Source organism: Microbacterium altimontanum, assembly GCF_058349865.2.
The window spans coordinates 1-57,671 of sequence record NZ_JBYRJB020000005.1 but is presented as its reverse complement, the minus strand read 5'-3'; the positions used below and the strand labels follow the sequence as shown (position 1 = coordinate 57,671).

General features: G+C 68.5%; 48 protein-coding genes (1 of these 48 running past the window's edge). 30 read left to right on the top strand and 18 right to left on the bottom strand.

The annotated features are described in order from the left end of the window. The 7 genes from yidC to AC3RX1_RS09805 all read left to right on the top strand — a co-directional run. A protein-coding gene (gene yidC, locus AC3RX1_RS09835) for a membrane protein insertase YidC (protein ID WP_491501059.1) crosses the window boundary here: on the top strand, positions 1-914 show its 3' portion. Its footprint begins 199 nt before the window's first position; the window shows 914 of its 1,113 coding nt (coding positions 200-1,113); its start codon lies off the left edge, out of view; the stop codon is at positions 912-914. An 18-nt stretch (positions 915-932) separates the two neighbouring features. After that, complete coding sequence (locus AC3RX1_RS09830; protein WP_491501058.1) at positions 933-1,445, top strand: Jag family protein; 513 nt, start codon at positions 933-935, stop codon at positions 1,443-1,445. An 18-nt stretch (positions 1,446-1,463) separates the two neighbouring features. Then, positions 1,464-2,102 carry a 16S rRNA (guanine(527)-N(7))-methyltransferase RsmG gene (gene rsmG / locus AC3RX1_RS09825; protein WP_491501057.1) on the top strand — a complete coding sequence of 213 codons (639 nt, stop codon included), beginning with the start codon at positions 1,464-1,466 and terminating at the stop codon, positions 2,100-2,102. 1,237 nt (positions 2,103-3,339) lie between these two features. Next, positions 3,340-4,287, top strand: coding sequence for a ParA family protein (locus tag AC3RX1_RS09820; protein ID WP_491501056.1), 948 nt, complete (start codon positions 3,340-3,342; stop codon positions 4,285-4,287). Further along, positions 4,287-5,318 (top strand): ParB/RepB/Spo0J family partition protein, encoded by a 1,032-nt coding sequence (locus AC3RX1_RS09815; RefSeq protein ID WP_491501055.1) that lies wholly within the window; start codon positions 4,287-4,289, stop codon positions 5,316-5,318. The genes AC3RX1_RS09820 and AC3RX1_RS09815 overlap by 1 nt, the downstream gene beginning before the upstream one ends. A gap of 40 nt (positions 5,319-5,358) precedes the next feature. Further along, complete coding sequence (locus AC3RX1_RS09810; protein WP_491501054.1) at positions 5,359-5,721, top strand: tryptophan synthase subunit alpha; 363 nt, start codon at positions 5,359-5,361, stop codon at positions 5,719-5,721. A 180-nt stretch (positions 5,722-5,901) separates the two neighbouring features. After that, positions 5,902-7,797: an APC family permease gene (locus tag AC3RX1_RS09805; protein ID WP_491501053.1), complete on the top strand. Its 1,896-nt coding sequence runs from the start codon at positions 5,902-5,904 to the stop codon at positions 7,795-7,797. Positions 7,798-7,896: 99 nt separating this feature from the next. Here AC3RX1_RS09805 and trxA read toward each other — a convergent pair whose 3' ends face one another. The 5 genes from trxA to AC3RX1_RS09780 form a co-directional block, all read right to left on the bottom strand. Continuing rightward, the gene (gene trxA / locus AC3RX1_RS09800) at positions 7,897-8,220 is read right to left on the bottom strand and encodes a thioredoxin (RefSeq protein ID WP_491501052.1); all 324 of its coding nucleotides are present in this window, start codon (positions 8,218-8,220) and stop codon (positions 7,897-7,899) included. A gap of 66 nt (positions 8,221-8,286) precedes the next feature. Beyond that, positions 8,287-9,279: a thioredoxin-disulfide reductase gene (gene trxB, locus AC3RX1_RS09795; protein WP_491501051.1), complete on the bottom strand. Its 993-nt coding sequence runs from the start codon at positions 9,277-9,279 to the stop codon at positions 8,287-8,289. A 100-nt stretch (positions 9,280-9,379) separates the two neighbouring features. Next, a complete protein-coding gene (locus AC3RX1_RS09790) occupies positions 9,380-10,696 on the bottom strand; it encodes an NAD(P)/FAD-dependent oxidoreductase (protein WP_491501050.1) in 1,317 nt (438 codons plus the stop codon). Between the two features lie 70 nt (positions 10,697-10,766). Next, positions 10,767-12,362, bottom strand: a complete 1,596-nt coding sequence (gene murJ, locus AC3RX1_RS09785) for a murein biosynthesis integral membrane protein MurJ (protein WP_491501049.1) — start codon at positions 12,360-12,362, stop codon at positions 10,767-10,769. Next, positions 12,359-14,611 (bottom strand): DUF6049 family protein, encoded by a 2,253-nt coding sequence (locus AC3RX1_RS09780; RefSeq protein WP_491501048.1) that lies wholly within the window; start codon positions 14,609-14,611, stop codon positions 12,359-12,361. Before AC3RX1_RS09780 ends, murJ begins: the two co-directional genes overlap by 4 nt. Positions 14,612-14,989: 378 nt before the next feature. On the opposite strand from AC3RX1_RS09780, the gene AC3RX1_RS09775 reads away from it, so the two are divergent. From AC3RX1_RS09775 to AC3RX1_RS09765, 3 genes are all read left to right on the top strand, one after another. Further along, a complete protein-coding gene (locus AC3RX1_RS09775) occupies positions 14,990-16,507 on the top strand; it encodes a DUF7059 domain-containing protein (protein ID WP_491501047.1) in 1,518 nt (505 codons plus the stop codon). 187 nt (positions 16,508-16,694) lie between these two features. Next, positions 16,695-18,122, top strand: a complete 1,428-nt coding sequence (locus AC3RX1_RS09770; protein ID WP_491501046.1) for a CCA tRNA nucleotidyltransferase — start codon at positions 16,695-16,697, stop codon at positions 18,120-18,122. 37 nt (positions 18,123-18,159) lie between these two features. After that, complete coding sequence (locus AC3RX1_RS09765) at positions 18,160-19,152, top strand: diacylglycerol/lipid kinase family protein (protein ID WP_491501045.1); 993 nt, start codon at positions 18,160-18,162, stop codon at positions 19,150-19,152. A 40-nt stretch (positions 19,153-19,192) separates the two neighbouring features. Here AC3RX1_RS09765 and AC3RX1_RS09760 read toward each other — a convergent pair whose 3' ends face one another. From AC3RX1_RS09760 to AC3RX1_RS09745, 4 genes are all read right to left on the bottom strand, one after another. After that, on the bottom strand, positions 19,193-19,798 hold the full coding sequence (locus AC3RX1_RS09760) for a response regulator transcription factor (protein ID WP_491501044.1): 606 nt from the start codon (positions 19,796-19,798) through the stop codon (positions 19,193-19,195). Then, the gene (locus AC3RX1_RS09755; protein ID WP_491501043.1) at positions 19,795-20,982 is read right to left on the bottom strand and encodes a sensor histidine kinase; all 1,188 of its coding nucleotides are present in this window, start codon (positions 20,980-20,982) and stop codon (positions 19,795-19,797) included. Before AC3RX1_RS09755 ends, AC3RX1_RS09760 begins: the two co-directional genes overlap by 4 nt. Positions 20,983-21,154: 172 nt before the next feature. After that, on the bottom strand, positions 21,155-21,964 hold the full coding sequence (locus AC3RX1_RS09750) for an ABC transporter permease (protein ID WP_491501042.1): 810 nt from the start codon (positions 21,962-21,964) through the stop codon (positions 21,155-21,157). Continuing rightward, entirely contained in the window at positions 21,961-22,902 is a 942-nt protein-coding gene (locus tag AC3RX1_RS09745) for an ABC transporter ATP-binding protein (protein ID WP_491501041.1), read from the bottom strand. Before AC3RX1_RS09745 ends, AC3RX1_RS09750 begins: the two co-directional genes overlap by 4 nt. Positions 22,903-23,122: 220 nt before the next feature. Here AC3RX1_RS09745 and AC3RX1_RS09740 point away from each other — a divergent pair, with 220 nt between their 5' ends. From AC3RX1_RS09740 to AC3RX1_RS09730, 3 genes are read left to right on the top strand one after another with little or no spacing between them, the layout of a single operon-like run. Then, the gene (locus AC3RX1_RS09740; RefSeq protein ID WP_491501040.1) at positions 23,123-24,037 is read left to right on the top strand and encodes an ABC transporter substrate-binding protein; all 915 of its coding nucleotides are present in this window, start codon (positions 23,123-23,125) and stop codon (positions 24,035-24,037) included. 3 nt (positions 24,038-24,040) lie between these two features. Beyond that, entirely contained in the window at positions 24,041-25,027 is a 987-nt protein-coding gene (locus tag AC3RX1_RS09735) for an amino acid ABC transporter permease (protein ID WP_491501039.1), read from the top strand. Then, positions 25,024-25,803, top strand: a complete 780-nt coding sequence (locus AC3RX1_RS09730) for an amino acid ABC transporter ATP-binding protein (RefSeq protein WP_491501038.1) — start codon at positions 25,024-25,026, stop codon at positions 25,801-25,803. Before AC3RX1_RS09735 ends, AC3RX1_RS09730 begins: the two co-directional genes overlap by 4 nt. Positions 25,804-25,996: 193 nt before the next feature. Here AC3RX1_RS09730 and phoA read toward each other — a convergent pair whose 3' ends face one another. After that, on the bottom strand, positions 25,997-27,703 hold the full coding sequence (gene phoA / locus AC3RX1_RS09725; protein WP_491501037.1) for an alkaline phosphatase: 1,707 nt from the start codon (positions 27,701-27,703) through the stop codon (positions 25,997-25,999). A 258-nt stretch (positions 27,704-27,961) separates the two neighbouring features. Between phoA and AC3RX1_RS09720 the strand changes: the two genes are divergently transcribed. From AC3RX1_RS09720 to AC3RX1_RS09705, 4 genes are all read left to right on the top strand, one after another. After that, entirely contained in the window at positions 27,962-29,599 is a 1,638-nt protein-coding gene (locus tag AC3RX1_RS09720; RefSeq protein ID WP_491501036.1) for an ABC transporter substrate-binding protein, read from the top strand. Positions 29,600-29,674: 75 nt separating this feature from the next. Next, positions 29,675-30,751, top strand: a complete 1,077-nt coding sequence (locus AC3RX1_RS09715) for an ABC transporter permease (RefSeq protein WP_491501035.1) — start codon at positions 29,675-29,677, stop codon at positions 30,749-30,751. A gap of 43 nt (positions 30,752-30,794) precedes the next feature. Beyond that, complete coding sequence (locus AC3RX1_RS09710; protein WP_491501379.1) at positions 30,795-31,883, top strand: ABC transporter permease; 1,089 nt, start codon at positions 30,795-30,797, stop codon at positions 31,881-31,883. Beyond that, on the top strand, positions 31,880-33,616 hold the full coding sequence (locus AC3RX1_RS09705) for a dipeptide ABC transporter ATP-binding protein (protein ID WP_491501034.1): 1,737 nt from the start codon (positions 31,880-31,882) through the stop codon (positions 33,614-33,616). The genes AC3RX1_RS09710 and AC3RX1_RS09705 overlap by 4 nt, the downstream gene beginning before the upstream one ends. A gap of 261 nt (positions 33,617-33,877) precedes the next feature. Here AC3RX1_RS09705 and cds1 read toward each other — a convergent pair whose 3' ends face one another. Continuing rightward, positions 33,878-34,966 carry an L-cysteine desulfhydrase Cds1 gene (cds1, locus tag AC3RX1_RS09700; RefSeq protein WP_491501033.1) on the bottom strand — a complete coding sequence of 363 codons (1,089 nt, stop codon included), beginning with the start codon at positions 34,964-34,966 and terminating at the stop codon, positions 33,878-33,880. Between the two features lie 201 nt (positions 34,967-35,167). Here cds1 and AC3RX1_RS09695 point away from each other — a divergent pair, with 201 nt between their 5' ends. From AC3RX1_RS09695 to AC3RX1_RS09680, 4 genes are all read left to right on the top strand, one after another. Beyond that, entirely contained in the window at positions 35,168-36,064 is an 897-nt protein-coding gene (locus AC3RX1_RS09695) for a carbohydrate ABC transporter permease (RefSeq protein ID WP_491501032.1), read from the top strand. Continuing rightward, positions 36,064-37,005 carry a carbohydrate ABC transporter permease gene (locus AC3RX1_RS09690; RefSeq protein WP_491501031.1) on the top strand — a complete coding sequence of 314 codons (942 nt, stop codon included), beginning with the start codon at positions 36,064-36,066 and terminating at the stop codon, positions 37,003-37,005. Before AC3RX1_RS09695 ends, AC3RX1_RS09690 begins: the two co-directional genes overlap by 1 nt. Before the next feature lie 37 nt (positions 37,006-37,042). Beyond that, the gene (locus tag AC3RX1_RS09685) at positions 37,043-38,416 is read left to right on the top strand and encodes an ABC transporter substrate-binding protein (protein ID WP_491501030.1); all 1,374 of its coding nucleotides are present in this window, start codon (positions 37,043-37,045) and stop codon (positions 38,414-38,416) included. A gap of 209 nt (positions 38,417-38,625) precedes the next feature. Further along, on the top strand, positions 38,626-39,276 hold the full coding sequence (locus AC3RX1_RS09680; protein WP_491501029.1) for a TMEM175 family protein: 651 nt from the start codon (positions 38,626-38,628) through the stop codon (positions 39,274-39,276). A gap of 3 nt (positions 39,277-39,279) precedes the next feature. Here the strand turns inward: AC3RX1_RS09680 and AC3RX1_RS09675 are convergent, their stop codons facing one another. Both AC3RX1_RS09675 and AC3RX1_RS09670 read right to left on the bottom strand, forming a co-directional pair. After that, positions 39,280-40,431, bottom strand: a complete 1,152-nt coding sequence (locus tag AC3RX1_RS09675) for a hypothetical protein (RefSeq protein ID WP_491501028.1) — start codon at positions 40,429-40,431, stop codon at positions 39,280-39,282. Continuing rightward, positions 40,428-41,411, bottom strand: coding sequence for a hypothetical protein (locus tag AC3RX1_RS09670; RefSeq protein ID WP_491501027.1), 984 nt, complete (start codon positions 41,409-41,411; stop codon positions 40,428-40,430). Before AC3RX1_RS09670 ends, AC3RX1_RS09675 begins: the two co-directional genes overlap by 4 nt. Before the next feature lie 100 nt (positions 41,412-41,511). Here AC3RX1_RS09670 and AC3RX1_RS09665 point away from each other — a divergent pair, with 100 nt between their 5' ends. The 5 genes from AC3RX1_RS09665 to rplI all read left to right on the top strand — a co-directional run bounded on the left by AC3RX1_RS09665 (position 41,512) and on the right by rplI (position 44,284). After that, entirely contained in the window at positions 41,512-42,441 is a 930-nt protein-coding gene (locus AC3RX1_RS09665; protein ID WP_491501026.1) for a cation diffusion facilitator family transporter, read from the top strand. A 103-nt stretch (positions 42,442-42,544) separates the two neighbouring features. After that, positions 42,545-42,913, top strand: a complete 369-nt coding sequence (rpsF, locus tag AC3RX1_RS09660; protein WP_491501025.1) for a 30S ribosomal protein S6 — start codon at positions 42,545-42,547, stop codon at positions 42,911-42,913. Positions 42,914-42,918: 5 nt separating this feature from the next. Beyond that, positions 42,919-43,407, top strand: a complete 489-nt coding sequence (locus AC3RX1_RS09655; protein WP_491501024.1) for a single-stranded DNA-binding protein — start codon at positions 42,919-42,921, stop codon at positions 43,405-43,407. A 158-nt stretch (positions 43,408-43,565) separates the two neighbouring features. Beyond that, the gene (gene rpsR, locus AC3RX1_RS09650; RefSeq protein WP_029146075.1) at positions 43,566-43,820 is read left to right on the top strand and encodes a 30S ribosomal protein S18; all 255 of its coding nucleotides are present in this window, start codon (positions 43,566-43,568) and stop codon (positions 43,818-43,820) included. 11 nt (positions 43,821-43,831) lie between these two features. After that, complete coding sequence (rplI, locus tag AC3RX1_RS09645; protein ID WP_491501023.1) at positions 43,832-44,284, top strand: 50S ribosomal protein L9; 453 nt, start codon at positions 43,832-43,834, stop codon at positions 44,282-44,284. A gap of 291 nt (positions 44,285-44,575) precedes the next feature. On the opposite strand, the gene AC3RX1_RS09640 is transcribed toward rplI, so the two are convergent. Continuing rightward, a complete protein-coding gene (locus AC3RX1_RS09640; protein ID WP_491501022.1) occupies positions 44,576-46,204 on the bottom strand; it encodes a MinD/ParA family ATP-binding protein in 1,629 nt (542 codons plus the stop codon). Between the two features lie 286 nt (positions 46,205-46,490). On the opposite strand from AC3RX1_RS09640, the gene AC3RX1_RS09635 reads away from it, so the two are divergent. Beyond that, positions 46,491-46,853, top strand: coding sequence for a hypothetical protein (locus tag AC3RX1_RS09635; protein ID WP_491501021.1), 363 nt, complete (start codon positions 46,491-46,493; stop codon positions 46,851-46,853). 121 nt (positions 46,854-46,974) lie between these two features. Here AC3RX1_RS09635 and AC3RX1_RS09630 read toward each other — a convergent pair whose 3' ends face one another. After that, positions 46,975-48,858: a beta strand repeat-containing protein gene (locus AC3RX1_RS09630; protein ID WP_491501020.1), complete on the bottom strand. Its 1,884-nt coding sequence runs from the start codon at positions 48,856-48,858 to the stop codon at positions 46,975-46,977. An 86-nt stretch (positions 48,859-48,944) separates the two neighbouring features. Continuing rightward, positions 48,945-50,051 carry a hypothetical protein gene (locus AC3RX1_RS09625; protein ID WP_491501019.1) on the bottom strand — a complete coding sequence of 369 codons (1,107 nt, stop codon included), beginning with the start codon at positions 50,049-50,051 and terminating at the stop codon, positions 48,945-48,947. A 434-nt stretch (positions 50,052-50,485) separates the two neighbouring features. On the opposite strand from AC3RX1_RS09625, the gene dnaB reads away from it, so the two are divergent. Further along, positions 50,486-53,161 carry a replicative DNA helicase gene (gene dnaB, locus AC3RX1_RS09620; protein ID WP_491501018.1) on the top strand — a complete coding sequence of 892 codons (2,676 nt, stop codon included), beginning with the start codon at positions 50,486-50,488 and terminating at the stop codon, positions 53,159-53,161. Positions 53,162-53,703: 542 nt separating this feature from the next. Here the strand turns inward: dnaB and AC3RX1_RS09615 are convergent. After that, positions 53,704-54,795, bottom strand: a complete 1,092-nt coding sequence (locus AC3RX1_RS09615; RefSeq protein ID WP_491501017.1) for a HigA family addiction module antitoxin — start codon at positions 54,793-54,795, stop codon at positions 53,704-53,706. Between the two features lie 11 nt (positions 54,796-54,806). Then, positions 54,807-55,028 (bottom strand): hypothetical protein, encoded by a 222-nt coding sequence (locus tag AC3RX1_RS09610; protein ID WP_491501016.1) that lies wholly within the window; start codon positions 55,026-55,028, stop codon positions 54,807-54,809. Between the two features lie 231 nt (positions 55,029-55,259). Between AC3RX1_RS09610 and AC3RX1_RS09605 the strand changes: the two genes are divergently transcribed. Both AC3RX1_RS09605 and AC3RX1_RS09600 read left to right on the top strand, forming a co-directional pair. Beyond that, positions 55,260-55,526 carry a hypothetical protein gene (locus AC3RX1_RS09605; protein WP_491501015.1) on the top strand — a complete coding sequence of 89 codons (267 nt, stop codon included), beginning with the start codon at positions 55,260-55,262 and terminating at the stop codon, positions 55,524-55,526. A 358-nt stretch (positions 55,527-55,884) separates the two neighbouring features. Continuing rightward, complete coding sequence (locus AC3RX1_RS09600; protein WP_491501014.1) at positions 55,885-57,366, top strand: ThiF family adenylyltransferase; 1,482 nt, start codon at positions 55,885-55,887, stop codon at positions 57,364-57,366. The last annotated feature ends 305 nt before the right edge of the window (positions 57,367-57,671 follow it).

The following is a 57,671-nucleotide window of genomic DNA, read 5'->3' as shown; positions in this document are numbered from 1 at the left end:
TCGTCGTGCGTGCGGCTCTTGTTCCGCTGTTCGTCAAACAGATCAAGAGCCAGCGCAAGATGATGGAGATCGCGCCCGAGCTCAAGAAGATCCAGGAGAAGTACAAGGGCAAACGCGACCAGCTCTCGCGTGAGGCGATGAGTCGCGAGACCATGGCCATGTACAAGAAGAACGGCACCTCGCCGGTGTCGGGCTGTCTGCCGATCCTCGTGCAGATGCCGGTGTTCTTCTCGCTGTACAGCGTGCTGTCGTCGATCAAGACGAACGCCGAGGCGAACCACGGCGGGATCTTCTGGCTCACGAACGAACTGACTCAGGAGTTCTACAACGCGAAGCTGTTCGGCGTGGCGTCGCTGCACGAGTCGCTCCAGGGCACGCTCGAGGTCAAGCCGGAAGGCTGGCAGACCACAGTCACCATCATGGTGACCCTCGTCGTGCTGATGATCGCGTCGCAGTTCTTCACCCAGCTGCAAATCGTGTCGAAGAACCTGTCGCCCGAGGCCAAGCAGGGCCAGGCGTACAAGATGCAGCGCATGATGGTCTACGTCCTGCCGTTCGCCTTCGTCTTCTCGGGCGTGTTCTTCCCGCTCGGCGTTGTCATCTACTGGTTCACGAGCAACATCTGGACCGCCGTTCAGCAGTTCATGGTCATCCGCAACATGCCCACGCCGGGATCGCAGGCGGCCAAGGAGCGCGAGGAGCGGCTGGCGAAGAAGGGCAAAGCGCTCGATGCCAGCGGCAAGATCATCCCCATGGAGAAGTACGTCGCCGAGCAGCAGCGCCTCTTCGAAGAGGCCGAGCGGGCCAAGGCTCAGGCACCGAAGCGGCAGCAGCCGATGAGCAAACAGCGTGCGAAGAAGCAGGGGCAGAAGCCGAATCCTTCGGGATCACCCGGCGGAACGTCCACCTCCTGACCCGATCCGAAGGAAGTCATGTCAACGACAGCATCCCCGTCGCCGGCCGAGTTCGACGAGCGCGCGGCGACCATCGAGCAGCTCGAGCAGGAGGGCGACGTCGCGGCCGACTTCCTCGAGGGCCTGCTGGACATCGCCGACGTGGACGGCGATCTGACGCTGGATGTGCGCAACGGGCGCGCGTACGTGTCGGTCGAAGCTGACGACGTAGCCGATCTCGGCGACCTTGCCGAGCCTGACACTGTGCAGGCCATCCAGGAGCTGACCCGCCTCGCGGTGCAGAACCAGACCGGCCGTTTCTCGCGCCTCATCCTCGACATCGGCGGATCGCGCGACGCGCGTCAGCGGGAACTCGCACAGTTGGTCGACCGTGCGATCGCGCGGCTTGACGACGGTGCGTCGCAGGCCTCGCTTCCGGCGATGTCGAGCTATGAGCGCAAGCTTGTGCACGACATCGTTTCGGAGCGCGGTCTCGTCTCCGAGTCGTACGGCGAGGGCGCGGATCGTCACACCGTCATCCGGCGTGCGTGACGTTTCACGTGAAACGCCATGACTGACGAGCTTTCCCCTCTCGAAGAAGAGCCGGCAGCGGCGGCGCAGGTCTTCGGCGATAGGGTCCATCTCGCGCGGCGCTTCGCCGGCGCGCTTGGCGAGCACGGCGAGGAGCGCGGCCTCATCGGGCCGCTCGAGCGCCCGCGACTCTGGACCCGTCACATCCTGAACAGCGCGGTCATCGCACCGTTGTTCTCCGGCCGGGTCGCCGACGTGGGATCGGGGGCCGGCCTGCCGGGCTTGGTGCTGGCGATCGCTCGGCCCGACGTCGAGTGGGTGCTCATCGAGCCCATGGAACGTCGGGTTGCATGGCTTCGAGAGCAGTCGGATGCGCTGGCGCTCGCGAATGTTCACGTGGTTCGGGCGCGCGCTGAGGAGTACCGGCCTCACTCACTGTTCGATGCGGTCACCGCCCGGGCGGTGAGCGCGTTGCGTACCCTCCTCCCCCTTACTGCACCGCTCGTCCGTGATGGTGGTGAACTCATTCTGCTCAAAGGCAACAGTGCCCCCGCCGAGATCGAGGCGGCGCAGAAGCAGCTGCGGAAGTTCAAGGTCACCGACGCGCATGTCGAGGTTGTCGGTGAGGGCGTCGTCGACGAGCCATCGCGCGTCGTCCGCGCCCTCGTGCGGGCGTGACCGACTGTTTCACGTGAAACGCACGCCGTCGAGGTCGCATTCCTCCTGTGCGCCCCGCCCCGTGATGGTGAGGTGCCTTGTCGTTCAGTGTTGCTGAGGTGCCGACGCGTTCGCGATGCGTGGACCGAGAGCGCGGCTCACTGACCGTCATGCGGCGTGACGTTTCACGTGAAACACGATGTTTCGGCGTGTGGCCGCTTCACTCGCCGCGACTGGCCGCGGCTACTGTGGGGCCGCTGGCATGTGTGGCGCGGCGTGCCTCGGCCGGCCCGGGCACGGTCGGTGCGTCGGTCCCCGAAGCGCTCATGAACGCCAAGGACGACGATCACGCATCATGGGCGTCACGTTTCACGTGAAACGGTAACGCCTGTGCGCGGGGTGCTCGCAAGGAGCGCACAACGATCACTGGGCGCCGAGAGTGAGAGGTACGGAGGGTGGAGTTCACGTGAAGCGCCGCTCCTTCCCTCGGCTTATGCGTGCACGCGGTCAGTACGGGTCCTCCTCGTTCACACAGCTGCCGACGCCTCGATGCCGAGAGTCCGTCGCCAGGCCATATAGGGGACTCCCGCGTTGCACCGCGAACGGGGCCTGGACCGGCAGGCTGCTCCAGACGTCCCACCGCTTCTACGAGGCATGCAGCGTTTCACGTGAAACGGTCACAGAGCCGCAGTGTCCGGTGGCGAACAGGGGCGGGATCAAGCGGCACACGGGCCGGCCCATGTGTCCGTAGCGCCGGACCGCGGAGGCGCGGCTCCGCGGTCCTCGTGCGCGGTGGACAGCCGGCGGTCATCATCCGTGGCAATGCGCGATTCGAACCTTATGGAAGTGCGCCGGTCGCGGCATCCGTTTCACGTGAAACTCCGAATCAGCGGGGCCGCCCCCAAGTGCGCGCGCAACTGAGTGAGCTCTTCGGTGGGACGCGTACCGGCAGGTTCGTCGTCGATGTCGACGCGGGTCCAGGCGTCCGGCGATCGTGGTGCTCATCTGCCAGCCGACCGAATCAGCGGCACCACGTACATGGGAAGCGCTGCGGGAGCGGCGCCCACGACGGAGCAACTCCCGCGCATGGCGGTCCGTTGGCGTCGAGAACAACCGTTTCACGTGAAACGGCGCACACTCGTCCGTCGCGAGCCCCGCGGAAACGGTTCAGCCTTCGACACCCGATGAACAGGGAAGGTCGCAAGCGCCGATTAGACTGGACGAGGTCGACGGCACGCGAAGAGGGAGTGTGTTTCACGTGAAACAATCCGAGAACTCGGACACCGCCACATTCGACCCCCTCACCGACAGCCCCATCGCTCGCGAACTCGCGGACCTCTCGGCGCGACGCAAGTCCCTCGAGGCCACGACGGTGGCTCTTCCCGGCGTCACCCGCGTGATCACGGTGTCGAACCAGAAGGGTGGTGTCGGCAAGACCACGACGGCCGTGAATCTCGCTGCCGCCCTGTCATCGGTCGGCGCACGAGTGCTCGTCATCGACCTCGATCCGCAGGGCAACGCATCCACCGCTCTCGGAATCCCGCACAGCGCCGAGACTCCCAGCGTGTATGACGTGCTGATCGATGAGTTCCCCATCTCGGATGTCGTTCAGACCAGCCCGGAATCCGATCTCCTCCAGTGTGCGCCGAGCACGATCCACCTCGCTGGAGCTGAGATCGAACTGGTCTCACAGGTCGCGCGGGAGCACCGTCTGCGCACCGCTCTCGAGGATTACCTCGCGTCCGTCGACGTCAAACCCGACTTCGTCATCATCGACTGCCCCCCGTCCCTCGGTCTGCTCACCATCAACGCCTTCACCGCGGCCGACGAGGTGCTCATCCCCATCCAGTGCGAGTACTACGCGCTCGAGGGTCTCAGCCAGCTTCTCGGCAACGTGCGGATGATCCAGAAGCACCTGAACCCCGCGCTCCACGTCTCCACGATCGTCCTCACGATGTACGACGGCCGGACGCGCCTTGCCCAGCAGGTCGCCGACGAGGTCCGGGCTCATTTCACGGATCAGGTGTTGGGGACCGTCATTCCCCGTTCCGTGCGGGTGTCCGAAGCGCCGAGCTTCGGTCAGACGGTCATCGCGTACGACGGTCAGTCGGCCGGAGCCATTGCCTACCGCGAAGCCGCGGTCGAGATCATCCAGCGATACGAGAAGTCGCACGCAGAGGCGACAGCGAATGAAGGAGGCGCCTGATGGCGGCCAAGCGGACAGGACTCGGTCGGGGGATCGGGGCACTCATTCCCACGGGAGAAGCAACCCAGGAACGACCCGTCGACGTCTTCTTCCCCGGTGCAAGCACCCGCAGCACCACCGTCAAGAGCAAGGAAAAGGAAGCCCCGGCCTCCGACGCCGCCGGCACCAAGGACGAGCCGGCATCCGGAGCGCCTCAGGATGCTGACACCGCCGACCTCGTTGCGGTTCCCGGAGCGCGACTGATCCACGTGAATCCCCTGGAGATCGTGCCCAACCCGCGCCAGCCGCGAACCGTGTTCGATCCCGACGACCTCGCCGAGCTCATCCACAGCGTCCGGGAGTTCGGCGTGCTGCAGCCGGTCGTCGTCCGCCAGAACGCCGACGGCGACTATGAGCTCATCATGGGCGAGCGCCGAACCCGCGCGGCTCGCGAAGCCGGCCTCGAATCGATTCCGGCCATCCTGCGCGACACCGCCGACGAGCACCTGCTCCGCGACGCTCTCCTCGAGAATCTCCACCGCTCCGAGCTCAACCCGCTCGAGGAGGCATCCGCGTACCAGCAGCTGCTCGAGGACTTCGGCATCACCCAGGAGGAGCTCGCCGGCCGAATCGGCCGCTCACGCCCGCAGATCAGCAACACCATCCGGCTGCTCAAGCTGCCCGTTCCCGTACAGCAGCGCGTTGCTGCGGGAGTGCTGACCGCCGGCCACGCCCGCGCGATCCTGTCCCTCGAAGACACCGATTCCATGCAGCGCCTCGCCGACAAGATCGTGAACGAAGACCTCTCGGTGCGGGCCGCCGAAGCTGCGGCGAAGGCGAAGGATGCCGGAGCCAGCCGTACGGCACCACCGAAGGCGGGAGCACGCAAGGCGTATCTCGACGATGTTGCTCATCGGCTGGGCGATCGGCTCAACACGAAGGTCAAGGTCTCTCTCGGCGCTCGAAAAGGCCAGATCAGCATTGACTTCGCCACGATTCAGGACCTCAACCGGATTCTGGACGAACTGGGGGAGTCGACGTACGGCGCATGACGCCGAGCCGCAGCACAGCGTGCCCGCGTAGGCTGGGACGATGACCGACCGAGCAGACGACGCCCGTGACGTGAGCATTCCGCGTCGCGCGAGCCTGGAACTGCTGCGCGCGGAAGCCGCCGACGAGCTGGCGGTGCTCGTCCAGGAGCGTCTGCTCGGCGGTGAAGACCCGTGGGACTTCATGGAGGATCTGCCCACGGTCGATGAACTCGTCGTCCTGACCCTGCGCGCGGAGAACATCGCGGCAAACGGCGGCGTGCGACCGAACGCGAGCCGGCACTACCGGGTGCTGCGGCAGATCTCGATCGAGTACCCCGCGCTCACCCCCGCCGTATGGCGGCTGCTCGGGGAAGCCAACACGCACCGCCGCTGGGATGCGGTCGTGCAGGCCGACGCATCCTGAACCACGACAGCCTGCCGGCGTCCCTGATGCGGGAGTCCGACTCATCCTGCCCCAGCGCGCGCATCCGCTGACGCGCCGCACGACCAGACCACGGTGATCGCCGATCGGCGTACGGTGGGGACCGGCGACCCGCCCGCGGGGACGGGCCGTGACATCGAATCACACGAGGAAGTGTCACCGATGAGCAGCACGAAGAGCGAGCCAGAACCCGTCACCGGAACCTTTGAGGCCGCCGACAGCGGCCTCAAGCGCAGACTCTCCCTGACGCAGCTCCTGCTCCTCGGCGTCAGCGCGCAGATCGGCTCGGGCTGGCTCTTCGGCGTCCTCGCCGCCGCCGGCGTCGCGGGTCCTGCCGCCATCCTGTCGTGGATCATCGCCTCCGTCCTGGTGTTCCTCATCGCGCTGACGTATCTCGAACTCGGCGCGATGCTGCCCCGCTCGGGCGCGATCGTGCGATACACGTATCTGACCCATGGCTCACTGTCGGGCTGGATCATCGGATGGGCGTACTGGCTGTCGGTGGTGTCCATCCCGCCCATCGAGGCCGAAGCCACGCTCACCTACATCGGCGGGCGCTTCCCGGAGCTTCACCTGCTCACGAACGTCGATGGCGTGGATGTGCTGAGCTGGCCGACCGGGATTCTCGCCGGCTTCGCGCTGATGCTCGTCTTCTTCGCACTGAACTTCTTCGGTGCCCGCTTTCTGGCGGAGTCGAACCGCTGGGTGACCCTCTGGAAGATCGCACTACCGACGCTGACCTTCATCTTCCTGTTCTTCATCCTCAAGGGGCAGAACTTCACGAGCTACGGCGGCTTCGCGCCCCTCGGTGTCCCGCCGATCTTCCACGCGATCGCCACGACGGGCATCATCTTCTCGCTGCTCGGATTCCGGCAGGCGCTCGACTACGGCGGCGAAGCGCGCAACCCTCAGCGCAACGTTCCGCTCGCGACCATCGGATCGATTGCGATCCCGGCGCTCATCTACACGCTTCTCCAGATCGCGTTCATCGGCGCGCTGGACTGGAAGGACATGGGCCTCGCTCCCGGCTCATGGGACAAGCTCGTATCGGGGGGATGGGCCGACGGCCCGCTCTTCCATGCGCTCGACTCGGCCAACATGGCGGCTCTCGCCGCACTCGGCACGTTCCTGTTGATCGATGCCGCCGTCTCGCCGCTGGCCACCGGCTGGGTATACCTCGGAACCGGCGCGCGCACCGGGTACGGACTGGGTGTGCACCGCAACATCCCGAAGGCGTTCACCGCGAACAATCGTTTCGGCATCCCCTGGCTGCCGCTGGTGGTCTCCGCCGTCGTCGGCTGTGTGTTCTTCGTCCCGGCGCCCAGCTGGTACCAGCTCGTCGGCTTCATCAGCTCCGCCGCCGTGCTCACTTACATCATGGGCGGAGCCGGCCTGCCCGTGCTCCGACGAACCGCTGCATCCCTCAAGCGCCCGTTCCGCCTCAAGGGATACCGGTTCTGGTCACCGGTGTCGTTCCTCGCGGCGGTGCTGATCCTCTACTGGAGCGGATTCTCGACGCTCGCGAACGTGATCACGGCGACGTTCGTCGGCCTGCCGTTCTTCACCGCCTATTTCGCCTGGAAGCACAAGTGGATGAATGCCGCTTCGAGCATCATTGTCAGCGTCGTGTTCTTCGTGCTCTGGATCTGGGTGGCGGCGGCCGGCGGCTGGGTTCTCACGACCGGCGGTGGGCAGCGGCCCGGCGGCTGGCCGTTCCCGGTCTACTACCTCGCCTTCTGTGCGCTCGTCGTCGCTTTCTGCTTCGCGGTGTGGGTGACGAGCACGCTGGAGGCGCGGCAACACGTCACCGCGAACTGGTGGCTGATCTGGCTCTTGCTCGCATCACTCCTCATCGGCTACCTCGGCGAGTACGGGCCGATGACGCCCCCGGCGCTCGGCTACCCGTGGGGGATGCTTGCCGAGGTGGTCGTGGGTATCGTCGCATACGTGTGGGCCGTTCGGACCGGATTCGCGACCGACGAGATCAAGGACATCGTCGCGGCCGCCGGTGCGTCGGACGGCGCTGTCGAGGCGAGCGTCGAGGCGGACCGACCGTAGCCGAGTCGCGGACAGACCTCTGACCTCACCGTGCATGCCGACGCTGGCATATGACAGCCCCCGCGACGAGAACGTCGCGGGGGCTGTGTGAGAGGAACCTCAGCGGAGGTACTCGGCGAGGTCCTGCTCGAGTGCGAACTTCGGCTTCGCGCCGATGATCGAGGTCTTCACCTCGCCGTTCTGGAACACCTTCATCGCGGGAATCGAGGTGATCTGGTACTTCATCGCCAGATCAGGGTTCTCGTCCACGTTCAGCTTGACGATCGTGATCTTGTCCGAGTTCTCGCTCGCGATCTCGTCGAGGACCGGCGAGACCATGCGACACGGGCCGCACCACGCAGCCCAGAAGTCGACGAGGACGGGGCCATCAGCCTGCAGCACGTCCTGCTCGAAGGTGGCGGATGTGGTCGCCTTGGCGGTCATGTCTCTCCTTGGGGTGGTGGAAGTCGTTCACCTGCTGTAACGCTGACGCGGGGTGGTTTGTTCCGGTCAGACGGCGGACGCCGTGGCCGCCGGTCGACCGCCGATCTCGTCGGAGTCGACCTCGGGCGCCCCGGCCTCGCCGAGCACGGCCAGGTAGTGCTCGGCGTCGAGCGCAGCGACGGTGCCCGAGCCCGCGGCCGTGACGGCCTGCCGGTACGTCGGGTCGATGACGTCACCCGCCGCGAACACCCCGGCAGCCGATGTGCGAGACGAGCGCCCGTCGACCCAGACGGTGCCGGCGTCGGTCAGATCGAGCTTCGAGTGCACGAGGTGGGTCCGAGGGTCGTTGCCGATTGCGACGAACACGCCCGTCACCGGGAGCTCGCGGCGCGAGCCGTCGACGGTGGACTGCAGAACGACACCCGTGGTGGCGTTCTCACCGAGGATGTCGACGACCTCGCTGTTCCAGACGAACTCGATCTTCTCGTTCGCGAACGCGCGCTCCTGCATGATCTTCGAGGCGCGCAGCTCGTCGCGGCGGTGGATGACGTACACCTTGGAAGCGAAGCGGGTGAGGAAGGTCGCCTCCTCCATGGCCGAGTCGCCGCCGCCGACGACGGCGATCTCCTGCTCGCGGAAGAAGAAGCCGTCGCAGGTCGCGCAGTACGACACGCCGCGACCAGAGAGACGCTCTTCTCCCTCGATGCCGATCTTGCGGTAGGCGGAGCCGGTCGCGAAGATGAGCGCGTCCGATTCCTCGACCTTGCCGCTGCCCAGGGTGACCCGCTTGACCGGGCCCGCCACGTCGAGTTCGACGGCGTCGTCATAGGCGATCTCGGCGCCGAACTTCTCGGCCTGAGCCTGCAGCTTCGCCATGAGTTCGGGGCCCTGGATGCCCTCGGGGAAGCCGGGGAAGTTCTCCACCTCGGTGGTGTTCATCAGCTCGCCGCCCACGTCGACGCTGCTCGCGATGACGAGCGGATTCAGGTTCGCCCGCGCCGCGTAGATGGCGGCGGTGAAACCCGCGGGGCCTGATCCGATGATGATGAGCTGACGCACTGTATCTCCCTGTCTGCAGACGGTGCATCACCGTCTGGATGCCTCAACACATCGTAACCGCGGGGCATTCCAGCACCGGGAAGCACTCCCGCGACCGGGCCTACTTCTCGTTGTCGCCATCCGGCGCGAGGCGGGCCCTGGCGGTGGTGTCACGCCCGTGCGCGTATTCGTCCGGCTGATAGACCACGACCTGGGGACGGATGTGCGTGAGGTAATCCCAGCACCACGACACCACGGCACCGATGCGCTGCCGCATCCCCGACAGCAGCACGACGTGAACGCCGAGCCACGCGAGGAACGCGAGGGGTCCTCTCATTCCGACCCTCTTGGGCCCGATCTCCGCGACTGCGGCACCGCGGCCCACCATCGCCATGATGCCCTTGTCGCGGTAGTGGAAGGGAGTGCGGGATCCGCCGTGCAGATCGGCGAGGATGTTCCGGGCCGCCCATGAGCCGGCCTGCTGCGCCACCGAGGCGAGCTGCGGCATGCGGTTGCCCGACGCATCCGTCAGATTCGCTGCGTCACCGAGCACGTACACGCCCTCGACGCCTGGCACCGTGAGATCGGAGTTCACGTCGATCCGGCCCCCCTTGCCCTGCGGCAGGCCCGACGTCCCGAGCACAGAGCTGGCCTTGAGGCCGCCGGCCCAGATCACCGCGGGGCTCTCGATGGTCGTTCCGTCGGCGAGCGTCACGCCGGTCTCGGTCACCTCGGTCACGCCGCTGCCCAGCTTCACGCGCACGCCGATCTTGCCGAGCCGTCTGTGGGCGTAGTGCTGAGAGTCGGTGCTGAAGGGGCCGAGCACGGTCTTCACCATGTCGACGAGGTACACCGTGCAGGCATCGGCGAACTGCGGCGAGAAGTACTTCGAGACGACGTAGTCGAAGTTCTCGGCCAGTGCACCCGCGGTCTCGACGCCGGTCGGCCCCGCGCCGACGACCACGACCGAGAACGGATCCGGGCCCTGCACGTCGGCGGCCCCGTCGAGCATGCCGAGCATCCGCGAGGCGAGCGCCGTCGCATCGTCGACCGAGTACAGGGGATACGCGTGCTCCTGTGCGCCCGGAGTGTTGAAGAAGTTCGGCTCCGCGCCCATCGCGAGCACCAGGATGCCGCCCTGGAATGTGGATCCGTCGGCGGTCGTGACGGTGTGCTCGGCGGCGTCGATCTTCGTGACTTCGTCGATCTTCAGCTGCACACGACGGTGCCGGTGGAAGATGCCCCGCAACGGGCGGGCGACATCGGCGACGGAGATCTGGGCGGTCGCCACCTGATACAGCAGCGGCTGGAACTGGTGGTACGGATGCTTGTCGATCAGCAGCACGCGGACGCCGTCGCGCGCGAGCCGCGTCGCGGCCGCGATTCCGGCGAAACCGGCCCCGACGACAACCACGTCATGCGTCATCTTCTCGGCCATGCGTTCAGAGTAGGCAGGACGGATGCGTCGACAAGGTGGGTTGCGATGTCGGCGCCGAGCTTGTAGGGCCTCAGCGGCGCACGAGCCGCCGCACCGTGTCGAGCGCCGGGCGCAGTTCGGGTGCGCGCAGCAGCGCGAGGAAGGCGACGTAGACGACGAGGGCCACCAGGCCGATGACGGCCGTTCCGATCGCGCCGAGGAGGATGCTGCTGGCCATCCACCCCGAGATCCCGCCCGAGAGCACGAAGACGCCCCAGCCGACGAGGGCTGCCGGAATGGCGGCGAGCGTGAAACGGCCGAGGGCGAACATCCACGAGTGAGCGCCGAGATCACCGATCTTGCGATGCAGCAGCCACGTCGCGAGCACCAACTGGACGATCGCCGCGAAGGACTGCACGAGGGCGAGGCTTGCGGCCAGCAGCTCGATGCGCACGACTGCTCCAGCCGCGTAGGTCCCCGCGATCACGATGCCCGACTGCACGATCGTGAACAGGAACGGGGTCCGCGTGTCGTTGTACATGTAGAACGTGCGCTGGATCGTGAACTGCACGGCGTTCGGAATGAGCCCGACCAGGAAGGCCACGAGAACCAACGCGGCCGCGGCCGCGGTCTCGGGGGTCTTCGTGAACATTCGCGCTGCGGGAATGGCCGCCGCGGCGAGGGCGAACGTGGCGAAGACGATGAACACTCCGACAGTGCGGATGCTGCGGCCGATGTCCGTACGCACCTCTTCATGCCGCCCTGCGGCGGCGTGCTCGCTGAGTCGTGTGAAGTAGGGAGTGCCGATCGAGAGAACGATGAGCGAGTACGGGATCATGTACAGCAGCCACACGTTCTGCGACACGAAGATGCCCGGGTGGCCTTCCGCGGCGTCGGACAGGACCCGTGACTGGATGAGCCCGGCGATCTGGCCGAGCAGCACCATGAGGAACGTCCAGCCGGCGAGGCGACCGATCCTGTTCAAGCCCACACCACGCCACTGGAAGTCGGGTCGAAGCCTCAGGCCGGTGCGAGGCCAGAATGCGATGAGCACCCCCGCCTGCACCGCGATCCCGAGAGTCGCTGTTCCGCCCATGAAGGCGATGCTCGCGGGCGTCCACGCGACCACGGCGCCGATCGGCCCGAAGAGGCCGATGAACGCTCCGAATCCGGCGATCGAAACGATGTTGTTGATGATCGGCGCCCAGGTGAACGGTCCGTAGATCCGCCGCGCATTGAGCGCTTCGCCGACGAGGGCGTAAAGCCCGTAGAAGAAGATCTGCGGCAGGCACCAGTATGCGAACGCCGTGGCAAGGGCCTGCTGGTCGGGAGTGAATCCGTCGGCATAGAGCTGTACAAGCAGCGGTGCCGCGAGCATCGCGAGGACGGTGACGACCAGAAGGACGACCGTGCCCAGGGTGAACAGCTTCGAAATGAAGGCGCGCCCACTGTCGGGATGCGACGCCGCCTGCACGATCTGGGGAACCACGACAGCCGCGAGCAACCCGGTGGAGATGATCGCGTAGATATTGTTCGGGAGCTGGTTGGCGACGCCGAACGCGTTCCCCGCGGCGCTCAGTGCGCCGCCGAGCGCCGCAACGAGCACGATCTGGCGGAGGAATCCGGTGAGCCGCGAGACGACCGTTCCGGCTCCGATGAGCACGCTCGCGCGGCCGATGCTCGTCACAGGCTCTTCCCGTCGTCGTCGGTGGAGGGGGCGTCGTCATCCGCCGCAGCGTCGGCCGCGGCATCCGTGTTCTTCCTGCGTCGTGCGAGCACGGTGCGAACCAGGCCGATCACGAGGAACCCGCCGATCGCGATCCCGAGCGCGGTGAGGCCGATCGCCTCCCACTCGGCGTGCACCGTGACGTCGACCGCCTGCGGCGAGCCGATCTTCACCCCGGTGGGGCTGCGCAGCTGCAGGTCGAGGGTGACCTCGCCGTTGCCGATGCGCGCACGCACCGGGACAGGCGCACGGGTGGTGCTCGACGCGTGCGCGGTGACCTCCGTCACTGTCTGCACCTCGAGGCGAAGGTCGTCGGGTCGCGTGATGAGAGTGAGGTTCACCGGCCACGGCAGGTCATTGCGAACGGCGAACGGCAGTGTCGCGACCGTCCCCGCGAGGTTGATGCTGCTCGTGGGTGCCACGGAGACGGCGCCGAGCGTCGTGACGGTGGCGGCCCGGTGTTCGGCGATCGCCGTCGTCCAGCCGGTGGCGTCGTCGAGCCAGCCGCCGCCCATCAGCTGCAGGATCGTCGCGCGCTCGGGGCCGGTGAGGAGGGTCGGGTCGTCGAGGATCGAGGAGAAGTCACCGAGCTCGCGCTCGTCCCGGAGAAGCTGTCCGAGGGCGCCCACGCGCGCCGCGTCGCCCGACCCGTCCGTGATCGTCACCGGCTTCGCGGCCGCGGCGGTGAGCGACGCGAGCGTCGCCGGCGTCGTACCCGGGGCGCCGGTCACGGCTTCGACGGCCGACGAGAGGCCAAGGCTCGAGCGCAGGGCCGACCGATCGACGGCCACCAGCAGTGGCGCACTGCCCGCCTTCGCCGCCGCGAGCTCGAGGTACGCCGTCGCGGCCGACAGCGACGACCCCCGCACGGCCGGGTCGTCTTCGATCGACGCGGCCTGCAGCGCCGTCGATGTCGCCGAGTCGTACACGAGCACGTCCGCCTTGCCGGCGGTGCCGTGCGCGGCGGCGACACCGGTCGCACCCGACGCGGTCGAAGCAGAGGGGATGAGCGTGACGCCGGAGTCGCTGCCGCTCGAGCGGCCACTCAGCGCCGTGACGGACTTCGCGTCGGCTGTTCCAGTGAACGGCCACATGACGGCCGCGCGCGTGTTCTGACCGAGGAACTGCAGGGACTCGAGCGACGGGTACACGGGCTCGTTCGGCCCGGTCGTCTCGGTCGGGCTCGGCGTCGGGCTGGGTGAGAGACCGTCGGTCGCACCGACATCCGCGGGGCTCGGCACGCCGGGCTCGGGCGTCGCATCCGGATCGGGGATGAAGTCCTCGGGCTTCATGTACGACTGCAGCGACGTGGGCTGCAGGAGGGACGAACGGCCGTCGGCGAGCTGCGCCGCAACATCGGCATCCCCGAACTGCAGCGCGAACCGCTCGTTCGGCAGCACATCGAGGCGGGCGAGCCACCGAGTCGCGGTCTCGGGAGCCGAGGTTCCCAGCACACGGATGGCGGCCGGGATCGCCGGATCGATCGCGAGGATCGCCGACGTTCCCGCGACGGAGTTCAGCTGCGCCGTCAAGTCACCATCGGGCGCCGTGAGGGCTGTCAGCTCGTCGGCCGTGAGCAGGCCGGCGCTCAGCGGACCGGCCGTGATCGGAACGACCAGCCCGACCGGGGTGCGGCTCGTCGCATGCGGGTCGGGCACCACGACGACGCTCGTCGCTGTGCGGCTCTGCGCGGCGCCGCGGATCGTCGCAGAGATGCGGTGCACGCCCGGCGTGAGTCCCTTCAACGCCGGATCGTCGGCCGGAACGGAGACCATCGTCGCCTGCGTCTGGCCCGAGTCGACAGGGTCGATGGATGCCGTCGCGAGCGTCTTCATCGCCGCGTCGGGCGCCGATCCGCCGAGCCAGGCGGACAGCGCCGCTCGGTCGGTGATCGTCCCGGTTCCGATCTGCAGCGTCACATCGGATCCCGACAGCGCCGAAGCGGTGCCGTTGCGCAGCGTCGCCCACACCGAGAGCGAGCGGTCCTCGCGGAGGATGCCGTTTCCGGTCGGCGAGACGTACGCCTCCACCTCCCCGGAGAGGGTGGGTGTCGGCGTGGGAGTGGGGGTGGCGTCCTCCGCCTGTGCGGGAGCCGCGAAGAGCGGCCCGAGCAGGAGAGCCGCGATCGCGACCAGCGACGCGAAGCGCACCCGATTGCCGGTCCCGTTGCGCCGGCGTGCTGCAGGTCGAACCCGTGTGCGCGGGGTCACCCCGGGCTGCGCACCTCGACCTTCACCGGGGTCGACGCGGGCGCGCGGGTCGGGCCGCGAAGGGAGAGCGGCCCGTGACGCGCGCGTAGCGGGGTCGGAAGGTGTCACGGACATGGTGGTGAACCGTCCGCCCGGCACGAGACCGGCGGACTCGGTGCGATTCTACGGGGGAGGTCTCGGTGGCCGCCGAGTGCGCGCCGGCCGACGACGCTTCCCGGTGCCGAATGGAAGCGGGGCGGATGCGTCGGGCGGGCTGTGGCCGCACAGCGCGGCGCCGACCCGGCCGACGGAGGGGTGACGCCGCCATCGAGGCGCGGCGGTCGAGGGACCGGCGGTGCGATGGATGCCGCGCGGACCGCGCGGCGGTTGAATAGGCAGATGACCACCCCCGATCCCGCCGTCTGCCGATCCCTCGCCGCCGACCTCGACGCCGCCGGATACCGCACCGACGCGGTGCGCTCGGCGTGGGGAGACGCCGCCGACGGCGCGATCGGGCGGGGACACGCGCTGCCCGCCCGCCGTGCGCTGGCCGGCGACTCCCGGCCGCTGGCCGTCGTGGCACGGCTGTTCGGCCTCGCCGACGACGTGGCGGCGGCCGAGGCATCCGCTGTCTTCGTGCAGACGGGGATCGACGGGCTCGTTGCCCTCGGCCTCGCCCAGCGCGACGGCGACATGATCCGCCCCGTGGCGCTCATCCGGCCGCAGTCGTTCGCCGACGAGCACGGCGAGGGCGAGTGGTGGATCGCCAGCGACCTCGACGAGGCGGCCCTCGGCGGCCCGCTTCCCGAGGACCACGTGCTCGGCGTCGGCGGCGCGTCGCTCACCCTCGCCGGAATACAACTCACCTCGCGGGTCGAGCGGGCGCTCGATGTCGGCGCCGGCTGCGGCATCCAGAGCCTGCGCGCGCGGCGGGACGCCGCATCCGTCGTCGCCACCGACGTCTCTGAGCGAGCTCTCCGGTACACGAGGCTGAACGCGCTGCTGAACGGCGTCGAGGGCATCGAGACGCGGCTCGGCGACATGTTCGCACCGGTCGCCGGTGAGCGGTTCGACCGGATCGTGTCGAACCCGCCGTTCGTCATCACGCCGCGGACCGTCGACGTCCCCGCCTACGAGTACCGCGACGGCGGACGCGTCGGTGACGGGCTCGTCGCCGAGTTCGTCACCGGTGTGGGAGTGCATCTCGCAGCGGGCGGCACGGCGCAGCTGCTCGGCAATTGGGAGAGCCGTGGCGGTCAGTCGGGCCTCGACAGAGTGCGCAGTTGGGTGGAGTCGTCGCCGGTGCCGCTGGACGCCTGGGTCATCGAGCGGGAGCTGCTCGATCCGGTGGCATACGCCGAGCTGTGGATCCGCGACGGCGGGACGGTTCCGGGAACGCCGCGCTACGACCGGCTGCTCGGCGCGTGGCTCGACGACTTCGCCGCGCGAGGCGTGACCGAGATCGGCTTCGGATACATCGTGCTGCGTCGCCCCGCGACGGGGACGCCGACGCTCGCGCGCTACGAGCGGATCGCGCAGCCGATCGCCGAGAGCGGGCTCGGAGTGCATCTCGGCCAGGCGCTCGCCGCGCACGACCGGCTCACCGCTCTCGACGACGCGGGGCTCGCTGCATCCGTGCTGTCCGTCGGCCCCGATGTGACCGAGGCGCGGCACCACCTGCCCGGGGCCGAAGCGCCGAGCGTCATCGAGCTGCGCCAGGGTGGCGGGTTCGCCCGGGCGCTGGAGGTCGACACGGCGCTCGCTGCCCTGGTCGGCGCGTGCGACGGGGACCTCCCGGCCGGCGCGCTCATCGACGCGATCGCGCAGCTGCTGGAGGTCGACCGGACGGCGCTCCACGCCGATCTCCTGCCGCGCGTGCGGGAGCTTCTCTTCACCGGTTTCCTCTCGTTCGTCTGAGTCCGGCACGCCCGGCCATCTCGCCGTCCTCCCCGCCCCCGGGGATTGCGGCGAGATCGTACGACTTCGCCGAATGAACACCACTTCGCGCGCGGGATGATGTGCAGTGGACGGAATCGTACGATCTCGCGGGAGGGGAACGGATCGCGACGCTGCCCGGCGTCCGCGCGAGGTTAGGCTGGAATCCATGCTGAACATGGCTGAGGGTGTCGCGCGCCTCAATGCGCTCGCCGACGCTCCCGCCGTCGCAGCGCTCGGCGGCGCGTTCGCTGCGGCGGGCCGCCAGCTCGCCCTGGTCGGCGGTCCCGTGCGCGATGCGCTCCTCGGCCGCGACACGCACGATCTCGACTTCACGACGGATGCCCGGCCCGACGAGATCCTGCGGATCGTCAAGCCGATCTCGACCGCCCAGTGGGACATCGGCCGCGAATTCGGCACGATCGGCGCCCGCATCGCCGGCGAGCAGGTCGAGATCACGACGTACCGCGCCGACAGCTACGACGGTGTGACGCGCAAGCCGGTCGTCGCATTCGGCGACACGATCGACGGCGACCTCGTCCGGCGTGACTTCACCGTTAACGCGATGGCGCTGCAGCTGCCCGCGCGCACGCTGGTCGACCCGACGGGCGGCGTCGAAGATCTCGTGCGCGGCATGCTCCGCACGCCCATCGACCCCGCGATGAGCTTCGGCGACGATCCGCTGCGGATGCTGCGCGCGGCGCGATTCGCCTCGCAGCTCGAGTTCGACGTCGACCCTGAGACGCTCGACGCGATCGAACGGCTGCGCGAGACGATCCAGATCGTGTCGGCCGAGCGCATCCAGGCCGAGCTGATGCGGCTTCTCGCGACAGAGGACCCGAGCCGAGGCATCCGGATTCTCGTCGACACCGGGCTCATGGCGCAGTTCCTTCCCGAGGTGCCGGCCCTGCGGCTCGAGATCGACGAGCACCACCACCACAAGGACGTGTACGAGCACTCGCTCACGGTGCTGCGTCAGACGATCGACCTCGAGCACGAGCGGCATCCGGGGCAGGCACCCGACCTGCGCCTGCGGCTGGCCGCGCTGCTGCACGACATCGGCAAGCCGGCGACCCGCAAGCTCGAGCCGGGCGGTGCGGTCACCTTCCACCACCACGACATCCGCGGAGCGCGGCTGGCGCGGAAGCGGCTCAAGGAGCTGCGCTTCGACTCCGACACGGTCGCGACGGTGACGACGCTGATCGAGCTGCATCTGCGGTTCTTCGGGTACGCCGAGGGGGCGTGGACGGATGCGGCGGTCCGCCGCTACGTGCGCGATGCGGGGGACGAGCTCGAGCGGCTGCACATCCTGACGCGCGCCGACGTGACGACGCGGAACAAGCGCAAGGCGCGCATGCTGGCGTCGGCGTACGACGACATCGAGCGGCGCATCGACGAGCTCGCGACGCAGGAGGAGCTCGACGCGATCCGTCCCGAGCTCGACGGAAACCAGATCCAGCAGATCCTCGGGATCAAGCCGGGCCGCGAGGTCGGCGAGGCATACCGGTTCCTGCTCGATCTCCGGCTCGACGAAGGAATCCTCGGTCCGGAGGAGGCCGAGCGCCGGCTGCGCGAGTGGTGGGCCGCTCGCGGTTGATCGACGGATGCGGCACGAACCACGAACGTTCCACGCCGTGCCCGACGTCATCTACAGTGACGACACCGGAGAGAACGGAGCTCGAGCCATGGCGCAGCAGCACATCGGGATCGTGTGGAACCCCTCGAAGACGAGTCGTGACGAGCTCGACGCCGCGCTGCGCAAGGCGGGAGCCGACCCCGACGAGGTGGACTGGTTCGAGACCGAGGAGGACGACCCCGGCCGCTCGGCCACGCGCGACGCGCTCGCCGCCGGAGCCGACCTCGTCATCGCGGCAGGGGGCGACGGCACGGTTCGCGCGGTCGCCGAGGAGCTCGCCGACTCGCACGCGGATGCCGAGCTCGGCCTCGTGCCCCTCGGGACCGGCAATCTGCTCGCCCGCAACCTGGGCATTCCGCTGAACGATGCGGCCGCCGCGATCACCCGCGCCCTCTCGGGTGAGGCGTCGCCCCTCGACATCGGCTGGGCCGAGGTGACGTTTCCGACCGGGACGCGCCGCCACGCATTCGCGGTGATGGCAGGGTTCGGCATCGATGCGCACATGATTATGGAGACCGACGACCGGCTCAAGGACAAGGCCGGATGGCTCGCCTACGTCGAGTCCCTCGGTCGGGCCGTGTCGGCCAGCACGGTCATCGACGTGCGCCTCGCGATGGACGACGGCGACGCCGAATCCGACAGGGCCCACACGGTGATCGTCGGCAACTGCGGCACGCTGCAGGGCGGGATGACGCTTCTGCCCGACGCCGACCCGACCGACGGCGAGCTCGACCTGCTCGTCCTGCACGCCGACGGCGTGAGCGGATGGCTCGACACGCTGCGCACCGTCGGCTGGGACAACGGCATCAAGCGCTTCTTCGTCCGCGGCGACGACTCCGCCCACAGCAACGACAGCACGACGCACCGTCGGGTGACCGCCCTCACCGTCGAGCTCGACGAGCCGCGTGTCTTCGAGGTCGACGGCGACGACCTCGGTGAGGTGACGCGCGCCGTGATCTCGGTGCAGCCGGCGGCCGTGCGCATCCGCTGACCGGCAGTCCCTCCCGGCGGTCCCTCTCAGGCCGGCTGACCTACAGCCAGCCGTTCTCCTCCGCGATGCGGGCTGCATCAGCCCGATTGCGGCCCCCCGTCTTGCCGATCGCGCTCGACAGGTGATTCCGCACGGTGCCCTCCGACAGGTGCAGGATGCGGGCGATGTCGGCGATCGAACCCCCCGACCGCGCCGCCTCGAGCACATCGGTCTCGCGCTCCGTGAGCGGCGAGTCGCCCTGCGCGAGCGACTCCGCGGCGAGCATCGGGTCCACCACACGCAGCCCCTGCGCCACCCGGCGTACGGCGTCTGCGAGCTGTGCGGCGGGAGTGTCCTTCACGATGAAGCCGGAGGCGCCGGCCTGCATCGCGCGCTTCAGATAACCCGGTCGGCCGAACGTCGTCACGATCAGCGCCTGGCACGCCGGAACCTCCGCCCGCAGCCGCGCCGCAGCCGCGATCCCGTCGATCCCCGGCATCTCGATGTCGAGCAGCGCGACGTCGGCCTGCGAGCCGAGCGCCGCGGCCACGACCTCGTCGCCCCGGCCCACCTCCGCCACCACGTCGATGTCGCGCTCCAGCCCGAGCAGCGCCGAGAGGGCGCCGCGCACCAGCGCCTGGTCGTCGGCGATCAGCAGCCGGATCACAGCGTCACCTTCAGACTGAAGCCGCCGAGGTCGCTGCGGCCGATCGTCATGCGACCGCCCGCCGCCTCGACCCGCTCGCGCAGGCCGGCGAGCCCCGTCGAGGACGCCCCGGCCGTCACGGGACCCACTCCGTCGTCTGCGATCTCGATCGACCCGGCGCCCAGTCGCACCTCGCAGCGCTCGGCGCCCGAGTGGCGCACGACATTCGTCACACCTTCGCGGACCACCCACGCCGCGAGTTCCCGGCGCGCGCCAGGAACCGCATCCGTCGCCCGCGGAAGCTCCGCGTCGATGCCCGCCGCCTCGAGCGCCGCCGTCGCGGCGACCAGTTCACCGGCGAGCGTGACACCCCGAGCCCCCGCGACAGTCGCCCGCACGTCGGCCAGTGCCGCACGCGCCAGCTGCTCGATCTGCGCGACCTCCGCCTTCGCCCGCGGGGGATCGGCGTCGATCAGCCGGTGCGCGAGCTCGGACTTCACGGTGATGACCGTGAGCGAGTGACCGAGGATGTCGTGGATGTCGCGGGCCATCCGCCCGCGCTCCCGTTCGGCCGCGAGGAGCTCGAGCTGATCCTGCGTCGCCCGCAGCTGGTTCATCGCGGCGAACGTGCGGGCGAAGGCCGCCATCATCAGCGAGATCGAGAGGATGATCGCCGGCACCCACAGATCGTCCTCGGAGAGACCGTCGAGGAGCCAGCCGAACCACAGCCCGCCCACGGCGAGGGCGAGGATCCCGAGGAACGTGACCCGCCAGCTCAATACCATCATGCCGAGGGCGACGCCGATGTACGTCCAGAGACCCCGGACGCCCCAGCTCAGCCACGGCATGAGGGTGAACGACAACGTCAGGAGGACGAGGACCGGGATGCCGCGCAGCCGCGCGGGCAGCGCCCAGCCGATCGGGACGACGAGGAGGAACGTGAGCCCGAACACCACGGTGAGCGCGATGCCGATGGTGGCTGAAGCGGCGGAGCCGGCCCGGTCGAGGACCTCCTGGCCGGTGCCGATGAGCCAGAGCAGGGACATCGTGCCGCCGATGTACCAGCTCACAGTGCTGCGCGACCATAGCGCGTCGGGGAGGCTCACGAAGGCCGCGCCGCCTGCCGCCCGCGGACGCACCGGCCAGGGCGGCCCGCTGTGCGCCACCTCGCGGCGCACCGCATCGTCGTCGATCTCGTCCCGCATCATCCTCACCTTAGTTTCGGTGTTCTGCACCGTCGTACGCGAGTCACCCCGCGGTGACGGAGGGGCAACTCGCGCAACCGCGGGGCAACTCGCGCAACCGAGGGGCAACAGGCGCAACGGAGGGGCAACTCGCGCAACGGAGGGGCAACTCGCGGTAGTCGCGCTCTCGGGCTCAGACGCGCTTGGTGTCGCGGCGGAACAGCAGCACGGTCCCGGCGACGAACAGCGCCAGCCACAGCAGCACGTTCAGGAGCGCCGCGAGGTCGAAGCCCTCCCCGGTCAGCGGCGCCCGGCTGAGCTCGCCGATGCCGAACACGGGCGTCCAGGCTGCGACATCCTGCAGCACCTGCGGCATCATGCTCACCGGGTAGAACAGGCCGCCGATGAACGCCAGGAACACGATCACGAGGCTCGTCAGCTGCATCGCGTTCTCGCCCGGCACGAGGTATCCCATCATGAGACCGAGCGCCGTGAACACGGCCGCGCCGAGGAGCCAGGCAACGAGGCCCGACGCGATCCACTGCGACCAGCTCATGTGCACGCCGGTGAATGCTCCCGCCAGATATGTGGCGACGATCGCGAGGAGACCGAACAGCATTCCGGCCACGACCTTGGTCGCCACCGCGGCGGCAGGGTTCAGCGGCGTGAGGCGCAGCTGCCTGCTCCAGCCGAGAGACCGCTCGACCGCGACGGCGGCGCCCGACGCGGTGGCCGACATCATCGCGCCGTACACCGCCATCGACACCATGAGATACGCCGCCACAGACAGCCCGCCCTGTGCGATCGGCTGGTCGTCCATCAGCGGGGTGTTCCGCTGCGGATACCCGATCATGAGGTACATCGCCACGGGGAAGACCACCGTGAACACGAGCGTGCGGTAGTTGCGGAACCGGCGCTTGAGCTCGATGCCGAGGAATCGCAGGTTGAAGCCGCCGAACGGCGGCACACGACGTTCGAGGGAGACGGGGGCGATGGCGGTCATGAGGCCGCTCCTTCCGAGGTGAGGGCGAGGAACACGCTCTCGAGGTTCTGCGACGAGATCTCGAGGTCGTGAGCGGCGGTTTCGGTGAGCAGATGACGGGCGAGGGCATCGGAGTCGGTCGTGCTGATCGCGACGCGGTCGCCCTGCACCTCGACGTCGCGCACTCCGGCGATCGCAGCGAGCGCGACCGGGTCGGCGCCGGGCAGGGCCGCTCGCACGACGCGACCCGCGACGAGGTTCTTGATGTGTGCGGTCGTGCCGTCGGCGACGATGCGACCGTGGCTCATCAGCACGATCCGGTCGGCGTACGCATCCGCCTCTTCGAGGTAATGCGTGGCGAACAGCACCGTGCGACCGCGATCGGCGTCGGCGCGGATCGCCTGCCAGAACGAGCGGCGGCCCTCGACGTCCATGCCCGTGGTCGGCTCGTCGAGGATGAGCAGCCCCGGGTCGCTCAGCAGCGCCATCGCGAAGCGCAGCCGCTGCTGCTGGCCGCCGGAGCACTTGCCGACCATCCGGTCGCCGATGGAACGGATGCCGGCGCGCTCGAGCACCTCGTCGACGGGCCGGGTCTCGGCGAACAGGCTCGCCGTGAGCTCCACCGTCTCGCGCACCGTGAGGTCCTTCAGCAGTCCGCCCGTCTGCAGCACCGCCGACACGTAACCGCGTGCGATGGCACCGCGCGGGCTGGTGCCGAACACGCTCACCTCGCCGGCGTCGGGGCGCGACAGTCCGAGGATCATGTCGATCGTGGTCGTCTTCCCGGCCCCGTTCGGTCCGAGGAAGGCCACGACCTCGCCCGGCGCGATCTGCAGGTCGACGCCGTCGACGGCGCGCACCTGACCGAACTTCTTGACCAATCCGCTTGCCGCGATCGCCGGCGCCGCGCCGGCGGCGGCATCCTTCGCGGCGGGCTCTGTCATTGCTGTCGATTCCATGCCTTCATGCTCCCGGCCGGGCACGATCCGGCCCGCACACTCCCGTCACGATGTGGCCGTGACATCCGTCATGCCCGGCTCGCCGGGTTCTGGCGCGACATGGGGGCCGAAACCAGATCGTCATCTCGGACCCGTCGTCGTGTCCCTAGACTTTGGGAATCGGCGGACAACCCGAGACGCCGCAACCCTCGAGGACGAGGAAAGGTGAGAAATGCGAAGGATGCTCGCTCTGCCCGTCGCGGTCGTCGCGGCGGCGCTTCTGCTGACGGGATGCGTCAACAACGAGGCGTCGGAGAACCCGAACCCGGGAGGCGGCGCCACCGGCGCCAGCTCGGACGGCGCGAACCCCTACGGCGTCACGAAGGATGACGCCCTGGCCAAGACCCTGCCCGAGTCGGTGGCGAAGGCCGGCGTGCTGCAGATCGGCACCGACCCCACCTACGCGCCGAACGAGTACAAGGACGACGCGGGCAACCCCATCGGCTGGGACATCGATCTCGCGAACACGATGGCCGCGAAGCTCGGCGTGACGGCCAAGTACACGACGGCGAAGTTCGACAACATCATCCCGTCGATCGTCGGCGGCAAGTACGACATGGGCGTCTCGTCGTTCACCGACACCGTCGAGCGTGAGAAGCAGGTCGACTTCGTCAACTACTACAGCGCCGGTGTGCTGTGGGCGTCGCAGAAGGGCAAGGACGTCGACCCCAACAACGCGTGCGGACTGAAGGTCGGCGTCGAGGCGGGCACGTACGAGGACACCGAGGAGCTCCCCGCCAAGTCGAAGAAGTGCACGGATGCCGGCAAGCCCGCGATCCAGGTGCTGAAGTACGACGGTCAGGACCAGGCGACGAACGCCCTCGTGCTCGGCCAGGTCGACGCGATGAGCGCCGACTCGCCGATCACCGAGTACGCGATCCACCAGCAGTCCGAGAAGATCCAGGCCGCCGGCGAGACGTTCGACGTCGCACCGTACGGGTTCGCCACCACCAAGGGCGGCGAGCTGACCGACGTCATCAAGAACACGCTGCAGGCGCTCATCGACGACGGCACCTACCTGAAGATCCTCACGAAGTGGGGCGTTGAGGACGGCGCCGTGAAGGCGGCCGACGTCAACGCGGCGTCGAAGCAGTAGCCCATGAGCGACACCGACCGATCGGCGTCGGATCCGGCGGGGGCCGGGCGCACACCGACCCCCGCCGACACCGGCACGATCCCGACCGAACGCGGCGAGGCCATCAAGGCGGTGCGGCTGCGGCATCCGTGGCGCAACACGTTCGCCGTCATCCTCATCATCCTGGTGGTGCTGTTCATCCTCGACGCCGCGCAGCGCCAGCCGTTCCAGTGGGACCTCGTCGGCAAGTACCTGTTCGACACGCGCGTCACCCAGGCCGCGATGGTCACCCTCGCGCTCACGGTGCTGGCGATGCTGTTCGGCATCATCCTCGGCCTCATCCTCGCCGTGATGCGGCTGTCGCCGAACCCGGTGCTGAAGTGGATCGCGTGGGCGTTCCTGTGGGTCTTCCGCGGCACCCCGGTGTACGTGCAGCTGGTGTTCTGGGGCCTCGTCACGCTGATCTACAAGACGATCATCGTCGGCATCCCGTTCGTGCACACCTGGGCGGTGATCCCCATCACGTGGACGCCGCCGCTGTTCCTCATCGCCGTCGTGGGCCTCGCGCTGAACGAGTCGGCGTACATGGCCGAGATCGTCCGCGCCGGCCTGCTGTCGGTGGACCCCGGGCAGGAGGAGGCGTCGCGCGCGCTCGGCATGTCGTGGGGGCAGACGATGAGCCGCATCGTCATCCCGCAGGCGATGCGCGTGATCATCCCGCCGACCGGCAACGAGGTCATCTCGATGCTGAAGACCACGAGCCTCGTGGTCGCCATTCCCTTCACCGCCGACCTGTTCGGCCGCACACGCGACATCTCCGCGACGATCTTCGCCCCGATCCCGCTGCTGATCGTCGCGTCGGTCTGGTACCTGTTCTTCACCTCGGTCCTGATGATCGGGCAGTACTTCGTCGAGAAGCGGTTCGCGCGCGGCACCGACCGCAGCCGGCCCGTGCTCGCCGGTGACGGAGAGGCGATCGTGGTCGGCATCGAGACGGGAGGAAAGGGATGACCGCGCTCACCGAGCAGGCGCCCATGGTCGAGGCGCGCATGGTCTCCAAGAGCTTCGGCAGCAACGAGGTGCTCAAGTCGATCTCGCTGCGCGTGGAGCGCGGACAGGTGATGTGCGTCATCGGGCCGTCCGGCTCCGGCAAGTCGACGTTCCTGCGCTGCATCAACCACCTCGAGCGCATCGACGCCGGCCGCCTGTTCGTCGACGGCGAGCTGATCGGGTACCGGCAGCGCGGCGACCGCCTCTACGAGATGAAGCCCGCGGAGGCGGCGAAGCAGCGCCGCGACATCGGCATGGTCTTCCAGCACTTCAACCTGTTCGGTCACATGACCGCGCTGGAGAACGTGATGGAGGCGCCGATGCGGGTGAAGGGCGCGTCGAAGAAGGATGCCGCGGCCCGCGGCCGCGAGCTGCTGGGGCGCGTCGGGCTCGGCAACCAGATGGGCCACTACCCGGCCCAGCTGTCGGGCGGGCAGCAGCAGCGCGTCGCGATCGCCCGAGCGCTCGCGATGGACCCGAAGCTGATGCTGTTCGACGAGCCCACGAGCGCGCTCGATCCCGAGCTCGTCGGCGAGGTGCTCGACGTGATGCGCGAGCTCGCGCAGTCGGGCATGACGATGGTCGTCGTGACGCACGAGATGGGGTTCGCCCGCGAGGTGGGCGACTCGCTCGTGTTCATGGACGGCGGCGTCGTCGTCGAGGCCGGCGACCCGCACGAGGTGCTCACCAACCCCCAGCACCAGCGGACGAAGGCCTTCCTCTCGAAGGTCCTCTGAGCCGCCGCATCCCGCGTCATTCGTTCGGCGGCTCGCCCCGCGTGCCCTGCCGGCTTCACATGAAACCGCCGGATGCACATCAACCTGGCGTCGGGTCGGTGTGCGCCAGGCGACTTCATGTGAAACAGCGGATGCGTGGGGCGGCCGGCTCGAGTGAACCGGCCGCCCCACACCTTCTGCATGAGGCGAGGCGTCAGCGGCGCACGGTGATCCGCGCGGTCTTGGCGACGCCGGTCTGCGCGCCGGTCACGGTCGCCTTGAGCACCTGCTGGCGGCCGGCCGGCACCGGCGCCGTGAAGGTGGCGGTCACAGTGCCGTCGATCACATCGACTCGCTGCGTCTGGTCGCCGATCGTCACGGCGGCCTGACGGTCGCCCGCGAAGCCGGCGCCGCGCACGGTGACCCTCTTGCCGGCCTTCGCGAAGCCCGACGCGACACTCGCCCGCTTGCTCAGTGCCACGGCATCCGTCGTCAGACCCAGCGCCCGGCTCATCGTGCCGAAGTTGTCGGTCTGGTCGGTGAGTCCGACCACGTTGGCGGCTCCCGGACCGTAGCCGGCGATCCGCACCTGCGCGCCGGTGTGCTGCTGCGAGCTGCCGGCCTTGTTCGTGCCGTACGACACCTTCATGACGGTGCCGTCCACGGTGGTCAGCGCCGTCGAGAGGGCCGTGGGCGGGGTCGAGTCGACGATCTGGCTCGTGTGGGCGTGGTCGGCCGTGACGAGCACGAGGGTGTTCCCGTCCTTCTTCGCGAACGCGAGCGCCGCCTGTACCGCCTCGTCGAGATCGAGCGTCTCGCCGATCTGTCCACAGGCGTCCGCGGAGTGGTCGCGCTTGTCGATCGAGGCACCCTCGACCTGCAGGAAGAAGCCCTTCTCACGCTTCTTCGCGCCGGCGGCCAGCAGATCGATGGCCTTCGCCGTCAGAGACTTCAGGGAGAGCTTCGTGGAGAGCCGATCGGGGTTCGCCGTGCAGGTGGTCGGCGTGTCGGCGCCGCCCACCGTCGCCGTGGTGGCGGCGTAGCGCGTCGGGAAGTTGCCGTCGGTGAACAGCCCGAGCAGCGGCTGCGTCTGGTCGGCCTTCTTCACCGACGCGAGCGCCGCGGCATCCGTCACCACCCGGTACCCACGCGCCGTCGCCTGCTGGAGGAGCGTCGACCCTTCCCACTGCCCGGCCTTCGCGGTCTGACGGAACGAGGCCAGCCCGCCGCCCAGCACGACATCGGCGCGCGTGTCGAGCAGCTGCTCCGAGATCGAACCGAGCCCGCCGGCGGCGAGCGCGTCGGCACCGCATGCGGCGCTGTCGGGGCCGAAGCATCCCCGATCGCCCACGTGCGCGAGCTGCACGGCGGGCGTCGCATCCTGGATCTCCGCCGTCGACACGTCGCCGGTGCGGTAGCCGTTCGCCTTCGCGAGCTCGAGCAGGCTCGGCAGCGGGGTGCCGTCGATGTCGACCGAGATCGCGCCGTCGTAGCTCTTGCTGCCTGTCGCCCAGGCGGTTCCGGTGGCCGCCGAGTCGGGCACGTAGTCGGGCTTGCCCTTGTTCGCCCCGTCCTTGTAGACGGAGTACGTGGTGTACGAACCTGTCAGCGGCAGCGCGTCGATGCCGGGCAGCGTCCCGGCCGCACCGTACGCATAGTTGCGCGCGACGGTGATCTCGGAGTCGCCCATGCCGTCGCCGATCAGCAGGATGACGTTCTTGGCCTTGCCGCCGACGATCGCCCGCCGCACGTCCTGCGTCTTGTCGTGCGTCACGCGGTGTGCGTCGGTGGTGAAGGCGCTCGATCCGAGTGCAGCGCCGGCGCCGAGGGCCAGCAGCGAACCGGCGGCCACGGCGGATGCCGCGACCAGAGCGACGACACGTCGCGCACCGGCCTTCGACGGAGTGGGGATGGGGGTCATTCGCGTGCTCCCGTTCTCAGTGTGGATGCCGGAACCCGGCTCGCTCAGACCATCGGGCGGGGGCGAACAACGGGTGGCCGCCAGGTGGCGCGGCGGGGAAGGAGTGGCGAAAGGACCGTGAGCGACGGATGCCGGGAGTTGCGGTCTGATCACGGATTCGGCGTGGTGATTGCCCGATGCAGTCATGCGCATACAGGATGGGGGGCATCGGGCCTCGCCACCCTGCGCGGTCCTTCCTTTCACACAGAGGTAACGACTATGTCATCGAAGACATCCACGCGCGGGCGCGTACTGTTCGCACTCGGGGCCCTCAGCGCCTCGGCCGTCGTGCTCGCCGGTTGCGCCGGCGGTGGCGGCAACAACCCCACGAACGGCGGAGGCGGCGGCTCCGCCCCGCTGCTGGTCGGCACGACCGACAAGATCACGTCGCTCGACCCGGCCGGTTCCTACGACAACGGCTCGTTCGCCGTGATGAACCAGATCTACCCGTTCCTGATGAACAGCAAGTACGGCACCGCCGACGTCACCCCCGACATCGCCACCTCCGCCGAGTTCACCGCTCCCAAGGACTACACCGTCAAGCTCAAGCCGGGCCTGAAGTTCGCCAACGGGCACGAGCTCACCTCATCGGATGTGAAGTTCTCGTTCGAGCGGGTGGCCAAGATCAACGACCCGAACGGGCCGGCCTCGCTGCTGGGCAACCTCGAGAGCATCGACACGCCGGACGACACGACGGTCGTGTTCCACCTGAAGAACCCGAACGACCAGACCTGGCCGCAGGTGCTCTCGAGCCCCGCCGGCCCGATCATCGACGAAGAGGTCTTCGCCGCCGACAAGGTGACGCCCGACGATGACATCGTCAAGGGCAAGGCGTTCGCGGGCCAGTACGTGATCAGCTCCTACAAGGTCAACGAGCTGATCAACTACAAGCCCAACAAGGACTACCAGGGCGAGCTCGGCGCCCCGGAGAACAGCGACGTCACCGCCAAGTACTACGCGGATGCGTCGAACCTGAAGCTCGCGATCGGCAACGGCGACATCGACGTGGCCTTCCGCAGCCTCTCGGCCACCGACGTCGACGACCTGTCGAAGAACGACAAGGTGCAGATCGTGAAGGGCCCGGGCGGTGAGATCCGTTACATCGTGTTCAACTTCAACACGATGCCGTTCGGAGCGAAGACGCCCGACGCCGACCCGGCCAAGGCGCTCGCCGTCCGGCAGGCGATGGCAGACCTCATCGACCGGCAGAAGCTCGCGACCGACGTCTACAAGGACACCTACACGCCCCTCTACTCGTATGTGGCGGACGGCATGACCGGCGCCAACACCGCGCTGAAGGGACTGTACGGCGATGGCAACGGCGGCCCCTCGGCCGACAAGGCCAAGCAGCGTCTCGAGGCGGCCGGCGTGAAGACCCCGGTCACCCTGAACCTGCAGTACAACGGCGACCACTACGGTCCGTCGTCGGGCGACGAGTACGCCGCGATCAAGACGCAGCTCGAGCAGGGCGGTCTGTTCAAGGTCAACCTCGCGCAGACCGAGTGGGTGCAGTACTCGAAGGACCGCACCGCCGACGTCTACCCGATGTACCAGCTGGGATGGTTCCCCGACTTCTCCGACGCGGACAACTACCTCACGCCGTTCTTCACGAAGGACAACTTCCTCGCGAACCACTACGACAACGCCGACGTGCAGGCGCTGATCGCGAAGGAGCAGACCGAGACCGACGCCGACGCGCGTGCCAAGGAGATCGGTCAGGTGCAGGACCTCGTGGCCAAGGACCTGTCCACCCTGCCGTACCTGCAGGGCACCCAGGTCGCGATCGTGGGCAAGGACGTTCAGGGCACGACCCTCGACGCCTCGTTCAAGTTCCGCTACGCACCGCTGCACAAGTAGCACTCCCGGTCGTTGAGCGAGGAGCGCAGACGAGCCTCGCTCAACGACCGTGTGCGCCATGAGTAAGGTTCACGCATGACCACCGTCGTCGAAGACGCCGACCTCGCCGCCAAACCCGTCCGCGCTTCCAGCGGCGGGCTGTGGCGGTTCATCCTCGTCCGCCTGCTGCTGATCATCCCGACCGTCTTCATCCTCGTGACGACGGTGTTCTTCCTGATGCGGCTCACGGGCGATCCCATCACCGCCGCCCTCGGCGGCAAGCTGCCGCCCGCGCAGCTCGCCGAGCGCATCCACGAGGCCGGGTACGACCGGCCGCTCATCGTCCAGTACTTCGACTACCTCGCCGGCGTGTTCCGTGGCGACTTCGGGACGACCCTCACCGACCACCGGCCGGTGACCGAGATCCTGCTGCAGTACGGGTCGGCGACCCTCGAGCTCGCGTTCTACGCCCTGATCGTCGCGTTCGTGCTCGGCATCCCGTTCGGCCTCATCGCCGCCTACAAGCGCGACCGCTGGCAGGACGCCGTGCTGAGGGTCGGCGCGATCCTCGGCTACGCCACCCCGATCTTCTTCCTCGCGATCCTGCTCAAGCTCGTGTTCGCGGTGCAGTTCAACATCCTGCCGGTCTCGGGCCGGGCCAGCACGCGCACCGAGCTCATGCTGCAGACGATCGACCACCCCACCGGCATCTACCTCATCGATGCGATGCGCCTCGGAGATCCGGATGCGGTGGCCGACGTGCTCTGGCATGCGGTGCTGCCGGGACTCGCCCTCGGCATCCTCACGGCCGGCATCTTCCTCCGGCTGGTGCGCATCAACGTCATCGGCACGCTCGGCGCCCAGTACGTGACATCCGCCCGCTCGCGCGGCGTCGGCGAGTACCGGCTCCTCACCAAGCACGCCTACCGGCCGGCGCTCATCCCGGTCGTGACGCTCATGGGCCTGCAGATCGCGGCCCTGCTGGCGGGTGCGGTGCTGACCGAGACGTCGTTCGAGTGGAAGGGCCTCGGCTTCATGCTGGCCGACTACCTCAAATCCCGCGACTTCGTCGCCGTGCAGGGCATCGTCATCATGATCGCCGTCGTCGTGGCCGTCGCGAACTTCGTCGTCGACGTCATCGCCGTCGTGATCGACCCGCGAGTGAGGTACTGAGATGACCGTCCAGGACCCCACCCCCACGGGTGCCCTCGACCCGATGCCGACCGGCACGCTGCCCGCACGCGTCGAGACGGCACCGCGGCCGCTGAGCGACCGCATCCCGGTCGTCTCGCACCTCAAGCACAGCATCGGCTGGCAGCGCGCGATGCTCGTGGTGGGCCTCGTGCTCACCGGCCTGTTCGTGATCGTGGCGGTGCTCGCTCCCTGGCTCGCCCCGTACGGCTATGCCCAGCGGACGACGGATGCCGGCGCCGACTTCGGCACGCTGCAGCCCCCGAGCGCACAGAACCTGCTCGGCACCACCGTCAGCGGATTCGACGTGCTCTCGCGCACCATCTGGGGTGCCCAGACAGCGCTGCTGGTGATCGTCTGCGCCATCGTCTTCTCGATCTTCATCGGCATCTTCATCGGGCTGCTGTCGGGCTACTTCGGCGGCTGGCTCGACCGCATCCTCGTCGTCATCGCCGACGCGATCTACGCGTTCCCGTCGCTGCTGCTCGCGATCGTGATGGCGATCGTCATCAGCCACGGACAGTCGACGCTGTGGGGCGGGATCCTCGCCGCCGCGATCTCGATCACGGTGGTGTTCGTGCCGCAGTACTTCCGCGTCGTGCGCAGCGAGGTCGTGCGCGTGAAGGCCGAGCCCTTCGTCGAGTCGGCGAAGGTCATCGGCGTGCCCACGCTGCGCATCCTCATCCGTCACGTGCTGCGCAACGCGACGCGCTCGGTGCCGGTCGTCGTCACGCTGAACGCGTCGGAGGCGGTACTGACCCTCGCGGGTCTGGGCTTCCTCGGCTTCGGCATCGAGGCCACGGCGGCGAGCGAGTGGGGCTACGACCTCTCGCGCTCGGTCTCGGATGTCACGAGCCACATCTGGTGGACGGCCATTCCCCCGGGCGTCGCCATCGTGCTCGTGGTGCTCGGCATCACCCTCGTCGGCGAGAGCCTCAACGACCTCAGCGACCCGCGGCTGCGCCGCCGCCGCCGCGCGGTCGCGAAGGACGCCGCTGCGGCGGGGCCCGAGGACCTCGGTGCCGGCGTCCCCGGCTCGGAGCCTCTCGGTTCCGCGGCGCTCGAGGAGGACGTCCGCGGGCTCGACGCGCAGGTGAAGGGAGCCGAGCGATGAGCGCACCGGTCAGCGACGTGGGCGCACGCGACTTCGAGACGCGGGATGCGGCATCCATCCGCGATCTGAAGGTCACGTTCGCCACCGACGGAGACCCCGTCGTCGCCGTGAACGGCATCTCCCTCGAGGCGCACGCCGGCGAGGTGCTCGCCATCGTGGGCGAGTCGGGCTCGGGCAAGACCGTGACGGCGAACGCCCTGCTCGGACTGCTGCCCGAGACCGCCACGCTCCAGGGCGCCCTGATCATCCGCGGGCGGGAGGGCGGCGACACCGACGTCGTGCACGCGAGCCACGCGCAGCTGCGGGCGATGCGCGGACGCGACGCGGCCATGGTGTTCCAGGAGCCGTCGACGGCGCTGAACCCGGTGTTCACGGTCGGGTTCCAGATCGCCGAGGGGCTGCGCGCGCACCACCGCATCTCCAAGCGCGAGGCGCGCGAGCGGGCGATCGACATCATGCGCCGCGTCGGCATCCCCGATCCCGAACACCGCGTCAACGACTACCCGCACCAGTTCTCCGGCGGGCAGAAGCAGCGGATCGTCATCGCGATGGCACTCGTGCTCGACGCGGGGCTGATCATCGCCGACGAGCCGACCACGGCGCTCGACGTGACGGTGCAGGCCGAGATCCTCGACCTGCTGCGCACCGCCCGCGACGAGTTCGGCGCGACCGTCGTGCTGATCACGCACAATATGGGCGTCGTCGCGGACCTCGCCGACCGGGTGGTCGTGATGTACCAGGGCGACATCGTCGAGCAGGCGCCCGCGCGGGAGCTGTTCGCCGACCCGCGCGAGGAGTACACGAAGAAGCTCCTCGCCGCGGTTCCGCATGTCGGACGGGGAAAGAGCGCCACACAGCCGGCGGGGCTCGTCCCGCCGTCGTCGCCGCCCGAGGGTTCGCCGGTGGTTGCGAAGGATCTGCAGATCGCCTACCCGGGTCGCTTCGGGCGCGCCGGCGTCGTGGCGGTCAAGGGCGTCGACTTCTGGATCGCGCCCGGCGAGGTGGTGGGGCTCGTCGGCGAATCGGGGTCGGGGAAGACCACGATCGGCCGCGCGATCGTCGGGCTCACGCAGGTCGTGGGTGGATCGCTGAAGGTGCTCGGGCACGAGATGCGCGGCACCTCGATGCGGTCGCTGAAGAAGCTGCGGCCCGATGTCGGATTCGTGTTCCAGGACCCGGCGACGAGCTTCAATCCGCTGCTCACGATCGCGGAGTGCATCGCCGAGCCGCTCGTCGTGCACGGCCGGGCCGCGAATCCGCGTGCCGCCCGCGCTCGCGTCGACGATCTGCTCGACGCCGTGCACCTGCCGCGGTCGTTCGGCGACCGGTATCCGCACGAGCTCAGCGGCGGCCAGCGGCAGCGCGCGTCGCTCGCACGGGCGATCGCGCTGCGGCCGAAGCTGCTCATCGCCGACGAGCCGACGAGCGCTCTCGACGTGTCGGTTCAGGCGCGGGTGCTCGAGCTGTTCGCCGAGCTGCAGGCCGAGCTCGGCTTCGCGTGCCTGTTCATCAGCCACGATCTCGCCGTGATCGACGAGGTGGCCGACCGGATCGTCGTGCTGCGGCACGGCACGATCCGCGAGCAGGGCACCACGGCGCAGATGCTCGGCGATCCGCAGGACGACTACACGCGCCGGCTGCTCGCGTCGATCCCGGTGCCCGACCCCGACCAGCAGGCTGCGCGCCGGGCCGCGTGGGAGGCGGCGGAAGCCGCCGACACCGAGGCCCGCTGACCTCCGCGGCGCGGCCCCCTCGACGCGTCCGTTCGCCCCCCGCTCCTTCGTCGAAATCGTACGATCTCGCCGAGCGCACATCATTCTGCACGCAGGATGATGTTCCTTCGGCGAAGTCGTACGACCTCGCGTCAGCTCTTCGCTTTCACATGAAGTCGCCGATCCCACATCAACCCGACGCCGGTTCGATGTGCAACGGGCGATTTCATGTGAAGTCGACGGAGGGGAGGCCGGGGCGCACACGCGCCGAACTGACGCGGGTCAGGCGGGGCGGGCGCCGGTCGCGATGAAGCGGTCGAGGGCGGCGGCAGGGCCGGCGATGTCGATGCCGCGCTCGGCCAGCCAGGCGTCGTTGCAGTAGGTGTTGCGGTAGCGGTCGGCCGAGTCGCACAGGAGCGTGACGACGCTGCCGGTCTCGCCCGCCGCCCGCATGTCGGCGATCAGGCCGAACGCCGCCCACAGATTCGTGCCGGTCGACGCGCCCGCCCGATACCCGGTGCGCGCCGCGATGAAGCGCATCGCGGCGATGGATGCGGCATCCGGAACCCGCACCATGTGGTCGACGATCTGCGGCAGGAAGCTCGGCTCCACGCGCGACCGGCCGATCCCCTCGATGCGGCTCGGCGCATCCGTCGTCACCGACAGGTCGCCCGTCGCCCACGCGTCGAGGAACGCGGAGTTCTCCGGATCGGCCACACACAGCTGGGTGGGATGCCGCTGATACCGCAGGTACCGGCCGATCGTCGCGCTCGTGCCACCGGTGCCCGCACCCACGACGATCCAGCGCGGAACGGGATGCCGCTCCTTGGCGAGCTGCTCGAAGATCGACTCCGCGATGTTGTTGTTGCCGCGCCAGTCCGTGGCCCGCTCCGCGAACGTGAACTGGTCGAGGTAGTGGCCCCCCGACTCGGCAGCGATGCGCGCCGCCTCGGTATACACGGTCGCGGGGTCGTCGACGAAGTGGCACCGCCCGCCGTAGAACTCGATGAGCGCGATCTTCTCCTGTGTCGTGGTCTTCGGGATGACCGCGACGAACGGCAGCCCGAGCATGCGCGCGAAGTACGCCTCCGACACCGCCGTCGAGCCGCTCGACGCCTCGACGATCGTCGTTCCCTCGACGATCCACCCGTTGCACAGGCCGTAGAGGAACAGCGAGCGCGCGAGGCGGTGCTTGAGGCTCCCGGTCGGATGCGTCGACTCGTCCTTGAGGTACAGCTCGATGCCCCACTCGGCGGGCAGCGGCACCGTGAGCAGGTGCGTGTCGGACGAGCGGTTCGCGTCTGCCTCGACGCGGCGCACCGCCTCGCTGACCCACTCGCGCGTCGCGCGGGCCTCCTGCAGATCGGGCATCGCCGGCTCCCTTCCGCCCGCGAGCCTAACCGACCTCACGTCGTGGCCCGCGTTCCGCGGGGTTCGCGGGGAGGAATAGCACAGAGAAGCGCTTCTGTCTGCCCCTTTCCCACAGTGCCCTCGCGGCTCTAGCGTCGGCGACGCCGGGACCCTATCCTCGGCCCTAGAAGCGGAAGCCGGAGAACCCGAGAGGGGACGCGGATGAATCAGCGCAGGCGCGAGGCCCTGACCGGGTACCTCTTCATCTCGCCCTGGATCATCGGGTTCCTCGTGTTCACCGCCGGCGCGATGATCTACAGCCTCTACATCTCCTTCACGAACTACAACCTCGCCAACGGACGCGCCACCCCGGCCGGCTTCTCGAACTACGCCGAGCTGTTCCAAGACCCCAAGGTCGCCCTCTCGCTCGGCAACACTCTGTTCTACGCCGTGCTGGCGGTGCCCGCCGAGATCCTCGTCGCCCTCGGCCTGGCGCTCGTGCTCGACCGCATCACGCGCGGCTCCGGGTTCTTCCGCACCGTGTACTACCTGCCGAAGATGACGCCGGCGGTGGCCACCGCATCCGTCTTCTTCCTGCTGCTGAACGGCAACTCCGGCGCGGTGAACGAGTTCCTCAGGCTGTTCGGCATCCAGGGTCCGCAGTGGCTCGTCGACCCGGCGTGGGTCAAGCCCAGCATCGTGCTCATGACACTGTGGACCGTCGGCGGAACGATGGTGATCTTCCTCGCCGCGCTGAAGAACGTCGGCGCCGAGCTGTACGAGGTGGCCTCCCTCGACGGCGCCGGGCCCATCCGCAAGTTCTTCTCGATCACCCTGCCGATGATTTCCGGCGCGATGTTCTTCAACGTCATCGTGCTGTCGATCGCGGCGTTCCAGGTGTTCGACCAGGCGTACGTGCTGTTCTGGCGCGACCAGACGAACAGCTCGCCCGACTCGTCGCTGTTCTACGCGATCTACCTCTTCCAGCAGGCGTTCCGCCAGTTCGACTTCGGGTTCGCTGCGGCGATGGCGTGGCTGCTGTTCGTCATCATCCTGATCATCTCGCTCATCCAGACGAAGGTCGGGAATCGGTTCGTCTACTACGAGGGGAGCCGGTGATGGCCGTCACGCAGCAGACGATCGGAGTCGCAGCACCCGCCGAGGCCGAAGCGGCGGTGCTGGCCGCTCCGCAGCGCAGGGTGCGACGGATCTGGCGACCGCAGACGTTCCTCGGGCGCTTCATCCTCATCGTCGTGGCGCTCGCGGTCACGTGCCTGTTCCTGTATCCGTTCGTGTGGCTCATCGCGGCGAGCCTCAAGCCCCGCGGCGAGGTGTTCGACAACCGGCTCATCCCGAAGACGTTCCAGCCGCAGAACTACGTCGAGGTGTGGAATCAGCTGCCGCTGATGAGCTGGCTGTTCAACAGCATCTCGATCGCGCTGCTCGCCGCCGTCGCCGTCGCCGTCTCGAGCTCGATCGTCGCGTTCGGGTTCGCGCGGTTCCGCTTCCCCGGCCGGCAGGTGCTGTTCGGGCTCGTGCTCGCCACGATGATGCTGCCGGGCGCCGTCACGATGATCCCGATCTACCTCATCTGGAAGGACCTCGGGATGCTCGGCACCTGGGTCCCGCTGTGGGGGATGAACCTGTTCGGATCGGCGTTCTACATCTTCCTGCAGCGGCAGTTCTTCCTGGGGTTGCCGAGCGACCTGTTCGATGCGGCGAAGCTCGACGGCGCGGGAGCGTGGGCGCAGTTCTGGCGCATCGCGATGCCGCTGTCGATTCCCTCGTTCATCATCGTGTTCCTGTTCGAGTTCCAGGCCAGCTGGAACAACCTGCAGGCCGCCCTCATCTACCTGAACGCGGGGTCGCCGTCCGACTTCACGGCGCCGCTGGGCATCGCGTACGCGATGACGAAGTACAGCCCCACCGCGGGCGGGCACGGCGACTACCAGTACGTCATGGTGGCGGCCCTGCTGGTGACCTTGCCGATGCTGATCCTGTTCGCCTTCGGCCAGCGGTACTTCGTGCAGGGCATCGCGACGACCGGAACAAAGGGTTAGCACAAGCCCGGCGCCGCCGGGAGAAACGGAGAACGACATGCGCAAGCGCATCACCGCCGTCGCCGCCATCGGCGTCGGCCTGCTCGCTCTCACCGCCTGCGGTTCGGGCGGAGGAGGCGGGGGCGGGGGCAACGACAACGGGACCGACTTCAGCGCGAAGCCCGCAGGGACCCTCAAGGCGTGGGCCTTCGACAACGCCGACGACGTGGGCAAGGCCCGCCTCGACTACGCCGCCGGTCAGCTCAAGGGCGTGACGGTCGACCTCGACGCGACATCCTTCGACGCCCAGAAGTTCACCACGCGGATGGCCTCCGGCAACGTGCCCGACGTCGTGCAGATGGACCGGCAGTTCGTTCCGCAGTACGCGGCGCAGGGGCTCATCGAGCCGCTCGACGCGTGCTTCGACGCCCAGAAGGTCGACCCCTCCAAGCGGTGGTACCAGTCGGTCGTCGACGATGTGAAGTACGACGGCAAGACCTGGGCCGTGCCGCAGTTCTACCAGCCGCCGGCGATCATCGTGAACATGAAGGTGCTGGATGCCGCGGGTGTCACGCCCGATCAGATCGACACGTCGAAGCCCGACGTGCTGCTCGCCGCGATCGGCAAGATGTACAAGTCGTCGGGCGGCAACCCCACCACCCTCGGGTTCGACCCCGTCGCCACTGGGCAGCCGCAGCTGTGGGTGCTCAGCCAGGGCGGCACGCTCGCCGATGACACGGGCAAGCCGACGCTCGACGACGCGAGCAACGTCGCCGGCGTCGAACTGCTCAAGAAGATCGTCGACGCGCAGGGCGGATTCGCGAAGGTGAAGAGCTTCACCGACTCGTTCGACACGTTCGGGGACAACAACCAATTCGTGAAGAACCAGGTCGGTGCGCAGGTCAACGCCCAGTGGTACCCGAACGTGCTCGCGCCGTACATGGACAAGATCGACATCCGGGCGGTGCCGTTCCGCGGCTCCGACGGCAAGCCGTTCTCGGCGGCCGGCGGCTCGGCGTTCGTCATCCCCACGGGGGCGAAGAACCCGTCGGCGGCGTGCGCGTGGATGAACGCGCTCACCTCGCCGGAGGCGTGGATGGCAGCGGGCGAGGCCCGGGCCCAGACCCGGGAGAAGGACGGCGGCGTGAACACCGGCCTGTTCACCGGCTCGCCCGAGTCTGACAAGGCGATCCGCGACAAGTGGGTGAAGCCCTCCGGCAACAAGGACTTCGACCAGGTGATCAGCACCTACTACGACGTCGTCGACTACGGCACGACGTTCGGGTCGTCGCCGGCCGGGCAGACCATCAACACCGAGCTGACGAACGCCGTCACGCAGGCGCTGCTGGGACAGAAGTCGGCCGACCAGGCGCTGAAGGACGCCCAGGCCGCCGCGATGCGCGCCTACGACAAGGCGACCGCCGGCAAGTGACCGGAGGCGGCCCTTCGACTCGGGGCTGCGCCCCTCGCTCAGGGACCTGACACTCTCGGGTCCCTGAGCGACGCAGCCCCGGACACCGTCAGGTCCCTGGGCGCCCTTCGACTCGTCGCTGCGCTCCTCGCTCAGGAACCGCGAAGCGAGTCGAGGGGCCCGGCCGCGCCGCACCTCCGCGCGGCGGCCGGTGTCGATAGCATCGCACCGTGACGAACGACGACGCCCGGCTGCGGATCTTCGGCGCCGAGCGCGCCAAGGCGTTCATCGACGCCGTCGTCGCGATCGCGATGACCCTGCTCATCCTGCCGCTGATGGACAGCGTCGGCGACGCCGGCACGGCACAGGAAGGCACGTGGGCCTGGATCGACGATCACCAGTGGCAGCTCATCAGCTTCGTCATCAGCTTCGCCGTGATCGCGAGCTTCTGGGTCAACCAGCATCACCTTTTCTCACGCGTCGAGCGCGTCTCGAATGCATTGCTCTGGGTCTGCATCGCGTGGCTTCTCACGATCGTATGGATGCCGGTCGCGACCGCGCTGACGGCGGTGATGTCGAACGACGAGGCGCTCGTGAAGGTCGTCTACATCGGCACGATGATCGCGACGAGCCTGCTCGCCCTGCTCCAGCGGGTCGTGCTGCACCGCGACCCGACACTGCACTCCATCGACGACACGATGCTGCGGCGCGGCATGGCCGTCGACATCGCGATGGCGATCCTGTTCGCCGCGTCGCTCGCGGTCGCGATCCTGCTTCCCGCTGTCAATTACTTCGCGCTGTTCCTGCTGTTCCTGACCGGCGTGCTGCAGCGCGGCATCGCCCGTCTCATGGGCGTCACGCGCCGCTCCACCGGCGGCTGAGGCTCACAGCCGCATCCAAGTGGAGAGCACGATCCAGGCGATCCCGAACAGCACGACGCCGACGATCGCCACCACCGATGTGCTGCGGCGCAGCCGGCGCCCCTCGGGAGCGACGCCCGGCGGAGGTGGAGGCCTGAGCAGGGCCGCTGGAGGGGCGAACGGATGCGCCGGCGCGGCGCTGACGGCTGTGGCGGACGGGGCGACGACCCCGGCGGAGGCGGCGGCCGACGCATCCGTCGTCAACCGGTCGTCGCGCCAGCGCGCCCACTGCGCGAGCTTGTCGAGGATCGCCCCGACCGTCGCGAACAGCCAGCGCCACGTCGCGGGATCGAGGGTCGACAGGTCGCGCTGGGCGTAGAGGAACAGCCAGTCGTCGACGATCTCGACATCGAGCGCCGCGGCGTGGTCGATGAACCGCGCCATGATGTCGGGCGTGAACAGGTACAGCGCATCCTGCTCGTAGCCCGCCGGGCAGAACAGAGAGAAGTGCCGATCGAAGTCGCCCTCGAGCGGCAGGCGCTGGGCCCGCGCGAACCGCTCCGGCAGGTTCGACCCGAACAGGCCGTTGTTGCTGGTGGCGTCGAGCACGATGTTCGGCAGCGGCACGTCCAGCTTGATCGCGACGTACCCCCAGCGGTGGGTCGCCTCGCTCTTGCCCGACCCGGTCTTGTACGTGTAGTTGCCGAACTCGACGAAGCGCGGCTGTCGGCCCCGCACGAGGTTCGAGGAGTGGCGGGAGTGGCCCTGCTGGAACACCATCCCGGGCAGCTGGGGATCCTTCACGCCGACGTCGTACGTCATGCCGTTCGCCCGCGCGAACTGATCCAGCCGGTAGGCGCGCACCGCACTGCCTGCCCCGAAGACGCTGCGGAGCACCGCGACGAGGCCGGCGACGATCGCCGCGAGGAACACGAGCGGCACGAGGAGGAACAGCACTCCCATGCCACCGCCGATGTGGACGCCCGCGCTGAAGAAGCCGGCGATGACCTGGGTTCCCACGCCGAGGAAGACGACTGCGAACAGCACGACGAAGACGCCGCCGATGATCTGCGTGGCCGTCGAGCCGGTGGGTCGCACGGTCTTCCAGAAGGCGCGCGCCGCGCGCTTGTCGACGGGCGCTGTGAGGGCGTCGAAGGATGCGGTGGCCTGGCTCATCGGTTCACCTCGTCGCCGTCGCAGCTGAGGTGCGCGTCGGCGGGGATCGCGGACGCCTCGAGACGCGGGTCCGCGACGATCGCGGCGACCAGCTCCTCGCTGCCGGCGACGATCGTCGAGTCCCAGTCGATCTCGCTCACCATGACCCAGGCGTGGTCGTCGGGCCAGACGAGGTTGGGCGATTCGGTGGGCGGCACCCACCCGTGCTTCTCGTAACCCGCCTGGTCGAACCAGGGGACCGACTGGCTCCAATGCGGATCGGTGAACTCCCGCGCACCACCGCGGAACAGGACGTAGTCGCGCCCCGGCAGGCTCAGACGCGACCCTCGAGAGATCTCGTCTGAAAGAACGCCCGGCTGCCAGGTGGGTTTTCGGAACACATCGTTGAACACGTCGCGGCCCGTGTGAGCGAGGAACTCAGCGTGGCGGGGCTCCGCATCGGCATCATCGCTGAGCGTGATGAACGTGCGTGACGGGCCGTACCCCATTCCACCGGTGAGCCCTCCCCAGCCCTCCCATACCGCTGCATAACCGGAGTTCGGCGTCGTCGTGTGAGTGGTGAGCACGCCGGCGAGTGCCGCGAGCGTCTCGGCGCCCAACTGCCCCTGCTGGGGGTCCGAGTACCGCCAGCCGTCCGCGTCACGCGCCGACCCGCCGCCGCCGTAGGGATCGTCCTTCCCGACCAGCCGCTGCCACTGTGCGAGCGGGTGCATCATCGTGCCGAAGGCCGTCGCCACCTCGCCCCAGCCGATCTGCTCGGTGTCGATCTCGGGGGGACGTGCCGAGAAGGCCTCCCAGCCATCGCGGTCGTCGTCGTGAGGCCATGTTCGGCCGACCGGCCGTTCGCGCATGGCCGGGTGGAACACCCGCGCGTAGGCGGCGAAGCCACGCGGCACGACGTCGTGCATCGTGTACCGCCAGGGGTCGTCGATGCGCTCACGCAGCCAGTCGCCGGCTGCGACATCCGCTGTCCACTCCATGGGCACAACCGTACCGGCCGCACCTCCTGTGACACGCGCCGTACCGAGTCTCACAACAGGCCGCCGCGCGCGTGCCCTCAGCCCGGCGTAGCCTGGCGGCGTGACGGTGATCATCGCGTTCCTCGCCAACGTCCTCGTCGCGATTGCGAAGACGGTCGCGGCGGTGCTGACGACGTCGGCCTCGATGGTCGCAGAGGCGGCGCACTCGTGGGCCGACGCCGGCAACGAGGTCTTCCTGCTCATCGCCGACCGCCGCGGGGCGCGACCGAAGGACGAGCGGCATCCGCTCGGCTACGGCCGCAGCGCTTTCGTCTGGTCGATGATCGCCGCGTTCGGCATCTTCACCGCCGGCGCGATCGTGTCGATCATGCACGGCGTGCAAGAGCTCACGGCGGCCGAGCCGGTCGAGGATCCTGCGATCGCGTACATCGTCCTCGGCGTCGCTTTCATCCTCGAGGGCCTCTCGTTCATCCAGGCGTTCACCCGGTCGCGCCGCCTCGCACGCGAGCGCGGAGCGTCGACGTGGGACTTCGTGCTCGACACGAGCGACACGACCCTGCGGGCGGTGTTCTTCGAGGACGGGGCCGCCCTCATCGGCCTCGTCATCGCGGCGGGTTCGATCGGGGTGCATCAGCTCACGGGCGACGCCGTGTGGGATGCCGTCGGGTCCATCCTGGTCGGGCTCCTGCTCGGGATCGTCGCGGTGATGCTCATCCAGCGGAACATGCGCTTCCTCGTCGGCACGACGGTGTCGTCCCGCGTCCGCGCGCGGGCGGGCGCCGCGCTGCTCAGCATGCCCGAGATCGAGCGCCTCACCTACCTGCACCTGGAGTACGTCGGCCCGAACCGGCTGTTCGTCGTCGCCGAGGTCGATCTCGCCGGCGACGCCCGCGAGCACGACGTCGCCCTGCGGCTGCGCGAGATCGAGCGCGACCTGGAGAAGCAGGACATCGTGGAGACCGCGGTGCTCTCGCTCTCGGTCGCCGATGAGCCGTCGCTGCAGTTCGACCAGGATGGCGGCATCCGATAGACTGTCAAGGTTGTCTGGCGTGCACGCATGCCGGATGACGTGCACCACACCCTCCTGCTCACGGGAGATACCCGCGAGCCGCTAGTCCGAAGGAGGTGGGTAAGTGACGCACCAGTACGAACTCATGGTCATCCTGAACCCTGAGATCGATGAGCGCCAGGTCGCAACGCACCTGGACAAGTTCCTCAAGGTCATCACCGACGCTGAGGGAACGATCGAGAACGTGGACATCTGGGGCCGTCGCCGTCTGGCGTACGAGATCCAGAAGAAGACCGAGGGCATATACGCCGTCGTCGACTTCACCGCCACGAGCGAGGCGACGCAGGAGCTCGACCGTCAGCTCAAGCTGAACGAGCTGATCATGCGCACCAAGATCCTGCGCGCCGAAGAGGCCATCGCTCAGGTGGCCGCCGAGAAGAAGCGCTCCGAGGCGAAGGCGGCCCGCAAGGCCGCTGCTCCGGCGAAGGCGTAACGACGATGGCCGGCGAAACGATCATCACCGTGGTGGGAAACCTCACGGCCGACCCGGAGCTGCGCTACACGCAGTCGGGTCTGCCCGTCGCGAACTTCACGATCGCATCGACGCCGCGCACGTTCGACCGCCAGGCGAACGAGTGGAAGGACGGCGAAGCACTGTTCCTCCGTGCCAGCGTGTGGCGCGAGTTCGCCGAGCACGTCGCCGGATCGCTGACCAAGGGCTCCCGCGTCATCGCGACCGGTCGCCTGAAGCAGCGCTCCTACCAGGACCGCGAGGGCAACAACCGCACCTCGATCGAGCTGGAGGTCGACGAGATCGGCCCCTCGCTGCGCTACGCGACCGCCCAGGTCACTCGCGCGGCCTCATCGGGCGGCGGAGCTCCGCGGCAGCAGCAGGTCTCGGAAGAGCCGTGGTCGACCCCCGGGTCGAACTCCGGCGCCGACGCCTGGGCGGCGCCCGGCAACTACGGCGACGACACGCCGTTCTGAGTCGGCTCGGGTCACGGTCGCGAAGCGACCTTGACGCGAGATCGACTCAAGGCTGAGCGAGCCCGCGCGAAGCGCGAGCGAGTCGAAGCCTCAAGCGAGCGAGTCTGCGCCAGGCCGAGGCATCCCTCACAAGAACTCATCTGATCTAAGGAAACAACATGGCTGGAAAGTCGAGCGGCGACCGCCGCAAGCCGCGGAAGGGCGCGAAGAACGCCGCTCCCGCGAAGTCGATCCGTGTCGGCGTCATTGACTACAAGGACGTCGCCACCCTTCGCAAGTTCATCTCGGAGCGCGGCAAGATCCGCGCCCGTCGTATCACCGGTGTCTCCGTGCAGGAGCAGCGCCTCATCGCCCGCGCGATCAAGAACGCGCGCGAGATGGCGCTCCTGCCCTACGCCGGCGCCGGCCGCTAAGGAGCACCGCAATGGCAAAGCTGATTCTCACGAATGAGGTCGCCGGGCTCGGAAGCGCCGGTGACGTGGTCGAGGTCAAGAACGGGTACGCCCGCAACTACCTCATCCCCCAGGGCTTCGCTGTGGCATGGAGCCGCGGTGGCGAGAAGCAGGTGGCGTCGATCCGCGCCGCCCGTGACGCCCGCGCGATCCACGACCACGAAGAGGCCGTGGCCCTCAAGGACGCCCTCGAGTCGAACAAGGTCAAGCTGACCGTCAAGGCCGGCGCCGAAGGCCGCTTGTTCGGTGCCGTCAAGACCGGCGACATCGCCGATGCGGTCAAGGCCGCGGGTCTGGGTGAGCTCGACAAGCGCAAGATCCACATCACCTCGCCGATCAAGGCCACCGGTGAGCACGAGGCGACCGTTCGTCTGCGCGACGAGCTGACCGCCGTGATCACGCTGCAGGTGGTCGCCGCCAAGTAAGGCAGCAACCGCCGCACGGGCCGTCGACCTCCGGGTCGGCGGCCCTTCGCGTCGGCATCGGGCGCCACTTTCCCGCTGATGCGGCACGTTCTTCCGGAGGGCGCCACTTTCCCGCTGATGCGGCAGGAAAACCGTGGCGCATCAGCGGAGAGGTGTAGCGCCCGGCTGCTCATGCGCCCGCGGTCACGCATCTGCGCCTGTATTCGGCGTCCGCGCCATCGATCGATGGGGCGGATGCCGCGACCTGGCGCGGTCATGGTGAAGACGGATGCGTCGGCGCCGACGCATCCGCTACAGGCCGCGCGCGATCGCCGCGGCGGCGGCGAGCCAGGCGCGCCGGGTGTCGGGACGCAGCGCCTCGTAGGTGATGATGCCGTCGACGAGCGCCGGATCGAAGGGGATCGTCACGACCTCCCGGGCGATCTCGCTGAACCCGTCGGCGACGTGGCGGATGTCGGCATCCGTCGCCTTCGAATCGGCCTGCGTGACGACGGCGACGGCGTTCTCGGCGAGCCGGGCCGACCGCTCATCCCGCTCGGCGAGGCCCTCGAGGAGCAGAGCGCCTGCCTCGGCGTGGTCGTCGCGGGTGGTCGTCGCGACCACGAGCTGGTCGGCGTGGTCGATCATCTGCAGCCACAGCGGGTCGGTCTCGTCGTTGCCGGAGTCGATGACGATGAGCCGGTAGTACTTCGCGGCGACGGAATGGATGCTCGACACGTCGGCGGCGGTGATCCGCTGCTCGCTGGCGAGCACGGCCGGCTTGGAGCGCAGCACGTCGAACTTGTCGGCGGTCTGGTGGTGGACGAAGCGCGCGAGATCCGCTGACTGCGCGCTCGTGCCGAGAAGCCGCCCGGTCTCGGGGAGGAGCTCGAGCAGTGTCGCATCGTGCGGGCCCTGCTCGGTACGCCAGCCCAGCGTGCCGCGGGTCTGGTTGTTGTCCCACGCGAGCACGCCGGCGCCGCCGTGCCGGGCGAAGACCGCAGCGAGGTTGATCGAGGTGGGCGTCTTGCCCGCGCCGCCCTTGCCGTTGACCACTGCGATCGTGCGCGGCCCCGGCCAATGCTGCGACACGGCGTGCAGGTCAGCGCGCTCGGCCCGCTCGCGGGCGCTCGGGGGCACGCGGATTCCCGCCCGGACCAGCGCGCCGCGCCAGCCCTTCGCAGCGGGACGTTCCTCCTGCTCGTGCTGGAGGAACGACGGGCGCTCGCGGCGGCGGAGCGGCTCGGCAGCCTCGGCCGAGGGGTGGATCTCGGTCCGGGGTCCGGCCGCGCCGGCCGGCACCCGAGTCTCAGCGGCGGGCGTACTCGCGGGGACCGGTGCGGCCGCCCCGCCCGCCGGAACCGGTGCCGGAGTCGGAGTCCCGGCCATCGGTGCCGGGGCTCGACCTGCGCCTCCCGGAACCGGAACCGGCGCCGGGGCCGCGCTCGCAGGTACCGGCGTCCGACCGGCGCCCGCCACACCCGGCGCGGGTGCAGAGGCTGCGGGCACCGGGCGACCGGGCGCGGGGACGTCACCGGCGTCCACCAGCGGCGTCGACACCGTCCCGGCCGCCGGCGCGGGCGACCCCGTCGCCGACTCCGGTTCGGGCGTCTCGGATGGCGCGGCCGGCCGGGCCGACGCATCCGCCTGCCCTGACGTTGCGGGCATCGGCTGCGGTACGCCGGGGATCGGCTGGGGCTGCTCCACCACCGTGACGGAGCCGTCTGCCGCGACCAGCAGCTGGACGGCCTCGTCGGGCTCGGTCACCGCGACGAGAACCGGAGATCCGAGCTGCGCCGCGTGGCGGCTCGCGCGGTGCACGATCTCGCGACGCGCGTCTTCACGGCGGGTCGTGCCGACCGTCTCGCTCTGGCCGTCGATCTCGAGCGTCGCGGAGCCGTCCGCGCGGATCGTGGCGGCGATTGTCGTGGCGTTCGGCATGTGCTGCTCCTCAGCGGATCGGGCGGGACCCGGCAGTCGAATGGATGGCGGCCCCAGCTCGCCTCGAAGACCCCCGCGAGTTCTGACAGTGCTGCATGGCACGCATCACCCACCCCCTTCCGCTCTTCCGGTGGAGCCCGGACGGCCCCGGCTCCACCGATCAGAAGCGGTCTCGTCCACAATGGAGCGATCTCCAGAATTTTAGTCTGACCAGACTGGATGATGAGTGCATGTCCGATGGCCCTGCAGAGGCGGCATACCGAGACCACCCAGATCCTTCGCCGGCGTGGCGGTCGTGCTGTGGGTCGCCATGCCGATCATCGCGATCTTCGGCTCCTACTGGCTCATCATCCAAGGGTTGAGCGTCGCGGGCTGCGAGGGCGACTGCCGTGAGGGCTTCATCTCCTTCGCGTATGCGGGGCTGCCGTGGGCGATCAGCGGCTCGTTCGTCGTCGCCGTGACATCCGCCATCGTTCTTGCGGCGTTGCGGCGGCGCGTCGTCTGGGCGCCGCTGGCCGGCACCGCGGTCCTCGTCGGATACCTGGTCGCCGCGCAAGTGGCCCTGCTGATCGGGTTCGCGCCGATGTGGGAACGGAATGCGCGCATCGAGGGTGCCCCTACGTCCCTTCTCAGCGAGCACGGCCCGTGAGACTCCGGGCACGACGGATGCCGCAGCCTGCGCCCTGTGCACAGGCTGCGGCACCTCGTACCGGCGCACTGGGGATGCACCGGGCGCGGTGTGCGGGCGCGCTGGGGACGCGCCCGTCGGATCACGCCGCGCGACGCCTCAGCATGGGAACCATGCCGAGGACGATGAGAACGGCGCCGACGAGCAGCGCCGCGTAGGGGAACGACCCGCCCGTCTCGGCGAGCTCACCGGTGACGGCTGCAGAGGCACTCCCGACAGCCGTGGCAGCGCCGATCACCGTGGCCGACGGGGTTTCGCCGTCGGTTGTCGTGGCACCGGGCTCGTCCGCACCCGGTGTGCCCGGGTCGGCGGTGCCGGGTGTGCCGGGGTCGGTGGTGCCCGGTGTGCCGGGCTCGTCCGGGCCGGGTGTGCCGGGGTCGGTGGTGCCGGGTGTGCCGGGATCGGTTGTGCCGGGGTCCGTCACGGCCGTGTCGCCGACGACCGACACCGCGTTGCCGGCGAGCGTGATGGGCGCCGACATCGGCAGGGCGATCTGCGAACCGCCGAGGAGGCCGGCCAGACGGCCGGTCCTGATCGCGCCGGAAGTGGACACGGGGGCTGTCGGCGCACCGGTTGCACCCGCGGTCCGGCTGTCGCCGACGACCGAGATGGCGTTGCCCGTGCCGGTGATCGGCGCGGTGACCGGAGCCGCCACCTGGGTGCCGCCCGCGATCGCATCGGTGCCGTCCGTCGTGGCCGGCACCGTACCGGTGGTACCAGGCATCGACGCCAGCGAGGCGGTGCTCTCGGCGGAGCTGACGCCCAGCAGGGAGATCGCGTTGCCACCGGCCGTGACCGGAGCCGTGACGGGCGCGACGACCTGGCTGCCGCTCAGGACGCCGTCGCTGCCACCGGTGGTGGTCTCGGGGGACGATGTCGCGGGAGCGGATGCGGCGGCACCTGTCGTGCCCGCCGACGAGCTGTCGCCGAGAACGGAGACGGCGTTGCCACCGAGCGTCACCGGAGCCCCGACGGGCGCCACGACCTGCGTGCCGCCGGCGACTGCATCAGTACCGTCGGTGGTCGTCGCGGCGTTGTCTGTCGTGCCGGTTTCGGCTGCCTCCGCTGTTCCTGTGGTGCTGGAGGTGCTGTCGCCGAGCAGCGAGATGGCGTTGCCGTCGACCGTCGCCGGAGCCGCGACTGGCGCGACGACTTGCGTGCCGCTGGCAATTGCGTCGCCGCCGTCGGTGGTCGCCGCCGGCGTACCGCTGTCGGTCGTCGCTCCGCTCTGGGTCGTCCCCGTCGATGCGACCCCCGTGGCACTGCTGTCGCCGAGCAGCGAGATGGCGTTGCCGCCGACCGTGATCGGAGCCGCGACGGGCGCGACGGCCTGGGTGCCGCTCAACACGCCGTCGACGCCCTCCGTGGTCGCACCTGTCGACGAGCCGCTCGGGGTGGCCGAGGCATCCGTCGTCTCAGCCGGCTTGTCGGACGTGCTGCCGCCGAGCGCCGACACGGCGTTGCCGGAGACCGTGATCGGCGCGCGCACCGGCGCGACGACCTGGCTGCCGCTCGCGGTCCCGTCTGAACCCGAGGTGGTGGCTGACGCCGACGACGGTGCAGGCACCGATGGGTCCGCGGACTCTGTGGGATTCGCGGACGTCGTCGTCGAATCGCCAACGGCCGCGACGGAGAGTCCCTCCACCGTGATCGGCACGTTCACCGTGACGACGGCCTGGGAGCCGGATGCGGCAGCATCGGTGCCCGACGTGGATGCGGCGGGCGCGGGTGCGGTCGCTGCGGGCTCTTCGGCGGAGCCCGATCCCGAACCGGTCGAGTTGCCGACGAGCGAGACAGCGTTGTCGGCGACCGTCACCGGTGCGTCGACCGAGATGAGCCCCTGGGTACCCGACAGCAGGCCGTCGTCCCCCGAGGTTTCGGCCGCATTGGCGACCGTGGCGCCGACGAGCGTGATGCCGCCGGCCAGAAGCGTGCCCAGCAGGGCGCGCTTGACGAACGTGTGCATGAGAGAGTCCTCCTCGGACGTGATCGGATGTCGACGCGCAGCGCGCGCCGGAACGTCTGCCGTGCGAAGGCACGGCCGAGTCCCGATCAGTCGGGGGAGACGTCAGTGGCGAAGAGGGGCGCCGGTGGCGTGGCGTCGTCGTCGGGTCGTCCTCGTCGCGCCCAGGCACGGTGCGCGAAGAAGAAACCGCCGACGAGCAGCGCGGCAGCAGCCGGGCCGGCCCCGGAGGATGCGGAGAACAATGCGCCCGACGGGGCGAGCACGCCGGGCGCGGTGCCGAGCGCAGGCGATGCGGTCCATGCCGGCGCGTGGGCGGATGCGGAGACGATGGACGCGGTGGCGCCGGCCAGAGCGGTGCGCGCGACGTCAGCGAATGCTTGCGCCAGCCACGCTTCGGTTTCGATGACCGTGGCGGCGGAGCTCGCCGGAGCAGGGCTGACAGCGGCCCTCTCGCCCGCTGTGGCGGTCGGAGCATCGCCGAGCGGAGCGCCGGTGCCCACCGGATCCGGAGAGGGGTACGCCTGCTCACCGGGCACAGAGTGCGTGCCGGGAGTGGGATCGGCCGGCCGGACCGGCAGTGTGATCGCGTCGACGGTGCCGCCCACGGCGGTGTGGACAGAGCGTGAGACGTCCGCGACGGCACCGGAGACGGTCGACGTGACGGCGCCGAGCGTGCCGTTCACATCGAGCGGCTTCACCACCGCCCCGACGACCGGCACCTCCTCCACACCCTTCACGACGGGAGCGACGGCGTGCGTCACCTGGGTGACGAGCGACGTGACCGGAGCGGTCGTCTTCTTCACCACCCCCTGACGAGCGGCCTTTTCGACCGGGCGGGTGACGGCGGCCGAGGCATCCGTCACCTTCTTCACGACATTCCGCGCGACGGGAAGTTTCGCGACCGCCTTCTCAGCGGTCTTCGTGGTGCCGGCGACCGCATGAGTGACCGACGTGACGGCATGGTCGACGGCATCGGTCGCCGTTGACACCACCGTGCCGGTGGAGTGCAGCACCGATCCGAGCACGTTCGTGGCCGAAGACTGCGCGGCACCTTCGTCGTCCGCTCGAGTGTCGGCGTGCGCGCCGTGCGCGCCCCAGCCGAGGACGACGACGAGCGCCATCCAGGCGAGCGCGAAGCCCACCCCTGCGGCGGCGAGCAACAGCGCTCGCCGGGCCCTTGACGGAATGTCCACACTCACCTCCCCCTGGAGTGGAACGTTCCGTGCACACGTGGTGCACGTTGTGAAGGCGCCTGGACTGCCGACCATACTCCGACCATCTCCACGTGTCCAGCGCTCACTCAGCTTCCGCGCGCTGAAGCGACATTCGGACTTGCGATCCGCCCAGCACTGTGCATAACTCCGGCCCGCTGCGCAACCTTAAACCGGCACTTCAATCAGAGTTCCATCCACAGGATGTGAAAATGAAAACACGAGGTGAGGCGCCTTAAAAAAGTTCAGGAGCCCGAATTACACAGGTGTTCTCCACAGGCTCTGTACACAGCTGTATCGGCGTTTTTCCCATGCTGTCCACACAGTTATCCACAGGGCGATTTGCAGCGTCCCAACCCGCTCCCTAGCGTGGGCTCTGGTCCATCCGGGGGACGACGCGCCCGTGCGTCAGGCGGATGTCGGAAGCCCGTGGTCTGCTCGGATCAGCGGGCCCCGCCGTCATCGTCTGCTCGCCCGTGAACCGTATCCCTGCGTGCCCGAAGCAACCTGAGGAGGACGACGTCGTGTCGATCACCGACATCTCCGAAGAGCGGATGGGCGCGCCCCGTGAGCACGAGCGCACCCCGCCGCACGATGTGCTGGCCGAGCAGAGCGCCCTCGGGGGCATGCTGCTGTCGAAGGATGCCGTCGCCGACGTGATCGAGAGTCTGCGCGGCGCCGACTTCTACGTGCCGAAGCACGAGCTCATCTTCGAGGCGATCCTCAATCTCTACTCGCATGGTGAGCCGACCGATGTCATCACCGTCACGGACGAGCTGATCAAGACCGGCGACCTGCAGCGGGCCGGCGGAGCCGACTACCTGCACACCCTCACGTCGATCGTGCCGACCGCCGCGAACGCGGGGTATTACGCCTCGATCGTGTCGGAGCGCGCGCTGCTCCGTCGCCTCGTAGAGGCCGGCACCCGCATCGTGCAGATGGGCTACTCGGGTCAGGGCGAGGCGCTCGACCTGGTGAACAACGCGCAGGCGGAGATCTACGGCGTCACCGGCGCCGACGCCACCGAGGACTACGTGCCGCTGACGATCGCCGTCGACGCCGCCGTCGACGAGATCGAGGCGGCGCGTGGCCGCGACGGGCAGATGACCGGCATCCCGACCGGGTTCCGCGAGCTCGACGAGCTGACGAACGGTCTGCACGGCGGTCAGATGATCGTTGTCGCGGCGCGGCCCGCTATGGGCAAGGCGCTTGCGCTGGACACGCCTCTCCCGACGCCCACGGGGTGGACGACCATGGGCGACGTGCAGGTCGGCGACGATCTCTATGGCGCCGACGGTCGCCCGACCCGCGTCGTGGCAGCGACCGAGGTGATGGTGGATCGGCCTTGCTACGAGGTGGAGTTCTCGGACGGCTCGACGATCATCGCCGACGCACAGCATCAGTGGGTGACGGAGACGCGTGCCACCCGCCGGGGCTCTGGCGGTTCCGGAATCGTCACGACGGAGCAGATCCTCCAGACTCTCACCGTCGGCGCCGACGAGCGTGCCAATCACTCGGTGCGGAACGCGGCTCCCCTGCAGACACCGGAGGCCGATCTTCCCATTCCGCCCTACGTTCTCGGCGCCTGGCTCGGTGACGGCCACAATGCCGGTGCGCGGCTGACGAGTGAGAGCGCGGAGATTCCGTCCCTCATCGCGGGAGCGGGCATCCGCGCGGAAGCCCAAGGGAACATGCTGTACGCACTGAAGCTGCAGACCCGGCCGCTTCTCGTCCGCAACTGCGAGGTGTGCGGGACCGAGTTCACGGCACGCCATCCGCATGTCCGCACGTGCGGGCGCGTGTGCGGGCCGAAGAACAAGGGCGCCCACCCGGAACGGCTCACGTGTCCGGACTGCGGAGAGCGGTACTCCGGTGAGGCGCAGCGCTGCGCGCGGTGCCATCGTGAGCACGGATCCTTCACGGCGCTGCTTCGAACCCTCGGCGTGCTGGGCGACAAGCACGTACCGCTGTCGTACCTCCGCGCCTCGGAGAGCCAGCGCCGAAGTCTGCTCGCGGGGCTGATGGATACCGATGGCACGGTGGTCAGGGGCGTCGGCTCCTGCCAGTTCGCGGTGACGAACAAGCGTCTCGCCGATACCGTGTACGAGCTGATCGTCAGCCTGGGGTACCGGTGCGGACGGACGACGAAGCAGGTCGCGGGCCGGACGGATGCGTCGTCGACGTACTACACCCTCAACTTCTCGACGACCGACGATGTCTTCCGGCTCGAGCGCAAGCGCGTTCTGCACGCGCAGGAGCGTCCTTCGACCGCGGTGCGCATCGGCCGTCGGTACGTGAAGGCGGTCCGCCCGGTCGTCAGCGTGCCAGTGCGGTGCGTTCAGGTCGACAACGACGACCACCTGTATCTCGCCGGCGAGTCGATGATCCCGACGCACAACTCCACGCTCGCGCTCGACTTCGCGCGGGCCGCGGCGATCAAGCACAACATGCCGGCGATCTTCTTCTCGCTCGAGATGGGCCGCAGCGAGATCGCAATGCGCCTGCTGTCGGCCGAGGGCGCGATCCCGCTGCAGAACATGCGCAAGGGCACGCTTGACTCGCGCGACTGGACGACGGTGGCGGCGACCCGTGGGCGGATCAACGATGCGCCGCTCTACATCGACGACAGCCCCAACATGACACTCGTCGAGATCCGCGCGAAGTGCCGGCGGCTCAAGCAGCGGGTCGGGCTGAAGATGGTGGTCATCGACTACTTGCAGCTCATGTCGTCGGGCAAGAAGGTCGAATCGCGTCAGCAGGAGGTCAGCGAGTTCTCGCGTGCTCTGAAGCTCCTGGCGAAGGAGCTGCAGGTGCCGGTGGTGGCGCTGTCGCAGCTGAACCGTGGATCGGAGCAGCGGCAGGACAAGAAGCCGCAGGTGTCGGACCTGCGTGAATCGGGCTCGATCGAGCAGGATGCCGACATGGTGATCCTGCTGCACCGCGACTCGGTCTACGACAAGGACACCCGTCCCGGCGAGGCCGACCTCATCGTGGCGAAGCACCGCAACGGTCCGACCGCGACGATCGAGATCGCGTTCCAGGGCCACTTCTCGCGCTTCACCGACATGGCCCCGGTGGGCGACTTCCAGTAGGAGTGTAGGTTCCGCGTGAATTTGGCAAAATCCACCGCCAGATGGCAGTCACATGGCAGCACTGCCAACTAGCCTCAGCTACATCGGCGAATGGGTTGAGCAACGCGCTCGAAGACGAGGTGAGGACTTGGATGCCTGCTAATCGATCACTGCTTGAGAGAGTTGCTCGTGCGCTACTTCCTCAGGCGACAGAAATCTCCCATTTAGGAACTGGCGGCTTCGCCTGCACCTTCAAGATCGCAGACGACCGCGGCGTCGCTGCGCTCAAGATCATTGACCCAGGTCTCTCAGAGGGGTCTGCCCCGAGTCTTGTTGACAGTCGGGGTTTGGGGTGATCAGGCCGCTTCTGCGTCCTTGTAGATCATCTCAAACTCTATGGGGGTGAGTTTGCCGAGGCCGCGCTGCCGGCGTCGGCGGCCTGCGCGAGGTACTGCTGGAGCTCGGAGAGGGTGAGCCGTGCCGTCATCGGGTGGGTCCTTCGGGGGTCTTGCTGGTCATCGGGGTGACGTCGTGGCGGACGGCATGGAGGTGCAATCGATCTGTCAAACTACCGCCCACTTAGCGAGCTCATCAGTGACTGATGGTGCCCCCTTGACGAGCTGCGTGCGCCAATCGAGTTGACGATGGTGTTGAAGGAAGCCGACGACGACAATGTCGTGAACACCAAGCCGGTTCGCCTGTTCCGATACCCAGCTCTGGCGGATTGGGCGGGGAGGGGTGGGCAGTCCGCCGGGGACGGCCCAGTTCCCAGCAAGCTCGTTGGTCGCGCTTTCGTCGCCCAAGGTATGTGCGTCGCCGTCATCAATCAGGATCGTTCCGCCGGGACGCACATCGCCCCGGACGAGGTGTGCGAGTTCGTGCAGCAGCGTAAAGAGGACCTTATCGAGGCGCTTTCCTCGCCCGGAGATTGCGATCACGGGCTGCGTTGCGTCGTCGTCCAAGAGGAAGGTGGCGCCGTTCATCTTGCTGCCAGGGAACGCCTCGACGTAGACGAGCCGAACCCCAACATTGGCGAACAGGGTCGCGAGTTCAGCAAACGCCGAGACGTCCCGCAATGTGCGGGCGAGACCTTTCGCGCGCTCGGCGGCCGCATCAAGATCGAGCGGGGCGACGGTCATAGCGCGTGCCTGTCGACGAGCGACCGCAAGCCACGCCTTTTGGGTGGGGGTAAGCGGCATGTCAGGATTGGAACGTCGAGCAGCGGCAGCGAAGACGGGCTCTTCGTCGATGGAACTAATCTCGAAGAGCTCCCGGATCTCGAGCTCAAGCCCATCAAGACTGTCGGCGGTGAGGTAGCCGCGTTTGCGGAGCACGGCGATTGGCGCCAGCTGGTTCAGTTGGGCCCGTAGCCGCACATTGTGCAACTGCTTCTGGGTCTCGGTGTCCTGTGCTTGGCGGGACAGCAGGTATTGATTCTGCAGATTCAGCCAGAACTCCGGTGATGATCCGAGCGCCGCGGCGATCTGAGCGGCTGACTCGCGGGTGATCTCCTTCTTCCCCGAGATGATCTCGGAGACGAATTGAGTGGGGCGGCCGAGGATCTCGGCGAACTCGGTCTGAGACCAGTGTCGCGCCTCCAGCTCGTCCGCGAGAATCTCGCCGGGTGGAACCCGGTCGGCCAAGTGCTTTTCCATGGTGCTCCTCCTCACTGCTTTTCGACCGCTTCGATGATTGCGGTGGGTGTTCCATCCGGGTCCAGGTAGGAGATACGCAGCTGGTGCGCATCGTCGATCCGGAGTGTCGCGCCGCGCGTCCCGTTCACGACCGTGGGCCGAACACGCAGGCTCAGCAGCGCCTCAAGATCTTCAGGGCGGATCGCTGCATCGATCATCTGAAGAGCGCGCCGGAAGCGGCGCACGACGTGCATAGACCAGCCGCCTGCGGTGGAGTCGGCCTCATACGCGAGGCGTTCCAACGCATCGTCCCCGAACTCTAGTCGCAACGTGCATTCCGCTCTTCACCCCTGAACTGATACCGCCACCATAACCGATGTTGGTGGCGACCCTGGGATCTTCGTCCATCCATCTGCTAGTATCAGTGTATCACCCCTAAGGTGATGACGTGAATACGAGAAACGACTACCAGCAAGGAGCGTCTGATGACAACGCAGCAGGACCTCGCCGTGGCGGGTAACAAGAAGGGCCAGGAGATGAAGATCACGATCGACTCGACGCCGTACACGGTGAGCGACGACGACTGGGAAGCGGGCGCATTGCTGCTGCTCGCTGGCCTGGATCCGGCCGAGTATGACCTGGCGCAGATCAAGCGCAACGGCACGCTGAAGCGGTTCAAGGACCGCCAGATCGTGAAGGTCGAGAACGGTGACGAGTTCGAATCCGTGAAGCAGGAAGGGCCGGTCGCCTGATGGAGGCGCGGCTGCAGGGAGTACGGGGGTTCGTTGCCGGCCTCGCCGAATGGGGAGTCTCGGCGCGTGTGGTCGAGTCCTGGGTCGTGTTCCCCGTTCGGGCGCCAAGCGGACTGCGGGAGGGGGAGGTACTCGAAAGTGCGGTTGCAATGAACGAGCTGGGGTCTTGGCCGCTGATCCCGCCTCACTGGGTGCACTTCCCATCGTCGGTGATCCTCCCGCAGGTGCACCCCGATCAGAGGGATACGCAGCCGGGATGGACGCGACACTCACGCCAGATCGAACGGTGGGAGCGCGTGACCGAGCCCGGACGCGCGTGGCTCGGACACGTGCGGGCCACCCTGGCGGGAGCGTCTGGATGAGCGAGCGGCGCTACTCCGTCGCGATGCCGGCAGTGATCGCCGACGCACTCAGAGCGCATCTGGACCGACCGGATGGACAAGAGGACGTAGTCCTCGCGACCTACGCTCCATCGACGGGGCGGGAACGCACCACGGCTCTGCTGAAGCGCGTATTTCCGCCGCGGCCCGGAGAACGCCATGTGCACGGGAACGCCTCATTCACTTCCGACTATGTGATGCGGGTCACCGAGGAAGCCGCCGCCGCCGGGGAGGGACTGGTGCTGCTGCATTCCCACCCTCGCGGGACGGTGTGGCAATCGATGAGTAAGACTGACCGAGTGACCGAGTCAGGCTACGCGGGGCTCGGAAACACCGCGACCCGACTCCCGGTGATCGGGATGACTTGGGGAGGGGCCGGCAATGTATGGTCGGCACGGTTCTGGTTCTCGCGGACGCGAGTAGTCGACGTCGAGTCCGTGCGCGTGGCTGGGACGTCGTTCGCTCCCTCCTTCAATCCGCTGCTTCTCCCGGCACCACCCACAACATCCGCGCAGATTCGAACGGTGAGCGCATGGGGTCCGGTTGTGCAGGCAGACCTTGCCCGACTCCGCGTGCTGGTGGTGGGCACAGGCAGCGTGGGCCTGGACGTCGCACAGCGGCTCGCCGCGTCCGGGATACGCACCGTCGGGGTGATGGACTTCGACGCCGTAGAACACCGCAATCTCGACCGCATGATCGGTGCCCGCCGCCGGGACGCCAGCGACAAAGTCGCGAAGGTCGAGGTCGCGGCACGTCTGCTCCAGGCACAGGCGACCGCAGCCCAACCGGACGTCCGCCAGCACGAGATGTCGATCTGCGACCCGGATGGGCTGCTAGTCGCGCTGGACTACGACATCGTCTTCTCGTGCGTGGACAGACCCTGGCCACGAGCGGTGCTGAACCAGATCGCCTACACGGATCTCATTCCGGTCATCGACGGTGGCATCAACATCGAGGTCGCTGATGACGGGACCTTCTCTCGGGCGACCGCTCGTGCGCATACCCTCGTGCCGGGTGAGCCGTGCATGGTCTGCACGCGCCAACTGAAGCTAGCCCGAGTGACACTCGACCGCGAGGGGCTGCTTGACGACCCCGAGTATGTTCGCCGGTCCGGGATCGACGTGGAACGCGCTGGTCAGAACGTTGCGACGCTTTCCGCGATGGTCAGCGCACTTCTTCTGACCCAGCTCGTGAGTCTGACCGTAGCGCCGGGTGGCCGAGGCGTGCCCGGCCCACTCTGCTACCACTACGGACCGCAGATCCTCGAGCACCTCGATGATGCCTCCGCGCCGTCGTGCCTGTGGGAGGCGGCTCTCGCCGTAGGCGACGCGCGCGTTCCGATCGCGACGGGACATGCCCATGCTGAGGAGATGATCCGGCAGCGGCGGCGCGCGGCGCGCACACCAATCGGCCGACTCCGTGCGCTGCGACGGGGGCTCGCCGATCGCTGGGTCTACTGAGATCGCACGGCCGCTCCAGGTCGAGCTGGAGTCGACCCCGATCCCGCATCCAGCACCAATCGAACAGCTCATCCCGCTAACTTCTGACCAAACACACGTAACGAGGAGATACCGCCGTGGCGATCCCAGTAAACCTTCCATCCTTCACATGGCCGTCGAAGAAGGCAGCATTCGACGCCTTCAGGTTCCTCCACACCGGTGGTCCTTATGCTCCCTACGACCGCATCAGGTCAAGTCCCGAGTAGTGGTGTAGCGCGGTGTCCTTCGATCTGAGGGGTTATGCGCTGAGTTCGAGGACGGTGTCG

Bases quoted from the DNA above. Each gene is read 5' to 3' on its own strand.
- AC3RX1_RS09830 (WP_491501058.1), top strand. From the start codon at position 933: ATGTCAACGACAGCATCCCCGTCGCCGGCCGAGTTCGACGAGCGCGCG.
- rsmG (WP_491501057.1), top strand. From the start codon at position 1,464: ATGACTGACGAGCTTTCCCCTCTCGAAGAAGAGCCGGCAGCGGCGGCG.
- AC3RX1_RS09815 (WP_491501055.1), top strand. From the start codon at position 4,287: ATGGCGGCCAAGCGGACAGGACTCGGTCGGGGGATCGGGGCACTCATT.
- AC3RX1_RS09810 (WP_491501054.1), top strand. From the start codon at position 5,359: ATGACCGACCGAGCAGACGACGCCCGTGACGTGAGCATTCCGCGTCGC.
- AC3RX1_RS09805 (WP_491501053.1), top strand. From the start codon at position 5,902: ATGAGCAGCACGAAGAGCGAGCCAGAACCCGTCACCGGAACCTTTGAG.
- trxA (WP_491501052.1), bottom strand. From the start codon at position 8,220: ATGACCGCCAAGGCGACCACATCCGCCACCTTCGAGCAGGACGTGCTG.
- AC3RX1_RS09790 (WP_491501050.1), bottom strand. From the start codon at position 10,696: ATGGCCGAGAAGATGACGCATGACGTGGTTGTCGTCGGGGCCGGTTTC.
- AC3RX1_RS09775 (WP_491501047.1), top strand. From the start codon at position 14,990: ATGACCACCCCCGATCCCGCCGTCTGCCGATCCCTCGCCGCCGACCTC.
- AC3RX1_RS09770 (WP_491501046.1), top strand. From the start codon at position 16,695: ATGCTGAACATGGCTGAGGGTGTCGCGCGCCTCAATGCGCTCGCCGAC.
- AC3RX1_RS09755 (WP_491501043.1), bottom strand. From the start codon at position 20,982: ATGCGGGACGAGATCGACGACGATGCGGTGCGCCGCGAGGTGGCGCAC.
- AC3RX1_RS09750 (WP_491501042.1), bottom strand. From the start codon at position 21,964: ATGACCGCCATCGCCCCCGTCTCCCTCGAACGTCGTGTGCCGCCGTTC.
- AC3RX1_RS09745 (WP_491501041.1), bottom strand. From the start codon at position 22,902: ATGGAATCGACAGCAATGACAGAGCCCGCCGCGAAGGATGCCGCCGCC.
- AC3RX1_RS09740 (WP_491501040.1), top strand. From the start codon at position 23,123: ATGCTCGCTCTGCCCGTCGCGGTCGTCGCGGCGGCGCTTCTGCTGACG.
- AC3RX1_RS09735 (WP_491501039.1), top strand. From the start codon at position 24,041: ATGAGCGACACCGACCGATCGGCGTCGGATCCGGCGGGGGCCGGGCGC.
- AC3RX1_RS09730 (WP_491501038.1), top strand. From the start codon at position 25,024: ATGACCGCGCTCACCGAGCAGGCGCCCATGGTCGAGGCGCGCATGGTC.
- phoA (WP_491501037.1), bottom strand. From the start codon at position 27,703: ATGACCCCCATCCCCACTCCGTCGAAGGCCGGTGCGCGACGTGTCGTC.
- AC3RX1_RS09720 (WP_491501036.1), top strand. From the start codon at position 27,962: ATGTCATCGAAGACATCCACGCGCGGGCGCGTACTGTTCGCACTCGGG.
- AC3RX1_RS09715 (WP_491501035.1), top strand. From the start codon at position 29,675: ATGACCACCGTCGTCGAAGACGCCGACCTCGCCGCCAAACCCGTCCGC.
- AC3RX1_RS09710 (WP_491501379.1), top strand. From the start codon at position 30,795: ATGCCGACCGGCACGCTGCCCGCACGCGTCGAGACGGCACCGCGGCCG.
- AC3RX1_RS09705 (WP_491501034.1), top strand. From the start codon at position 31,880: ATGAGCGCACCGGTCAGCGACGTGGGCGCACGCGACTTCGAGACGCGG.
- cds1 (WP_491501033.1), bottom strand. From the start codon at position 34,966: ATGCCCGATCTGCAGGAGGCCCGCGCGACGCGCGAGTGGGTCAGCGAG.
- AC3RX1_RS09695 (WP_491501032.1), top strand. From the start codon at position 35,168: ATGAATCAGCGCAGGCGCGAGGCCCTGACCGGGTACCTCTTCATCTCG.
- AC3RX1_RS09690 (WP_491501031.1), top strand. From the start codon at position 36,064: ATGGCCGTCACGCAGCAGACGATCGGAGTCGCAGCACCCGCCGAGGCC.
- AC3RX1_RS09685 (WP_491501030.1), top strand. From the start codon at position 37,043: ATGCGCAAGCGCATCACCGCCGTCGCCGCCATCGGCGTCGGCCTGCTC.
- AC3RX1_RS09675 (WP_491501028.1), bottom strand. From the start codon at position 40,431: ATGAGCCAGGCCACCGCATCCTTCGACGCCCTCACAGCGCCCGTCGAC.
- AC3RX1_RS09670 (WP_491501027.1), bottom strand. From the start codon at position 41,411: ATGGAGTGGACAGCGGATGTCGCAGCCGGCGACTGGCTGCGTGAGCGC.
- AC3RX1_RS09655 (WP_491501024.1), top strand. From the start codon at position 42,919: ATGGCCGGCGAAACGATCATCACCGTGGTGGGAAACCTCACGGCCGAC.
- rpsR (WP_029146075.1), top strand. From the start codon at position 43,566: ATGGCTGGAAAGTCGAGCGGCGACCGCCGCAAGCCGCGGAAGGGCGCG.
- rplI (WP_491501023.1), top strand. From the start codon at position 43,832: ATGGCAAAGCTGATTCTCACGAATGAGGTCGCCGGGCTCGGAAGCGCC.
- AC3RX1_RS09640 (WP_491501022.1), bottom strand. From the start codon at position 46,204: ATGCCGAACGCCACGACAATCGCCGCCACGATCCGCGCGGACGGCTCC.
- AC3RX1_RS09630 (WP_491501020.1), bottom strand. From the start codon at position 48,858: ATGCACACGTTCGTCAAGCGCGCCCTGCTGGGCACGCTTCTGGCCGGC.
- dnaB (WP_491501018.1), top strand. From the start codon at position 50,486: ATGTCGGAAGCCCGTGGTCTGCTCGGATCAGCGGGCCCCGCCGTCATC.
- AC3RX1_RS09615 (WP_491501017.1), bottom strand. From the start codon at position 54,795: ATGGAAAAGCACTTGGCCGACCGGGTTCCACCCGGCGAGATTCTCGCG.
- AC3RX1_RS09610 (WP_491501016.1), bottom strand. From the start codon at position 55,028: ATGCACGTCGTGCGCCGCTTCCGGCGCGCTCTTCAGATGATCGATGCA.
- AC3RX1_RS09605 (WP_491501015.1), top strand. From the start codon at position 55,260: ATGACAACGCAGCAGGACCTCGCCGTGGCGGGTAACAAGAAGGGCCAG.
- AC3RX1_RS09600 (WP_491501014.1), top strand. From the start codon at position 55,885: ATGAGCGAGCGGCGCTACTCCGTCGCGATGCCGGCAGTGATCGCCGAC.